The sequence below is a fragment of the Paenimyroides marinum genome, from assembly GCF_900108395.1.
Classification (GTDB): domain Bacteria; phylum Bacteroidota; class Bacteroidia; order Flavobacteriales; family Flavobacteriaceae; genus Flavobacterium; species Flavobacterium marinum.
The window spans coordinates 1-57,671 of the sequence record NZ_FNXE01000006.1 but is presented as its reverse complement, the minus strand read 5'-3'; the positions used below and the strand labels follow the sequence as shown (position 1 = coordinate 57,671).

The 57,671-nt window shown below is 34.4% G+C and carries 57 protein-coding genes and 1 tRNA gene (1 of these 58 running past the window's edge); 27 read left to right on the top strand and 31 right to left on the bottom strand.

Annotation, left to right across the window (positions count from 1 at the left end; all coding sequences use genetic code 11):
- The 3 genes from BLW20_RS03575 to BLW20_RS03565 form a co-directional block, all read left to right on the top strand.
- On the top strand, positions 1-410 hold the end of the coding sequence (locus BLW20_RS03575) for an acetyl-CoA C-acyltransferase (protein ID WP_091096422.1). Its footprint begins 772 nt before the window's first position; 410 of the gene's 1,182 nt are visible here — the last part of the coding sequence; its start codon lies off the left edge, out of view; its stop codon occupies positions 408-410.
- A 102-nt stretch (positions 411-512) separates the two neighbouring features.
- Positions 513-881 carry a four helix bundle protein gene (locus tag BLW20_RS03570; RefSeq protein ID WP_091096421.1) on the top strand — a complete coding sequence of 123 codons (369 nt, stop codon included), beginning with the start codon at positions 513-515 and terminating at the stop codon, positions 879-881.
- A 31-nt stretch (positions 882-912) separates the two neighbouring features.
- On the top strand, positions 913-2,712 hold the full coding sequence (locus tag BLW20_RS03565) for an acyl-CoA dehydrogenase family protein (protein WP_091096419.1): 1,800 nt from the start codon (positions 913-915) through the stop codon (positions 2,710-2,712).
- 25 nt (positions 2,713-2,737) lie between these two features.
- On the opposite strand, the gene BLW20_RS03560 is transcribed toward BLW20_RS03565, so the two are convergent.
- Genes BLW20_RS03560 through BLW20_RS03550 form a run of 3 tightly spaced genes read right to left on the bottom strand, consistent with a single transcriptional unit; the run spans position 2,738 to position 6,226 of the window.
- Positions 2,738-3,652, bottom strand: a complete 915-nt coding sequence (locus tag BLW20_RS03560) for a Ppx/GppA phosphatase family protein (RefSeq protein ID WP_091096417.1) — start codon at positions 3,650-3,652, stop codon at positions 2,738-2,740.
- Positions 3,652-5,742: a polyphosphate kinase 1 gene (gene ppk1 / locus BLW20_RS03555; protein WP_091096415.1), complete on the bottom strand. Its 2,091-nt coding sequence runs from the start codon at positions 5,740-5,742 to the stop codon at positions 3,652-3,654. The genes BLW20_RS03560 and ppk1 overlap by 1 nt, the downstream gene beginning before the upstream one ends.
- Entirely contained in the window at positions 5,732-6,226 is a 495-nt protein-coding gene (locus BLW20_RS03550) for a SixA phosphatase family protein (RefSeq protein ID WP_091096493.1), read from the bottom strand. The genes ppk1 and BLW20_RS03550 overlap by 11 nt, the downstream gene beginning before the upstream one ends.
- A 140-nt stretch (positions 6,227-6,366) precedes the next feature.
- Between BLW20_RS03550 and BLW20_RS03545 the strand changes: the two genes are divergently transcribed.
- From BLW20_RS03545 to BLW20_RS03535, 3 genes are read left to right on the top strand one after another with little or no spacing between them, the layout of a single operon-like run.
- Positions 6,367-6,891 (top strand): DUF4199 domain-containing protein, encoded by a 525-nt coding sequence (locus BLW20_RS03545; RefSeq protein WP_091096413.1) that lies wholly within the window; start codon positions 6,367-6,369, stop codon positions 6,889-6,891.
- Positions 6,891-7,709: a 3-deoxy-8-phosphooctulonate synthase gene (kdsA, locus tag BLW20_RS03540; protein WP_091096411.1), complete on the top strand. Its 819-nt coding sequence runs from the start codon at positions 6,891-6,893 to the stop codon at positions 7,707-7,709. The genes BLW20_RS03545 and kdsA overlap by 1 nt, the downstream gene beginning before the upstream one ends.
- Before the next feature lie 3 nt (positions 7,710-7,712).
- Complete coding sequence (locus BLW20_RS03535; protein ID WP_091096408.1) at positions 7,713-8,516, top strand: NAD(P)H-binding protein; 804 nt, start codon at positions 7,713-7,715, stop codon at positions 8,514-8,516.
- Between the two features lie 5 nt (positions 8,517-8,521).
- Here BLW20_RS03535 and BLW20_RS03530 read toward each other — a convergent pair whose 3' ends face one another.
- The 3 genes from BLW20_RS03530 to BLW20_RS03520 are packed head-to-tail and all read right to left on the bottom strand — an operon-like array spanning position 8,522 to position 10,195.
- Positions 8,522-8,881: an MmcQ/YjbR family DNA-binding protein gene (locus tag BLW20_RS03530; RefSeq protein WP_091096406.1), complete on the bottom strand. Its 360-nt coding sequence runs from the start codon at positions 8,879-8,881 to the stop codon at positions 8,522-8,524.
- A complete protein-coding gene (locus BLW20_RS03525) occupies positions 8,878-9,600 on the bottom strand; it encodes a DUF3307 domain-containing protein (protein WP_091096404.1) in 723 nt (240 codons plus the stop codon). The genes BLW20_RS03530 and BLW20_RS03525 overlap by 4 nt, the downstream gene beginning before the upstream one ends.
- Complete coding sequence (locus BLW20_RS03520) at positions 9,581-10,195, bottom strand: hypothetical protein (RefSeq protein WP_091096402.1); 615 nt, start codon at positions 10,193-10,195, stop codon at positions 9,581-9,583. Before BLW20_RS03520 ends, BLW20_RS03525 begins: the two co-directional genes overlap by 20 nt.
- Before the next feature lie 175 nt (positions 10,196-10,370).
- Here BLW20_RS03520 and BLW20_RS03515 point away from each other — a divergent pair, with 175 nt between their 5' ends.
- Positions 10,371-10,802 carry an NUDIX domain-containing protein gene (locus tag BLW20_RS03515; protein ID WP_245725268.1) on the top strand — a complete coding sequence of 144 codons (432 nt, stop codon included), beginning with the start codon at positions 10,371-10,373 and terminating at the stop codon, positions 10,800-10,802.
- A 13-nt stretch (positions 10,803-10,815) separates the two neighbouring features.
- Here BLW20_RS03515 and BLW20_RS03510 read toward each other — a convergent pair whose 3' ends face one another.
- From BLW20_RS03510 to aroB, 12 genes are all read right to left on the bottom strand, one after another.
- Entirely contained in the window at positions 10,816-11,499 is a 684-nt protein-coding gene (locus BLW20_RS03510) for a carboxylesterase family protein (protein ID WP_091096400.1), read from the bottom strand.
- 26 nt (positions 11,500-11,525) lie between these two features.
- Positions 11,526-12,356 carry a 4,5-DOPA-extradiol-dioxygenase gene (ygiD, locus tag BLW20_RS03505; RefSeq protein WP_218143507.1) on the bottom strand — a complete coding sequence of 277 codons (831 nt, stop codon included), beginning with the start codon at positions 12,354-12,356 and terminating at the stop codon, positions 11,526-11,528.
- A gap of 78 nt (positions 12,357-12,434) precedes the next feature.
- Positions 12,435-13,079, bottom strand: coding sequence for a pyridoxamine 5'-phosphate oxidase (gene pdxH / locus BLW20_RS03500; protein ID WP_091096396.1), 645 nt, complete (start codon positions 13,077-13,079; stop codon positions 12,435-12,437).
- Positions 13,080-13,082: 3 nt separating this feature from the next.
- Positions 13,083-13,988, bottom strand: coding sequence for a ribonuclease Z (locus tag BLW20_RS03495; protein ID WP_091096394.1), 906 nt, complete (start codon positions 13,986-13,988; stop codon positions 13,083-13,085).
- Between the two features lie 141 nt (positions 13,989-14,129).
- The gene (locus BLW20_RS03490) at positions 14,130-14,873 is read right to left on the bottom strand and encodes a hypothetical protein (RefSeq protein WP_091096392.1); all 744 of its coding nucleotides are present in this window, start codon (positions 14,871-14,873) and stop codon (positions 14,130-14,132) included.
- A gap of 48 nt (positions 14,874-14,921) precedes the next feature.
- Positions 14,922-15,248: a hypothetical protein gene (locus tag BLW20_RS03485; protein ID WP_091096390.1), complete on the bottom strand. Its 327-nt coding sequence runs from the start codon at positions 15,246-15,248 to the stop codon at positions 14,922-14,924.
- Between the two features lie 13 nt (positions 15,249-15,261).
- Positions 15,262-16,188 carry an aspartate carbamoyltransferase catalytic subunit gene (locus BLW20_RS03480; protein ID WP_091096388.1) on the bottom strand — a complete coding sequence of 309 codons (927 nt, stop codon included), beginning with the start codon at positions 16,186-16,188 and terminating at the stop codon, positions 15,262-15,264.
- 28 nt (positions 16,189-16,216) lie between these two features.
- A complete protein-coding gene (gene pyrR, locus BLW20_RS03475) occupies positions 16,217-16,765 on the bottom strand; it encodes a bifunctional pyr operon transcriptional regulator/uracil phosphoribosyltransferase PyrR (protein ID WP_091096386.1) in 549 nt (182 codons plus the stop codon).
- A gap of 123 nt (positions 16,766-16,888) precedes the next feature.
- Positions 16,889-17,308 (bottom strand): DNA primase, encoded by a 420-nt coding sequence (locus BLW20_RS14655; protein WP_177165023.1) that lies wholly within the window; start codon positions 17,306-17,308, stop codon positions 16,889-16,891.
- An 83-nt stretch (positions 17,309-17,391) separates the two neighbouring features.
- Positions 17,392-18,363 (bottom strand): deoxyhypusine synthase family protein, encoded by a 972-nt coding sequence (locus BLW20_RS03465; RefSeq protein WP_091096385.1) that lies wholly within the window; start codon positions 18,361-18,363, stop codon positions 17,392-17,394.
- A gap of 4 nt (positions 18,364-18,367) precedes the next feature.
- Complete coding sequence (locus tag BLW20_RS03460; RefSeq protein ID WP_091096383.1) at positions 18,368-19,789, bottom strand: arginine decarboxylase; 1,422 nt, start codon at positions 19,787-19,789, stop codon at positions 18,368-18,370.
- Between the two features lie 248 nt (positions 19,790-20,037).
- Positions 20,038-21,105, bottom strand: a complete 1,068-nt coding sequence (aroB, locus tag BLW20_RS03455) for a 3-dehydroquinate synthase (RefSeq protein WP_091096380.1) — start codon at positions 21,103-21,105, stop codon at positions 20,038-20,040.
- Between the two features lie 74 nt (positions 21,106-21,179).
- Here aroB and BLW20_RS03450 point away from each other — a divergent pair, with 74 nt between their 5' ends.
- Positions 21,180-22,352, top strand: a complete 1,173-nt coding sequence (locus tag BLW20_RS03450) for a proline dehydrogenase family protein (protein ID WP_091096378.1) — start codon at positions 21,180-21,182, stop codon at positions 22,350-22,352.
- A gap of 69 nt (positions 22,353-22,421) precedes the next feature.
- Here BLW20_RS03450 and BLW20_RS03445 read toward each other — a convergent pair whose 3' ends face one another.
- Positions 22,422-24,185: a mechanosensitive ion channel family protein gene (locus BLW20_RS03445; RefSeq protein ID WP_091096376.1), complete on the bottom strand. Its 1,764-nt coding sequence runs from the start codon at positions 24,183-24,185 to the stop codon at positions 22,422-22,424.
- Between the two features lie 113 nt (positions 24,186-24,298).
- On the bottom strand, positions 24,299-26,209 hold the full coding sequence (locus BLW20_RS03440; RefSeq protein ID WP_091096374.1) for an amino acid permease: 1,911 nt from the start codon (positions 26,207-26,209) through the stop codon (positions 24,299-24,301).
- A 212-nt stretch (positions 26,210-26,421) separates the two neighbouring features.
- Between BLW20_RS03440 and BLW20_RS03435 the strand changes: the two genes are divergently transcribed.
- The 3 genes from BLW20_RS03435 to BLW20_RS03425 are packed head-to-tail and all read left to right on the top strand — an operon-like array spanning position 26,422 to position 27,692.
- Positions 26,422-27,063 carry a peroxiredoxin gene (locus BLW20_RS03435; protein ID WP_091096372.1) on the top strand — a complete coding sequence of 214 codons (642 nt, stop codon included), beginning with the start codon at positions 26,422-26,424 and terminating at the stop codon, positions 27,061-27,063.
- Between the two features lie 59 nt (positions 27,064-27,122).
- The gene (locus BLW20_RS03430) at positions 27,123-27,428 is read left to right on the top strand and encodes a thioredoxin family protein (RefSeq protein ID WP_091096489.1); all 306 of its coding nucleotides are present in this window, start codon (positions 27,123-27,125) and stop codon (positions 27,426-27,428) included.
- Positions 27,429-27,434: 6 nt separating this feature from the next.
- Positions 27,435-27,692, top strand: coding sequence for a DUF6952 family protein (locus tag BLW20_RS03425; RefSeq protein WP_091096370.1), 258 nt, complete (start codon positions 27,435-27,437; stop codon positions 27,690-27,692).
- Positions 27,693-27,988: 296 nt separating this feature from the next.
- Here BLW20_RS03425 and hisIE read toward each other — a convergent pair whose 3' ends face one another.
- The 8 genes from hisIE to hisG are packed head-to-tail and all read right to left on the bottom strand — an operon-like array spanning position 27,989 to position 34,892.
- Positions 27,989-28,576: a bifunctional phosphoribosyl-AMP cyclohydrolase/phosphoribosyl-ATP diphosphatase HisIE gene (hisIE, locus tag BLW20_RS03420; RefSeq protein ID WP_091096367.1), complete on the bottom strand. Its 588-nt coding sequence runs from the start codon at positions 28,574-28,576 to the stop codon at positions 27,989-27,991.
- A complete protein-coding gene (gene hisF / locus BLW20_RS03415; protein WP_091096365.1) occupies positions 28,573-29,328 on the bottom strand; it encodes an imidazole glycerol phosphate synthase subunit HisF in 756 nt (251 codons plus the stop codon). Before hisF ends, hisIE begins: the two co-directional genes overlap by 4 nt.
- Positions 29,322-30,035, bottom strand: coding sequence for a 1-(5-phosphoribosyl)-5-[(5-phosphoribosylamino)methylideneamino]imidazole-4-carboxamide isomerase (gene hisA / locus BLW20_RS03410; RefSeq protein ID WP_091096363.1), 714 nt, complete (start codon positions 30,033-30,035; stop codon positions 29,322-29,324). The genes hisF and hisA overlap by 7 nt, the downstream gene beginning before the upstream one ends.
- The gene (hisH, locus tag BLW20_RS03405; RefSeq protein WP_091096360.1) at positions 30,032-30,610 is read right to left on the bottom strand and encodes an imidazole glycerol phosphate synthase subunit HisH; all 579 of its coding nucleotides are present in this window, start codon (positions 30,608-30,610) and stop codon (positions 30,032-30,034) included. Before hisH ends, hisA begins: the two co-directional genes overlap by 4 nt.
- A complete protein-coding gene (gene hisB, locus BLW20_RS03400) occupies positions 30,607-31,698 on the bottom strand; it encodes a bifunctional histidinol-phosphatase/imidazoleglycerol-phosphate dehydratase HisB (protein WP_091096358.1) in 1,092 nt (363 codons plus the stop codon). The genes hisH and hisB overlap by 4 nt, the downstream gene beginning before the upstream one ends.
- Positions 31,691-32,716, bottom strand: a complete 1,026-nt coding sequence (gene hisC / locus BLW20_RS03395; protein ID WP_091096357.1) for a histidinol-phosphate transaminase — start codon at positions 32,714-32,716, stop codon at positions 31,691-31,693. Before hisC ends, hisB begins: the two co-directional genes overlap by 8 nt.
- A 3-nt stretch (positions 32,717-32,719) precedes the next feature.
- Complete coding sequence (hisD, locus tag BLW20_RS03390) at positions 32,720-34,006, bottom strand: histidinol dehydrogenase (protein WP_091096355.1); 1,287 nt, start codon at positions 34,004-34,006, stop codon at positions 32,720-32,722.
- Positions 34,007-34,034: 28 nt separating this feature from the next.
- Positions 34,035-34,892 (bottom strand): ATP phosphoribosyltransferase, encoded by an 858-nt coding sequence (hisG, locus tag BLW20_RS03385; protein ID WP_091096353.1) that lies wholly within the window; start codon positions 34,890-34,892, stop codon positions 34,035-34,037.
- A gap of 1,036 nt (positions 34,893-35,928) precedes the next feature.
- Between hisG and BLW20_RS03380 the strand changes: the two genes are divergently transcribed.
- From BLW20_RS03380 to acnA, 7 genes are all read left to right on the top strand, one after another.
- A complete protein-coding gene (locus tag BLW20_RS03380; RefSeq protein WP_091096351.1) occupies positions 35,929-36,300 on the top strand; it encodes a diacylglycerol kinase family protein in 372 nt (123 codons plus the stop codon).
- A 1-nt stretch (position 36,301) separates the two neighbouring features.
- Positions 36,302-38,746 (top strand): DNA translocase FtsK, encoded by a 2,445-nt coding sequence (locus BLW20_RS03375; RefSeq protein ID WP_091096487.1) that lies wholly within the window; start codon positions 36,302-36,304, stop codon positions 38,744-38,746.
- A complete protein-coding gene (locus BLW20_RS03370; protein WP_091096349.1) occupies positions 38,747-39,370 on the top strand; it encodes an outer membrane lipoprotein periplasmic chaperone LolA1 in 624 nt (207 codons plus the stop codon).
- A gap of 8 nt (positions 39,371-39,378) precedes the next feature.
- On the top strand, positions 39,379-40,830 hold the full coding sequence (locus tag BLW20_RS03365) for an LptF/LptG family permease (RefSeq protein ID WP_091096347.1): 1,452 nt from the start codon (positions 39,379-39,381) through the stop codon (positions 40,828-40,830).
- Positions 40,823-41,956: a 3,4-dihydroxy-2-butanone-4-phosphate synthase gene (ribB, locus tag BLW20_RS03360; RefSeq protein WP_091096345.1), complete on the top strand. Its 1,134-nt coding sequence runs from the start codon at positions 40,823-40,825 to the stop codon at positions 41,954-41,956. Before BLW20_RS03365 ends, ribB begins: the two co-directional genes overlap by 8 nt.
- Positions 41,957-42,035: 79 nt before the next feature.
- A tRNA-Ser gene (locus tag BLW20_RS03355) sits at positions 42,036-42,120 on the top strand.
- A 184-nt stretch (positions 42,121-42,304) separates the two neighbouring features.
- Positions 42,305-45,079, top strand: a complete 2,775-nt coding sequence (gene acnA, locus BLW20_RS03350) for an aconitate hydratase AcnA (protein WP_091096343.1) — start codon at positions 42,305-42,307, stop codon at positions 45,077-45,079.
- A gap of 37 nt (positions 45,080-45,116) precedes the next feature.
- Here acnA and BLW20_RS03345 read toward each other — a convergent pair whose 3' ends face one another.
- From BLW20_RS03345 to BLW20_RS03335, 3 genes are all read right to left on the bottom strand, one after another.
- Positions 45,117-46,016 carry a sterol desaturase family protein gene (locus BLW20_RS03345; RefSeq protein WP_091096341.1) on the bottom strand — a complete coding sequence of 300 codons (900 nt, stop codon included), beginning with the start codon at positions 46,014-46,016 and terminating at the stop codon, positions 45,117-45,119.
- A 190-nt stretch (positions 46,017-46,206) separates the two neighbouring features.
- Complete coding sequence (locus BLW20_RS03340; protein ID WP_091096339.1) at positions 46,207-46,812, bottom strand: trimeric intracellular cation channel family protein; 606 nt, start codon at positions 46,810-46,812, stop codon at positions 46,207-46,209.
- Positions 46,809-47,549: an RDD family protein gene (locus BLW20_RS03335; RefSeq protein WP_091096337.1), complete on the bottom strand. Its 741-nt coding sequence runs from the start codon at positions 47,547-47,549 to the stop codon at positions 46,809-46,811. The genes BLW20_RS03340 and BLW20_RS03335 overlap by 4 nt, the downstream gene beginning before the upstream one ends.
- Positions 47,550-47,568: 19 nt before the next feature.
- Between BLW20_RS03335 and BLW20_RS03330 the strand changes: the two genes are divergently transcribed.
- The 9 genes from BLW20_RS03330 to BLW20_RS03295 all read left to right on the top strand — a co-directional run bounded on the left by BLW20_RS03330 (position 47,569) and on the right by BLW20_RS03295 (position 57,620).
- Positions 47,569-48,537: a stage II sporulation protein M gene (locus BLW20_RS03330; protein ID WP_091096484.1), complete on the top strand. Its 969-nt coding sequence runs from the start codon at positions 47,569-47,571 to the stop codon at positions 48,535-48,537.
- Positions 48,530-49,495 carry a hypothetical protein gene (locus BLW20_RS03325; RefSeq protein ID WP_091096335.1) on the top strand — a complete coding sequence of 322 codons (966 nt, stop codon included), beginning with the start codon at positions 48,530-48,532 and terminating at the stop codon, positions 49,493-49,495. The genes BLW20_RS03330 and BLW20_RS03325 overlap by 8 nt, the downstream gene beginning before the upstream one ends.
- Positions 49,488-50,282 (top strand): hypothetical protein, encoded by a 795-nt coding sequence (locus BLW20_RS03320; protein ID WP_091096334.1) that lies wholly within the window; start codon positions 49,488-49,490, stop codon positions 50,280-50,282. Before BLW20_RS03325 ends, BLW20_RS03320 begins: the two co-directional genes overlap by 8 nt.
- Positions 50,282-51,475, top strand: coding sequence for a DUF4350 domain-containing protein (locus BLW20_RS03315; RefSeq protein ID WP_091096332.1), 1,194 nt, complete (start codon positions 50,282-50,284; stop codon positions 51,473-51,475). Before BLW20_RS03320 ends, BLW20_RS03315 begins: the two co-directional genes overlap by 1 nt.
- Positions 51,456-52,448, top strand: a complete 993-nt coding sequence (locus BLW20_RS03310) for an AAA family ATPase (protein ID WP_091096329.1) — start codon at positions 51,456-51,458, stop codon at positions 52,446-52,448. Before BLW20_RS03315 ends, BLW20_RS03310 begins: the two co-directional genes overlap by 20 nt.
- Positions 52,449-52,498: 50 nt before the next feature.
- Entirely contained in the window at positions 52,499-53,821 is a 1,323-nt protein-coding gene (locus tag BLW20_RS14650; protein WP_177165022.1) for a DUF58 domain-containing protein, read from the top strand.
- Positions 53,822-54,628: a TrmH family RNA methyltransferase gene (locus BLW20_RS14645; protein WP_177165021.1), complete on the top strand. Its 807-nt coding sequence runs from the start codon at positions 53,822-53,824 to the stop codon at positions 54,626-54,628.
- Between the two features lie 43 nt (positions 54,629-54,671).
- The gene (locus BLW20_RS03300) at positions 54,672-55,304 is read left to right on the top strand and encodes an outer membrane beta-barrel protein (protein WP_091096328.1); all 633 of its coding nucleotides are present in this window, start codon (positions 54,672-54,674) and stop codon (positions 55,302-55,304) included.
- Between the two features lie 111 nt (positions 55,305-55,415).
- Positions 55,416-57,620, top strand: a complete 2,205-nt coding sequence (locus tag BLW20_RS03295; RefSeq protein ID WP_091096326.1) for a RelA/SpoT family protein — start codon at positions 55,416-55,418, stop codon at positions 57,618-57,620.
- The last annotated feature ends 51 nt before the right edge of the window (positions 57,621-57,671 follow it).

The window sequence follows — 57,671 nt, the reverse complement described above, 5'->3', positions numbered from 1 at the left end:
TGGTTATGAGCGAAGAAATGGTTAAAGAATTAAACCTTGAACCAATTGCACGAATGGTAAGCTATGCAGCTGCGGGTGTTGAACCAAAAATTATGGGAATCGGTCCGGTAAAAGCCATTCCGAAAGCTATTGAACAGGCAGGATTACAGCTAAATGATATTGAATTATTTGAATTGAACGAGGCTTTTGCATCACAATCATTAGCAGTTATCCGAGAATTGGGCTTAAATCCAGATATTGTAAACGTAAACGGAGGAGCTATTGCTTTGGGACACCCTTTGGGTTGTACAGGAGCAAAATTATCGGTGCAGCTTTTTGACGAAATGAAAAGACGTGGTAATAAATACGGAATTGTTACAATGTGTGTCGGAACAGGACAAGGTGCTGCGGGAGTATATGAGTTGATTTGAGAAGAAAGAGCAAAGAATCAAGAAGAAAGAAACAAGAGCAAATAAAATCTTTTTTCTTGACTCTTGTTTCTTGATTCTAATTAACTCTAAAAGAAAAAGACTATGAGACATAATTTCAAAAATCTGAAAATTTGGATATTAGCAATGGAAGTGGCTTCAGACATTCATAAACTTTGCTCTGATTTTCCAAAAACAGAACAATATGGTTTGACAAGTCAAATGAACAGAGCAGCTGTTTCCGTTTCTTCAAACATTGCAGAAGGCTCAAACAGAGGAAATATTCATTTTAAACACTTTTTGAATATTGCTCTTGGTTCTTCTTTTGAACTTCAAACCCAACTTCTAATAGCAAAACAGAATAATTATATATCAGAAATTAAAACAAACGAAATAGAAAATAAAATTGTAGAACTACAAAAGATGATTTTGGGATTTATCAACAGGTTAGACCAACAAGGTCTTTCTTCTTGACTCTTTCATCTTTTCTCTAAAAATCAAAATTATGGAAAACAACATAACAAGAGGCGGTCAATTTATCGTTAAAGAAATCCAAGCAGAAAACATCTTCACACCAGAGGATTTTACAGAAGAACAAAAAATGATGCGTGATTCGGTACAAGAATTCGTTGATCGGGAATTATGGCCAAACAAAGAACGCTTCGAGAAAAAAGACTATGCTTTTACCGAAGAATCAATGAAAAAGGCAGGAGAACTCGGCTTTTTAAGTGTTGCTGTGCCCGAATCTTACGGTGGTTTAGGTATGGGCTTTGCTTCTACTGTGCTTACCTGTGATTACATTTCAGGCGCATCGGGATCATTCTCAACAGCTTTCGGAGCACACACAGGAATTGGAACGATGCCTATCACTTTATATGGAACGGAAGAGCAGAAACAAAAATACGTTCCAAAATTGGCTTCGGGCGAATGGTTTGGGTCTTACTGTTTAACAGAACCGGGAGCTGGTTCGGATGCTAATTCCGGAAAAACCAAAGCTGAACTGACCGAAGATGGCAAACATTACAAAATTAACGGACAAAAAATGTGGATTTCCAATGCTGGTTTTTGTCACTTAATGATTGTTTTTGCCCGAATTGAAGACGATAAAAACATTACCGGATTTATTGTAGAATACGATCCAAATAACACAAACGGAATTACCTTAGGTGAAGAAGAACACAAATTGGGAATCCGTGCAAGTTCGACAAGACAGGTATTTTTTAACGATACGCTTGTTCCTGTCGAAAATATGTTGGCAGGACGTGGCGAAGGTTTCAAAATCGCAATGAATGCCTTAAACATCGGTCGTATTAAATTAGCCGCAGCTTGTTTAGATTCTCAACGACGAATTGTTTCTAAAGCAGTAGAATATGCCAACGAGCGCATTCAATTCAAAACTCCGATTGCTAATTTTGGAGCCATCCGCAAAAAAATTGCCGATATGGCAACCAGTACTTATGCAGGAGAATCGGCTACTTACAGAGCGGCAGGCGATATTGAAAACCGTATAAAAATGAGATTAGAAAACGGTAATTCGCATCAGGAAGCCGAATTAAAGGGTGTAGAAGAATTTGCCATTGAATGTTCTGTTTTAAAAGTTGCGGTGTCAGAAGATGCACAAATTTGTGCCGATGAGGGTATTCAGATTTTTGGTGGAATGGGCTTTTCAGAAGATACGCCTATGGAAAGTGCCTGGAGAGATGCCCGAATTACCCGTATTTATGAAGGAACGAACGAAATCAATCGATTACTTTCTGTGGGAATGCTTATAAAGAAAGCAATGAAAGGTCATGTTGATCTTTTAGGTCCGGCAATGGCTGTGGGTGAGGAATTAATGGGTATTCCCGATTTTACAACACCAGATTATGATGAATTATTCGCAGAAGAAAAAGCAATTTTGGCAAAACTTAAAAAAGCCTTTTTAATGGTAGCCGGTTCGGCAGTTCAAAAATACGGTACCGAATTAGAAGAAAACCAACAGTTATTATTGGCGGCGGCTGATATTTTAATTGAGATTTACATGGCAGAATCTACCATTTTAAGAACGGAAAAATTAGCTCATTCTAAAGGAAAAGAAACAGTGAAAGAACAAATAGCCATGGCACAATTGTATCTGTATAACGCCGTTGAAACCATTGCCCAGAAAGGAAAAGAAGGAATTATTTCTTTTGCTGAAGGCGATGAGCAACGCATGATGCTGATGGGCTTACGCAGATTTACCAAATATGAAAACTATCCTAATGTAATTGAATTAAGAGAAATCATTGCTTCTAAGGTGATTGCCGAGAACGGGTATTGTTTTTAACATAAATAAAAATCCTTTAACATTGTTAAAGGATTTTATTTACATTAATTTTTGTGTTTTTGTAATACATTGCTTTCACAATTCCGTCTGATAGTCCAATTTTTGGTACGTAGATATATTTTGCGTTACTCCATTTCATTGCGTTGACATATATTTTTATTGCAGGAATAATAACATCGGCTCGGTCTGTGTTTAGACCTAATGTTGATATACGCTCTTCATAAGATAATGAATTAAGGTATTTAAAACGCTGCATCAAATAGCTTTGTGTTAGTGGCTTATCATTGGGTTTACCTGACATTTTAAATATTTTATTAATATTTCCGCCTGAACCAATAATTTCCAAACCTTCTAAATCGTGCGTGTGGGTTTTAATCCATTTTTCAATTTCGATCCAAACACTTTCGGTTACCATATTGTTCAACAATCTTACGGTTCCGTTTTTAAAAGATTTTGATACGATTTGTTTTCCGTTAGAAAAAACAGTGAATTCCGTACTTCCGCCACCAACATCAACATATAGATAATGTCCGTCTTTTTTTATAAAAGATTCTAAATCTGAATTTGCTATAATGGCGGCTTCTGTTTTACCTTCAATAATATCAATTTTCACTCCGGTTTTAGAAACTATTTCATTTACCAATTCATTGCCGTTATATGCCTCGCGCATTGCCGATGTGGCACAAGCTGCATATTTTTCAACCTTATAAACATCCATTAACAACTTAAAAGCCTTCATTGCTTTTATCATTCGGTCTGAATTTTCTTCAGAAATTTCTCCAACGGTAAAAGCGTCTTGCCCTAAACGTATGGGCACGCGTATTAAATGACTTTTGTTAAATTGTGTGGGCTTATTTTCCTCTTCAATAACATTTGATATCAGCAAACGCATGGCGTTTGAACCAATATCAATGGCTGCGTATTTTTTTATCTTTATCATTAATCTAAAACAACATCAATTTTATTCCGGTAGTAATTGTAAAGTTCGTCTTGTGCCTTAAAACGCTCTTCTCCCAAGCGTCGGTAACGGTTTTCTAAGCGTTCAGAATGCAAACGAACCTTCACATTTCCTTTCCAATATATTTTAAAAGTATCTATTAATTCGGTTTTTATATCGTTGTCATATACCGGACAACTTACTTCTACCCTTTCGTCTATATTTCGGGTCATAAAATCGGCAGATGAAATATAAACTCTTGCGTCTTCATCTGTTCCAAAAATATAAATGCGCGAATGTTCCAATAAATTATCTACAATACTGATTGCTTCTATATTGTCACTTAATCCAGGTATTCCGGGTATTAAACAGCAAATACCACGAACAATCAATTGTATTTTAACTCCGGCACGGCTTGCGTCATACAGCTTATCAATCATTTTATAATCTGATAAACTGTTCATTTTCAAACGTATCATTGCCGGCTTATTGTCTAAAGCTTTTTCTATTTGCTCATCAATTAGCTTTGTAAATTTTAAGCGGGTATAATGTGGCGAGACAATTAAATCTTTGTATCGGTAAATTTTATAGTTTACTTCAAAAAATTCAAACACCTTATTTACTTCTTTCATGATACGTGCATCGGCAGTTAAAAGCGTAACATCGGTGTAAACAGCTGAAGTGCTTTCATTAAAATTGCCTGTTGAAATGAAACCATAACGCTTGATTTTTTTGCTTTCTAAACGTTCAACAACACAAATCTTACTATGTACTTTTAATCCTTTTACGCCAAAAATCAACTTGATACCTTCTGCCTGCATAATTTCGGCATAATTAATATTGCTTGTTTCATCAAAGCGTGCCTGCAATTCAATTTGCACCGTAACTTTCTTGCCATTTTTTGCCGCATTGATCAACGATGAAATAATCTGTGAATTTTTTGCTAAACGGTACAATGTAATTTTTATGCTTGTTACTTTAGGATCTAAAGCGGCTTCACGCAAAAATTTCACGATATAATTGAACGATTGAAAAGGCGTGTGGATTAAAAAATCTTTGTTTTTGATTTGCTGAAGCAAGCTGCCTTGCAAGGTCAATCCACTTACTGGTAATGGTTGAATTTTTTCGGTGATTAAGTCGTTTCTTCCTAAATTAGGGAAACTCATATAATCACGGCGGTTGTGGTATCGTCCTCCCGGGATAATACTGTCAACCGCTTCAATATCCATTTTATCAAGGAAAAAATCCAATGTATCTTTGTCTATCGTACTGTCGTAAACAAACCGAACCACCTCGCCCACTCTGCGGTCGCGTACTGAATTTGATATTTTCTCAAGGAACGATTTGTGTAAATCTGAATCAAAATCCAACTCTGCATCACGGGTGATTTTAATCATGTGTGCCGAAATACTTTCAAATTCAAAAATAGAAAAGATGTTATCCAAATTAATTCTGATCACATCATCAAGCATAATAATGTATTGTTTACCGTCTTTTTTTGGAAGTTCAACAAAACGGTTTATTTGTGCAGGAATTTCTATTAAAGCGTATCGGGTACGTTTTTTTATTGATTTGTGCGAATCTTCACCCGATTTTTTCACCAATTTAACTGCCAGATATCCATAAGAATCACGAATAATGGGAAATTCATCTAAATCATTCAGGATAATGGTTACCAAATCAGGACTTACTTTATGTGTAAAAAAATCACGGATAAATTCAATTTGATCGGTATCAACCTGATTTTCATCAACAATAAAAATACCTTCGTTTTCCAACTCGGTTTCTATTTCATTTAAAATTTCAAGACTTTTTGTCTGTAATTTAATCACAATTTCGGTAATATCCTGCAATAATGTTTTTGCATTAACGTTATTAATCAGTTTTTTTCCGTGATTTTTTGATATAGAAATTCTACGTACGGTGGCATATCTTACCCTAAAAAATTCATCAAGATTGTTTGAAAAAATTCCTAAAAACCGCAAACGGTCTAAAAGTGGAACTGTACGGTCGGCAGCTTCCTGTAAAACACGCTCGTTAAAAGCCAGCCAGCTTTTTTCGCGGTCAATATATTTTGGTTGGTTAATCTGCATTTACTAAATCTTTTGGAAACAGTGTTGTAACGGTTTTTCCATTGCTAATATTGTTCCAGTTTTCCTGGGGAAATTCAATGATCACCACGCCGGATGTTGGAACATTTTCAATGAATTTGTTTCCAAATTTATTAACAAAATCTGTAATTGCATTATTATGTCCAAAAATAATCAGGCTTGGAACAGAATCATTACAATTCTTTATTGTTTTGGTTAAAATAGCCTCGTCAAATGTATATAAATCGTCGTTTAAAATGGTTAATTCTTGTGGAATGTTTAGCACTTCATTAAAGATTTTCGCCGTATCGCGCGCACGTTTTGCCGTACTTGACCATACCAAAAACCGTTCTGGAAGTTTTGTTTGAATTTGTTCAAAAATAAGATTAGAATTTTTAATTCCTTTATTGTTTAATGGTCTTCCGTGATCTTTTACGGGCATACCCCAAGACGATTTTCCGTGTCGAATTAATATTAACTTTTTCATATTCATCTATTTTAGCAATTGTTTTAAAAAAAGCGCTTATTTTTTACTAAATATAAAAAAAATCATTAAGTAATTTTTATGATTAAGCATTTTTTTTGTGCTAAAAGTTTGATTATTTTTGTTAAAACTTTTAAAGTACAATGAACAAAATAGGTATCGAACTTAAATGGGCAGGCATTATTACTGCTTTTACATGCTTATGGGCTGCCTTAAAACAGGCTTTAGGTTATCATAAAGATTTCAGCAATATTTTAATACCTGCAATTTATTACGTTATTTTAACTTTTTTGTGGGCAATTGCTTTTGTTGATAAAAAAAAATCTTTAGGTAAAGGCGCCGTATGGGAATTTAAAAGTGCTTTTAAGTTTGGACTGATATTAACCGGTTTACTAACCATTTTAAGTCCTATTGCACAATATATTATTTACGAGAATATTTCTCCGGATTATTTTAATAATATGATCGAATATCAAATGGCAAAAGGCAGACAAACACGCGAAAGTTTAGAATTGATACACAATATAAACTTTGCTATTCGCCAAGGTGTGATGAACAGCCTGTCTTTAGGAGTAATATATGCGGCATTATATGCCTGGGTTTTTAAAACAAAATCAAATCCTAATACAACAAATATAGTTGTGAATAACACTAAAAAAAGAAAATAATGAACTTACAAAACATACCCAATATTAAAAACCTTGACAGCAACAATTTTTTTGTACTGGCAGGACCGTGTGCCGTTGAAGGAGAAGAAATGGCTTTTAAAATTGCCGAAAAATTAGTTACTATTACCGATCATTTAAAAATACCATTGGTTTTTAAAGGGTCTTTTAAAAAAGCTAATCGTTCACGAATTGATTCATTTACCGGAATTGGAGATGAAAAAGCACTGAAAATCCTTGAAAAAGTTTCTAAAGAATTTAATGTACCAACCGTTACCGATATACACGAAAGCAGCGATGCCGAAATGGCTGCCGCTTATGTTGATGTCTTACAGATTCCTGCATTTTTAGTCCGCCAGACCGATTTGGTTGTAGCAGCTGCGAAAACAGGCAAAACAGTGAACCTGAAAAAAGGACAATTTATGAGTCCTGAAAGTATGAAACACGCCGTACAAAAGGTTTTAGACTGTAACAATGAAAACATTATGTTAACCGATCGGGGTACAATGTTTGGTTATCAGGATATGATTGTTGATTACCGTGGTATTCCAACAATGCAGCAATATGCCACAACGGTTTTAGACATTACCCACTCTTTACAACAACCCAATCAAACAAGTGGCGTAACCGGTGGAAGACCCGATTTAATTGGAACAATTGCCAAAGCCGGAATAGCTGTAGGAGCAGATGGAATTTTTATTGAAACACATTTTGATCCTAAAAATGCCAAAAGCGATGGAGCCAATATGTTGCATTTAGATTATTTTGAACCATTAATGAAAAAACTGGTTGCCATTCGTCAAACAATCAATCAGTTTTAAATTATGAAAAAAATCAGCATACTCGGTGCCGGATGGTTGGGCAGCCCGTTAGCTTTACAGCTTAAAGCCAACGGACATCAGGTTAAAGTTTCGACCACAACAACAGAAAAACTTTTGTTTTTTAAAGAAAATAATATTGATGCTTTTCTAATAACCATTGGTGATACCGCCAATAATGGTTTAGACCAACTACTTGCCGAAACCGATTTGCTGATTATTACTGTTCCACCCGGAAGAACACAAAATATCGAAGAAAATTATGTCGATAAAATAAAATATGTTCTTCCATTTATTAAAAAACACCAAATTAAAGAAGTTATTTTTACCAGCTCTACTACGGTTTATCTTTCGCTGAGAGGTATAGTAGATGAAAATACACCGATTGTCCCGGTTTCTGAAATGGATCGACAAATTGTAACCATTGAACAATTGCTTTTAAACAACCTAAATTTTAATGCTTCCATTCTTCGTTTGGGCGGATTGATTGGTGAAGACCGTCACCCTGTGCGATTTATAGTAAAGAAAGACCTTGTTGAAGACGCAAATAATCCTGTAAACATGGTACATAGAAATGATATTATCCGTTTTATGGAGCGCATGCTAACAAGCAATATTCCCAATGAAATTTTTAATATAGTTGCCCCCATAGAACACAATCGCAGAGATTTTTATACTCGAGAAGCCAACAAATTAAATTTATCTCCACTACCCAATTTTATTGACAACCCTAATGCGGATATGCGAAAAGTAAGTGGTAAAAAAATTACAGATCGCTATGGTTTAGAGTATTTGTATTTATTGGATTGATTTTTCTATTGTATAGTTTCTAACAAAGCTCTGTCTTTTTTTGTTAACCCCTTAACAACTAAATCATAAGACTTTACGACCATTTCTTTGATTTGGTTTTCAGAAATGTCACTATTAAAATAAACACTGTTCCAATGTTTTTTACTCATGTGGTATCCTGGTTTTATGCCATTGTATTGAGCCCGCAATTCTTCCGCTTCCTCAGGATCACATTTTAAATTGCAATAATCAAACGCTTCAATATCAACCAGACAGAACATTTTGTTCATGACGTAAAATACCAATGTGCTTTCATCAAAGGGGAATTTTTCGGTTACACCTTTAAACGACAAGCAGTAATTGCGAAAGTCTTCTATATTATTCATAACAGATTTTTTATAACATGATTGAAAATTAGACCTACAACGATAGCACTACCAAAACTTAAGAAAGTTCCAATTAAAACATATTCTGTTAAATGACGTTCTTTAGCATTGTTTAAATCTCCAAATCTGAAAATTGATTTTGCGGCGAGTAGAAAACCAATGCCTTCCCAGAAATTTGCCACTACGAAGCCAAAAATAAATAATCGTTCTAAAATTCCAATATATTTTCCTGCGTTGAATAATACTTTTTGATCCGTATCATTTAATGGGGTAATCTTTTTATGGTTTTGATAGGGCGACAACAAAATCCTGATGAAAACTGCCGTTACCTGAGTTACCAAAACTATTGCTATTAAAATCAGCCAGAATTCGGGTTGATTTATAAAATCGAATGAAATTCTTAAAGTAGAAAAAACGATTAAAACAGTAGTAATGGTTAAAATATGCAGTAGTTGATCAACTAAAAATAAGACTGGAATTTTAATCTTTTTTGTCAGTTTTAATTTTAACCAATCAAATAAAGCGTGAAACAAAACCACAAATATAATTGCCCACCACATGTTGTCATTGAATAAGAACACACACAGCAAGAATGCATGAATAGCAATGTGAGCTAAAAAATATACTGGCTTTTTTTTGTTTTGAACCATTTTTCTGGTCTGAAAAACAAAATCTCCTAAAAAATGCGCCGTTAAAAATTTAAGAAGAAGTAGCCACATACTGTTTCATTATTTGGTTGTAAAAATTTATAAGTTGTTCAATTTCATCATAACCGCCCCTTTTTAGTGCCTCGCTAATAGTACCTTGTTTTTTATTGAGCATTTGAGCAATTTTGGTTTGATTCAACTTAGGATTTCTTAATTTGATGAACAGAACTTCAGCAGATTTTTCTGTCCATTTATCCATCACCAACAAAGCTAAATCAATAACTACCCTAAAAGTGTCGTTCAGCAATTTATCTTCGGTAAGTAAAATTAAATTTTTCTTTTCTAACGCATCAAATCCTTCGCCCGAAAGCTCAAAAGCAGTTCCATTACCTTCTGTAACTTTAGTTCCAACAAAAGTTTCTTTGCCAATGCCAATACTTAATCTAACATCAATTTCTTTGAAATGTTTAATCCACGCTTTTAGTAAAATAGCATGTAACAAAGCTTCCTGACACGATGTTTTTAACTGAAAACCGTCTCCCCGGTAAATTTCCCAATCAGCGGGTGGATTTCCGAACAACATCAATCCTTTTTTTAAGTGATTCAGCCATTTTTCAGGTGCTAATGAACGAGAATGGACAACATCGCCTGTTATTATTGCAATCATTTTTTTAGTAAATATATTTATTTTTAGGTTTAGAAACAATAATTTTATCTGCTTTTTATCAGATAATTAAAAATATCTGTTTAAAACCCTATAATTATAAATATCGTTTAATTCACCGATATTATTTTTTGAAATCAAGCAATGAACAATTCAACAAATGTTTTAATTTTGAACAATGGAAATTCAAAATTTAAAAGGATTTAATGTCCGTGTCTATGCGTTGTGCATTTTAAACAATAAACTTTTAACATTAAAAGAACCATTTGCCGGAAAAATGGTAACAAAACTACCCGGCGGTGGATTGGAATTTGGAGAAGGTACCGCTGAATGTTTGAAACGCGAATTTAAAGAAGAACTCAATTTACAAATTGAAGTGGGTGACGCTTTCTATATTCAGGAACATTTTGTAAAATCATTGGCAAAAGATAACAAACAACTTTTAATGTTGTATTTCTACGCAACTATTTTGGATAGTGACAATTTACAAATTTTAGATACGAATATTCAGGAGGTTAGCTGGATAGCAATTGACGGAGAAAATCCTTTTTCTTTACCTGTTGACCAATTGGTTTTTAAAAAGTTGCAGTATAAATTGTTCAAAAAATAAAAAAAGATTATTATTACAAATTATTTTCTTTTGTATGCTGTAATAACCAATCATACAATTCTTTATGGCGGTATAAATCTTCTACACTGCCATGATTTCCGCCTTTAACAATCTCAAATTCAACCGGTGCCTGATTGTTGCATTTCTTTATGGCATTGACAATTTTTTTTGATTCAGAAAGTGGAACAATGAAATCTTTATCACCATGAATTACTTTTATGGGAACTTGAGCTAAATTACAAGCATCGTTTACATCGCCACCACCACAAATCGATACGGCAGCTGCTATTCTGTCAGGATATTGCCCAACATATTTCATGGTTCCGTAAGATCCTAAACTCATACCAGTAACATAAATTCGAGATTCATCAATACTGTGATTTTTAATCATATAACTGACAATTTCATCAATTTTATCAGCATTCCAGGGTCCTGAAGGTAATTGCGGAGCTACCAGATAAGCAGGTATATTCAATCCTTTTTCAATTCCTTTTAAAGCGCCATAGCGTTTCACACGATTAATATCGGTACCGGACAAACTTTTGCCGTGAAGAAAGACAATCAAGGGCATTTTTTCAGTAAGTTCATTGGGCTCATTCAGCCAAAAATCATACGCTGTCTGGTTTAAAACCGTTTTAGGTTGTGCAAAAATATTCGAGCTTAAAACGATAAAAAGAATAGTTATAATAGATTTCATCTGCAATTTTTGACAAATATACCATTTTATCCAAAACGGAAGGAGGTCATGCTTAATGAACCGCCAACGTATTCATCATTAAAAATTTCCACATCATCTTTGTCGTCCATTAAAGCCAGTGAGTAAAGCATTGGGTAATAATGATCCGGTGTGGGAATTGCCAGTTTTGCCGCCTCGCCCATACTGTGATAAGCAATCAATGATTGATGCTCTTTAGAAATAATTTTCTTTTTAAGGGTTTCGTTTAAAGATTGTGCCCAATCATAACCAAAGCCCGGAGTTGACATATTGTTCCAATCGATCATGCGAAGGTTGTGAATCATATTTCCACTGCCAATAATTAAAACACCTCGTTTTCTTAGTGAATACAACTCTTTTGCCAGATTGTAATGATAAGAAGCCGGCTGGTAATAATCGATACTTAATTGTAAAACAGGCACGTTGGCATCGGGAAACATGTGCCGAACAACCGTCCAGGTACCGTGATCTAATCCCCAATCATGGTCTAAACCAACATTTGTAGAAGTAATTAATTTTGTCGTTTCCTCAGCTAAAAACGGACTTCCAGGCGCCGGGTATTGAACATCGAATAATTCTTGTGGAAAGCCGCCAAAATCATGAATGGTTTTAGGCTCGCTCATTGCCGTAATAAGTGTGCCACGCGACAACCAGTGAGCTGAAACAACTAAAACTGCACAGGGTAAATCTATAGATTTTCCAATTTCCTGCCACTTTTTTGAGAATATATTTTGCTCAATTCCGTTCATTGGAGAACCGTGACCGATAAAAAATACAGGTTGTAATTTTTCACGTGTCTTGAATTGATCTGTATATTTTTTTAATTCGTTCATAACCATTATATTGATATACAAATTTCGTAATTTTAACTATCAATATGCTTAATTTAGGTTAAGAACCTTTTTGAATTAGTATAGTTATGGTGCTAATCGTTCAATAATCCAGTTGCCTGAAGGAGTAAGCGTGTATCTGATGCGATCGTGCAAACGGTTAGGACGACCTTGCCAGAATTCGATAGAAACGGGTTTTACCAAGACACCACCCCAGTTTTCTGGTTTAGCAACATCTGCATTTTCAAATTGTTTTTCTAAATCTTTTAATTTGCTGTCTAAAAATTCGCGGTTGGGAATGACCTGACTTTGTGGTGATACTACAGTTCCCAACTGACTGCCTTTGGGGCGTGAATGAAAATACCCTTCAGAATAAGCTGGTGTTTGTTTTTCGGCGATGCCCTTTATAATAACCTGCCGTTCAAGGGATGGCCAGAAAAAAGACAAACATACTTGTGGATTTTGTAACAACGCTTTTCCTTTTTCAGAATCATAATTGGTTACAAAAGTAAATCCGTATTCATCGTATTTTTTTAACAACACCACACGCGATTTTGGAAACCCGTCTAAACCAATCGTTGAAATTGTCATAGCGTTCACCTCTTCTACTCCACCAAATTCTTCAGTTTCGTAAAACCATTTTTGAAACTGCATCATCGGATTTTCATCGATCATCGATTCTAACAATTCACTTTTTTCGTATGATTTTCTATAATTACTTAAATCGCTCATTTCTTAAAATTTAAATACTTTACCGTCATCTGCTAAAAGAACCGGCTGAAAAACCGTCTCGGCTTCTTTTTTAAACAATTCAATTTCCGGATACCTTGTGGAATAATGCCCTAAAATCAGATTTTTAACATGGGCTTTTTTTGCAATTTCGGCAGCTTGCATCGCGGTCGAATGACCTGTGGGAATGCATTTTTCAATATCTCGTTCTAAAAAAGTGCTTTCGTGGTACAATACGTCCACTTCTTTGATCAACGGAATAATCTCTTCGTTATAAACAGTATCCGAACAAAAAGCGTACGACTGTATAGGTTGTGGATCAAATGTTACCGTTTCGTTTTTAATGATTGTACCGTCTTCACGTTGTAAGTCACTGCCTTGCTTTAATTTATTAAAATAACAAACTTCTATATTTTGTTCTTGTGCAGCATCGATATTTATCCGTCGTAAACCTGGTTTTTCTTTAAATAAAAATCCATTGGCGTACACCCTGTGCTTTAACGGAATGGTGTGTACTTCTACTTTATCATCTTCAAAAATCAATTCTGATTCCGTAGATTCCAGTTCATGAAAAAACAGGTTGTATTTCGTGTACGACTTGCTTAATTTTATTTGTAGAAGTATGATTTCTTTGATGCCTTTGGGACCGTAAATATGAAGGTCATTCGGGCGGTTTAATAAAGAAAAAGTAGATATTAAACCAATTAATCCAAAGAAGTGGTCGCCATGTAAATGTGAAATAAATATCTGGTTGATTCTTGAAAACTTGATTTTGTGTTTGCGCAACTGCACCTGGGTTCCTTCACCACAATCAATGAGATACATTTGGTTATTTATCTCTAAAACCTGCGAGGTGGGGTTGGTAATGGTGCGGGGTGTTGCAGAATAGCAACCTAAAATATTAAGTTTCATTTACATTAAACTAATAGTCTTGGGTGAAAGACCAATTTATTTGCTAAATTACAAAAAAGCCAATAAAAATTGACTTTTGCGGTTTACAAGGCACAAACTTTGAACTAAATGTTATTTTGTAAAGCTTTGTTGTGTAGCGTATTATTTTGTTATTTTGATTTCCTTAAATATTCCTCTGTCAGAAAAATCACTACTTTTTATTTTGTTTTTTGACGTAAGAAAATAAGTTGATACTTCAATTATATCTTTATTTCGAGGATTTAAAGTTATTTGGTTAATCACAATTTTAGTGATTTCTCCAGCTTCATTTTCACTAAGATAAACCTCTCCTTTTTTTAGTTTCAGTTCATCTAAATGTTTATTATCAACATATTTTTCTTCTTTAAGATTGAAGAAATATATACTGTCTTTTGTTTCGACAAATTTTTCAAAAACAAAATCACCTCTTAAACCTCTATTCCTTTCAGATATTCCACGATATTGATATACAATGTTTTTTATATTAATTCCTTTAAATTGAAAATTATCAATTTTCATTGGAGAAAATATAGGTTCTGTTTTATAATATTCTTCAGAACAAGAATTATAACATTCATGTTTAATTCCTTCTATCTTTGATTTGTTAGGAATTTCTGAAAGATTATAAAAAGGTAAAGCATTATTTAAGTCAATTTTAAAAGTTTCAGTTGAGTCTAAAATAATAAAGCCATTAGCATTAGAATCTCGTCCTCCCCAAGCATCATACTTGTATAAAATTTTAGATGTTCCTTCAATTTTTTGAGCATATACTTCAGAAATATCCCATTCTCCAAATTTATCAAAACCACAGCTGTATAGGGTTAAGATTATAGTAGAAGAAGTTATTATTTTTTTACTAATATTCATTTGTTGGTATGTGTTTAGAAAATATTGAACATAACAATCAAATCTAACTTAAAAACCTAAATCTCGTTCAATTTCTTCCATTTCAATAATATCAAAACCTTCTTGAATGGTTGGTACCACAATGATTTCTTCAGAAATTTCATCAAAATCAACATCGGCAACAATGACAAACGATTTTTTTTGTTCTTTTTGCAGTGTAGCCAATGGTTCAAAAGGAATGATCTGTGATGGTCGTAAAGCTATTTCTTCCAAATCAATCAATACGTTTTTGCCTTTAAATACATGGGGCTGCTCTAAAATTTTCTCTGCAAATCCAGATAAATCTTCGCTACTTTTCTTAAAAACAATCACGTTATTTTTCTCTTTGACTTTCATATTTTAAAGATAACTATTTTATTTTAGATGCCAACAAATAAATAACCGCCATACGAATCGCTACACCGTTTTCGACTTGATCTAAAATAACAGATTGTTGCGAATCGGCTACATCAGAAGTGATTTCTATCCCTCTATTGATTGGTCCCGGGTGCATAATCACGATTTCTTTATTCAGCGAATCAAGCAATGCTTTGTCAACCCCGTATTGTTGTGCGTATTCACGCGTTGACGGAAAATAATTGACATCTAAGCGTTCGTTTTGTACGCGTAACATATTAGCAACATCGCACCATTCTAAGGCTTTACGTAAATTAGGTTCGTATTTTACACCTAAATTGGTAATGTATCTTGGGATCAATGTTTTTGGTCCGCAAACCATTATTTCGGCGCCTTGCATCTGCAACGCAAAAATGTTTGACAATGCCACACGTGAGTGTAAAACATCACCTACAATAACTACTTTTTTTCCGGTAACTTCACCTAAACGCTCACGAATAGAAAAACTGTCTAACAAAGCTTGTGTTGGGTGTTCATGTGCTCCATCACCGGCATTCACGATACTTGCCTTTACATTGCGCGATAAAAAATGAGCTGCTCCCGGATTGCTGTGACGCATCACTACCATATCTACTTTCATGGAAAGGATGTTGTTTACGGTATCAATCAGTGTTTCTCCTTTTTTAACAGATGACTGTGCGGCAGAGAAACTAATCACATCGGCTGAAAGTCTTTTTTGAGCCAGTTCAAACGACAATTTGGTTCGTGTACTGTTTTCAAAAAATATATTGGCAATGGTAATATCACGTAACGAAGGAACTTTCTTTATGGGACGATTAATAACTTCTTTAAACTGATCGGCAGTTTCAAAGATTAAATCAATATCGTTTTTATTGATGTATTTAATTCCTAATAAATGGTTAACGCTTAATTCTTTCATTTTGAATTTGCTGTTGTGTTGTTTAAAATTATGACGGATTGGATATTAAATAGACCTCATCGATAGCTGCATCGACATCTTTCCACTGAACTTTTACCTTTTCGTTATTAAAGGCATCAACCTGACGGCCTAAATAATCAGGCTGAATGGGTAAATGTCTGCTGAATCGGCGATCGATCAAAACCAACAATTCAATTTCTTGAGGACGACCAAAAGATTGAATGGCAGTTAAAGCTGCACGAATACTGCGACCTGTGTATAAAACATCATCAATAAAAATAACGTTTTTGTCTTCTACCAAAAAGTCTATCTGTGTTTTATTAGCTTCGAGAGGTTTATCGCTTCGACGAAAATCGTCTCTGAAAAAGGTAATGTCTAAAAAGCCTAATTCAACAGCTGCGATTCCGTAATTGTTTTTTAATATAGAGGCTATGCGTTCTGCCAAAAATTTTCCGCGTGGTTGGATACCAATTAAGACCGTGTTAGAAAAATCGTTATGTTTTTCTATCAACTGACATGCTAACCGATGTAAGATGATATCAACTTCTTTTGAAGTTAACAATATTTTTGAACTCATTATCGAAGTGTTGTTTGGTTGTAAAAGTACAATTTTATGCGAACTAATGCTATATTTATTTTGGATTTTTGAGGTAAAGTTCAGGGAATAAAAAAAATCGAACTTTAAAGTTCGATTTTTTTTCTATTCTTCTTCCTCGTCGTCGTATTCTTCTTCCTGCTCATCAAAATCCTCATCATCTTCTTCGTCTTCCTCATCATCGTCGTCATCTTTTTTCTTTACAGATTTCTTCTTAGATGGTTTTTTAGATTTTTCCTCTTCTTCGTCTTCGTCTTCCTCTATATCTAAATCTTTTACGTTGATTGAATCTACAGCAGATAAATCGTCTTCTTCAAAGCTTTCTATACGATCTTGCAATTTTGTACTGACTTTTACCAAGTAAATAGTATCTTCTGTTCTTACTTCTACGGCTTCAATCAGTTCGCCTTTAGCATTGGTAAATTGGATAACGTCTGTGTCGTCATATCCGTCGGGAAATTTTTCAACTAATAAGGTTAAAATTTCATTTGTTAATTTTGCGTAATCAACAATTATTCTCTTCATTATTGTACCTGTTATTATGGTTTCAAAAATACTATAGCATCACACTATTATGCAAATAATTTGAAACTTTTTTTTAGTTTTTTTTAGTGACCTAAAATATAAGCAAATACTAAAGGAGCAACAATTGTAGCATCAGATTCGATCATAAATTTTGGCGTATCGATATCTAATTTCCCCCAAGTGATTTTTTCGTTTGGAACAGCACCTGAATAAGATCCGTAAGAGGTAGTTGAATCGGAAATCTGACAGAAATAAGACCAGAAAGGAACATCTTCCCACTCTAAATCCTGATACATCATTGGTACTACACAAATTGGGAAATCTCCTGAAATTCCACCTGCTACCTGGAAAAAACCTACGCCTTTTCCTTCAGAATTGGCACGGTACCATTCTGTTAGGTAAATCATGTATTCGATACCCGACTTTACTGTTGATGCTTTTAAGTTTCCTTTTATGACGTTTGCTGCAAAGATGTTTCCTGTAGTTGAATCTTCCCAACCCGGACAAACAATAGGTAAGTTTTTCTTTGCTGCTGCAACAATCCAGGAGTCTTTTGGATCGATTTCATAATATTGTTCCAACACACCCGAATTTACTACCTGGTATAAAAATTCGTGCGGTAAATAACGTTCTCCTTTTGCTTCTGCTGCATGCCAGACGTCTTCTAAATGTTGTTGTAAACGACGGAATGCTTCTTCTTCAGGAATACACGTATCGGTAACACGGTTAAAATGCGTGTCTAATAATTCACGTTCTTGTTCCGGAGTTAAATCTCTATAGTTAGGAATTCTTTTATAATGTGAATGTGCCACTAAATTCATTACGTCTTCTTCAAGATTGGCACCTGTACATGAAATAATGTGTACTTTATCCTGACGGATCATCTCTGCCAAAGAAACACCTAACTCTGCAGTTGACATTGCACCACCCAAAGAAATTAACATTTTTCCACCTTCTAACAAGTGTTGTTCATATCCTTTTGCAGCATCAACCAATGCGGCCGCATTGAAATGACGGTAATTATGCTCGATAAATTGAGAAATAGGACCTTTCATAGTTTTATTCTTTATTATTTGTTTGTTTGTTATTTGTGTAACCTAGAATTTTTAATACGTCATCAGCTGTTTGTTGGTCAGAAAACACTTCGGTTGCTAAAATTCCGTTTTCATCACGGTCAATCAAAATGTGTTTTGGCTGTGGAATTAAACAGTGATGAATACCGCCCTGCCCACCAATAGTTTCCTGATACGCCCCGGTGTTAAAGAAACCAATGTACAACGGTTTTTCTTTATTAAATTTAGGCAGATAAATGGCATTCCAGTTTTGTTCAGAATTATAATAATCGTCTGAATCACAAGTTAATCCGCCTAAAAGAACACGCTCATACGAATCGTTCCAGCGATTTACCGCCAGCATAATAAAACGCTTGTTAATTGCCCAAGTATCAGGCAATGTGGTAATGAACGACGAATCGATCATGTTCCATTTTTCACGATCGTTTTGTTGTTTCTGATACAATACTTTGTAAATGGCTCCGCCCGATTCACCTACTGTAAACGAACCAAATTCCGTAAAAATATTCGGTACATCAACCTCTGCTTCATCGCATGCCATTTTTATCTGATTGATAATTTCATCAACCATATACGCATAATCGTAATCAAAACTCAAGGAATTTTTAATAGGGAATCCTCCGCCAATATTCAGGCTATTCAGTGTGGGGCATTCCTTTTTAAGATTGGTGTAAACTTTTAAACATTTACCCAGTTCGTTCCAGTAATATGCCGTATCGCGAATACCTGTATTGATGAAAAAATGCAACATTTTTAATTCAACTTTTGGGTTTTCAGCAATGGTTTTTCGGTAAAACGGCAAAATATTTTTATAACCAATTCCTAAACGCGAGGTATAAAATTCAAATTTAGGTTCTTCCTCTGATGCAATACGGATACCTATTTGGAATTTTCCTTTAATTTGCTCTTGCAACAAGTCCAATTCTTCGTAGTTATCAATAATGGGAATGGTATTTTTATGTCCGTTATTTAATAAACGTGCAATGTTTTCAACATATTGATCGCGTTTAAATCCGTTGCAGATAATATTGGTTTTTTTGTTGATTTTACCGGTTTCTAATAATTTTTCTACAATATTAATATCAAACGCAGACGAGGTTTCAATGTGAATGTTGTTTTTAAAAGCCTCGTTCATTACATATTCAAAATGCGAGCTTTTTGTACAATAGCAATAGTAATAATCGCCTTCGTACTTATGCTTTTCCATTGCATTTCTAAACCAGCCTTTTGCTTTGTTTATATTGTTTGATATTTGCGGAAGATATGTAAATTTTAAAGGTGTTCCGTATTGTTCTACCAATTTCATTAAATCGATATTATGGAACATTAAGTTGTCTTTATTTAAAGTAAATTCTTCCTGCGGAAAATAAAATGTTTGGTTGATTAAGTCGAAATATTTAGTATTCATAAAAAATCTGCTTTTAAATTATTAATTGTTTTAGTTTCTTTTTTATGAATAGATTTCAAACTCTGATATTGGCAAAAGCAATTGATAATTTTTGATTGTAGATTTGACTTAACGTCACGGTTTTAAATGATTTAATCAATAAACCAAATTGTATTCTTTTGTCATTTACTTTTGTAAGCAATGGCTTAAATACTTTTTTAATATAAATGTTACAACTTTTGTTCACTTACAAAATTCGAGATATAAAATTAATCAACCAAATAATCGTTAAAAGCTTCATTAATCATCTCGCTTTCAACAAGTTCGTTTATAACACCTTTACCAATAGCGCTTAACAAGGTAAACTGTACGTTGCCGTTTTCATTTTTTTTGTCGTGTATTAGTAAATTGGTACAAATTTCAATATCATTTTTGGTAAAAACAATACTTTCAAACATTAAATTTAAAGTTTCTTTTATTTCTAAATAAGAAGCTACTGTTAAGAAATTCTTTTTATACGAAATAAAAGCTTCCAGAATCATTCCAATAGCAATGGCTTCGCCGTGTAACAAAGGTTTTATGCCTTTACCGGAATGACTGTATGTTTCAATCACATGCCCCAAAGTATGTCCAAAATTTAACAGTTTGCGCACATTTTGTTCTAAAGGATCCTGCAAAACAATTTCGTTTTTTATGGATACCGAATGATAAATCAATAACAGTAAATCGTTGGTTGTTAATTCGTTTAAATTTTTCAGCTGGTTCCAATACGAAGTGTCGGCAATTAATCCGTGTTTAAACATTTCTGCCAAACCGGACCGCATCTGGTTGCCCGGTAAGGTTTCTAAAAAAGTACCATCAATTAAAACCATTTGCGGCTGGTAAAAACTACCGACCATATTTTTTAATCCGCCTAAATTCACTCCGGTTTTTGTTCCCACAGAGGCATCAACCATAGCCAATAACGTAGTGGGAATATTAACAAAATCAATGCCTCGTTTATACGTTGCAGCTACAAATCCGCCTAAATCGCACACCATTCCACCCCCAATGTTAATTAGCAGGGCTTTCCGGTCAATATTCAATTCAATTAAACTTTCCCAAACAGCAGTGCAGGTTTCAATGGTTTTATTTTCTTCGCCAGGCTCAATTTCAATAATTTCAAACGCTACATCAATTGCCAGCCATTGCAATACATAATTCAGACAATATTGTGCCGTATTTTCATCGACCAGTAAAACAATTTTAGAATATTTTTTTTTAGAAATAAGATGCGAAAGCTCTGAATAATAGTCAGAACCAAAAAAAACCGTATAGTCTGCTGCTTGTATTTGCATGCGTAAAAAAATTTGATGTAAAAATAAAGCAATTTTTAGAACTATTGTATCTTTGCATTACAACTTTAAACCTAATGGAAAAGATATTTGATAATACCGAAGTTGCTTTTGCTTTAAAAAACAACACCGAACTAAATAAGGCATACTATTTATTTAAGCTGATAAGCAGTAATACATTAGTAAAAATTGGAACTTCATTAACCAATTTTGCCATTTCTACAAATTTACCCGTTAAAGGATTAATCAAATCTACTGTTTTTGATCATTTTTGTGGCGGAGTTACCGAGCAGGATTGCTTAAAAGTAGTTGATAAAATGTACACCAAAGGTGTGTCGTCGGTTTTAGATTATTCTGTAGAAGGAAAAGAAACCGAAGAGCAGTTTGACAAAGGTTTGCAAATGACTTTGAAAACCATAGAGTTTGCCAAAGAACGTGAAGCTATTCCGTTTGCTGTTTTTAAACCCACAGGTGTTGGCAGGTTTTACCTTTATGAAAAGAAAGGCGATAATTTACCTTTTACCGATACCGAACAACAAGAGTGGAACCGCATTGTAGAACGTTTTGACATTATTTGCAGAACTGCTTATGAAAAAGATGTTTTACTGCTGGTTGATGCCGAAGAAAGCTGGATGCAAGATGCCGCCGATGATTTGGTTTTAAACATGATGCGCAGATACAACAAAGAGAAATGTATTGTTTTTAACACGGCACAGACGTATCGTTGGGATCGATTTGATTTTGTTAAGAATACACATGCTATAGGATTGCGAGAAGGTTTTCATGTTGGTTTTAAAGTGGTTCGTGGTGCATATATGGAAAAAGAACGTGCCCGTGCCGAAGAAAAAGGATACCCCTCGCCTATTTGTGCTACCAAAGCCCAAACCGATGCTACCTTTAATAAAACCGTAACGTATATGGTTGAAAATTTAGACAATAAAATAGCGCTGTTTGCCGGTACACATAACGAAGACAGCAGTTATATGCTTATGGATTTGCTACATCAGCATAACATTTCTCATAACGACAAACGTATTTGGTTTGGACAATTGTACGGAATGAGCGACAATATCAGTTATAATCTGTCAAATAATAATTACAACGTAGCTAAATATTTACCTTTTGGACCAGTTTTCGATGTGGTTCCTTATTTGATACGCCGTGCTAATGAAAACACATCAGTTGCCGGACAAACAAACCGCGAACTGGATTTGTTGGATAAAGAATTAAAACGCAGAAGAGCAAGGTAATTTTACCGACATAAAAAGAAACCTTTTCAGCATTTGAAAGGGTTTCTTTTTTACTTTTACGGAAATTGACTAACTCTTCGGTTTTGCATAAAATTTTGGAGAAAGCAAATCAATTCCTTCTTCTTTAAAAACTTTTAGAATGTTTTCGTTTAAATCTGAAGTAATAAAATACATTCGCTGAGGAGTTTTCGTAAATGCATTGAGCTGATAACTTATATAAGTATCTAATATTTTATTTTTGAAAACATACGGCTTTGGATAAGCAACAACGTGTTGGGTTTCTAATGCGGCTTTGATAAGCAGCTCGTTTACTTTTTCTATAGGAACATCGAAATTGATGTTAATATCAATAGGAATAATCAAGCATGTTTTTGCTGATGATGAACTGTAATTAATGGTTTTATTTGAAAGTATCATTGAATTGGGTATCGTAATATCTTCATTGTTAATGGTTCGTAAACGAGTTACCAATGATGTTTTTTCAATAACTTCTCCAACTTCATCATTCACTTTAATCCAATCGCCAATTTGGAACGGACGCATATAAGTAATGATAAAACCAGCTATGGTATTAGCAATGGCTGAAGAAGATCCTAAAGAAATCAATATCCCCAGAAATACAGAAACACCTTTAAACGCTGTGGTATCAGACCCGGGTAAATATGGAAAAATCATTATAATTACAAAGGCTATCAAGCAAATTCGTATTAAATGATAGGTTGGTTTTGCCCATTCCGGATGAAAACCTTTTATTTTTAGCATTCCGCGTTCTATTTCATTAGAAAAGAAATGTAAAAGTTTATCAGCATAGCGACCTACCATGAGAACAATAATAATATGCAGTAATTTTGGCCAGTAATTGTATATGGAAATTCCCAATTCTTTCAATGGTTTCCAAATGCCATGTAAAAACATATATGCCCAATGTTCTGTCACCGGAAAAATGCTGAAAATTAAACTAATAGAAATTCCGGTTAACAAGAAAAACAAAACAATATAAACCCATCTAAGTGTTTTAATCATCCATACTTTAATTCTATAAGGACTTATGAACTGGTAATTTTTAATTTTAACTCCTTCAAAATCGCGGTTCATCCATGAAATAATCTTTCTTATTCCAAAACGTGTTAACTTTCGTAGAAAATAAATAAGTGCTAAAAACACCAATACTATACCTATTGCCATTGCCCAACGAATGAGTATGTTCTCAAAGGTGTGGGAAATCCTGTTTTTATCAATACTTGCTTTTATTGTTTGCAAATAGTTTGCTGCCAGTGAATCAGGGGTAACGTTTTCCCAAAGTGCGTCTTCTTGCGAAATACTTGTGATGATAGTGCCTTGATAAACTATATTGATGTAGTTTTGGGTGGTCATTAACTGTAATGAATCCTTAAAATATAGTTTCTTTGCATATAATTCCTGAATTTCATTTTGTGCAGACAACGCCCGTTCTTTCGCTGAAAAAGGTCCTAAACCGGAATAAACATTAAATATCGTATCATTAAATAATTTTACAGGATAGGGCTTTGCATTTTCTCGCAATTTTTCAATTTCTGCTTTTTGATTGCTTAAGTGAACAGAATCTTCTTGTTTTATTTTTAACAATTCAGTTTTATACCATTCCAGTTCATTGCCCTGAGGATTTACAATACTGTTTAACTCATTTTTTAATAGCTGCGTTCGGATAGAATCTTTGATCCTTAATAAATCGTTGCGTTGTTTTATTTTGTTTAATTCAATTTCTATCGAATCAAGTTTGCTTATAGTCTGCTGTGCCGTAGTAATACGCGTAACTAAAAATAATACAAAAAAAATCAGTAAGTTTTTTTTCATTGGTTATTTTTTATAAAACAATACGTTATTTTAAACAAATTAAAAGTAAAGTGTGTGGTTTTGATATCCAAATTTATGAAAAATATGATAAAATCCTTCCTTGTTTAAGATGGTTAATCGTTCAACTTACTATGAAAACGCGAATAACTAAAATAAATAATCAAACCTATCAACAGCCAAGCAGAAAAATAAACCCAGTTCCAAATGGTTAATTCTGCCATCATATAAATACAGCAAATCAATCCCAACATGGGTATTAGTGAAAGATTCTTTTTAAAGCTCCAGATACACAAAAAAATCATTGCTATTAGAAACAGCCACATGGGTATTTTATGTTTGAATAAATTAAAGCCCGTTTCAAACTTCAAGTGCTCATCAACCGGAGCTTTCTCAATTAAAGAAACATATTCGATATGCGAATTTTGGTTGACTGTTGAAAGCATTGTTTCTAAATCATTGGCAAAATCAATCGCTTTTAATTGATAATTGGTTTCTATATACTGAAATACATTAACTGATTCTTCTTTAGAAAGTTGAGTAACAAAATCGGTAGGTTCATACACTTGTGGCGTATTGTAAACAAAAGTTTCTACTCCGTTTTTATTCCAGATAAAAACAGAAATCAATCCTAAAATAAATCCCACAGGCAAAATAAATTTTCCATTTAAATATGGGATTCTGAATTTTCCTCTTGGTATATCTTTATCCTGCAAAACCAACACACCGGCACAAACCAAAGCAAAGGCAAACAATGTACCTATACTGCACAAATCGGTCACCATGGTCAGGTTCATAAACAAGGCGGGAACGGCAACTACAAACCCGGTTACAATGGTAGCGAATGAAGGTGTTCTGTATTTTGGATGCACTTTGGAAAACTTTGGCGGTAACAATCCGTCACGACTCATACTCATCCAGATTCGTGGTTGCCCCATTTGAAAAACCAACAGCACACTCGCCATTGCTATCACGGCACTCACTGCCACCACACCGGCAAACCATTTTAAATTGACCTGATCAAAAACATAAGCCAGCGGATCACCCACGTTTAACTGCTTGTAATTAACCATTCCGGTTAAAACTAATGCAATAGCGATGTATAGTAAAGTACAAATTACGATAGACCAAATCATGCTTCGGGGCAGATCGCGTTGCGGATTTTTACATTCTTCGGCAGTGGTAGATAGGGCATCAAAACCAATATAGGCAAAAAATACTGCCGAAACGCCTTTTAAAACGCCCGATAATCCGTTAGGTGCAAACGGATCCCAATGATCAGTATCTACATAAAAAATTCCCACAATAAGAACCAAGGCAATTACAGCCAGTTTTACGTAAACCATGATATTGCTGGCGTTGCGTGATTCTTTCATTCCGCGGTAAACTAGCCAGGTAATTAAAATAATGATCCCTAAAGCAGGAATATCGGCTACAAAATGGAAGCTCCCGATTTGCGGTGCTGTTGTCCACGCCGTATGAGCCAGTTGCAAATTGGCGGGTAAATTTTCAAACGTTTTTCCGCTTGTCATTAAAGCAACAGCATCGTTAAAACCATTGTTTGCCGAAAGATAATCCATTTGAACCCATTGCGGTAAATGAATGCCCATATTGTCAAGTAAACCTGTAAAATAATCGCTCCACGAAATAGCCAGGGTAATGTTTCCAACAGCATATTCCATAATGAGTGCCCAACCAATAATCCATGCAATCATTTCGCCAAAAGCAACATAACTATAGGTGTATGCACTACCTGAAACCGGAACCATTGAAGCAAACTCGGCATACGCCATGGCTGCAAATCCACAAGCTAAAGCGGTAAACATAAACAGGAAAATTACTGCCGGACCACCGTCAAAACTTGCCTGTCCAATGGTACTGAACACACCAGCCCCCACAATAGCAGCAATTCCGAAAAAGATCAGATCCTTCTGACTTAAAAATTTTCCTAAGCTTTCCTGTTTGCCTTCATTAGCTTCTAATTCATTTAAGATATTGGTTATATTTTTTTTTCGGAAAACATTCATTTGCTATTAAAGTATGATAATTGTTATTTTTTAATTTGGTAAATCTAACTAATTTTACAAAAAGATTGTTATTGATTTAAAATTCATTCATTATAAGTAAAATCTATCAAATAATAAATATTAACAATAAATTATTTATGGAAATCTATTAAATTGAACATATCTTTGTGCTACAAAAAATAACAAGAATCATTAATTAAAAAATAAAAATTATGGCATTAGTAGGAAAACAATTCCCAAACATTACAGTTGACGCAATTTCAGAAATGGGTGACAATTTAAGAATCAACGTTTTAGAAGAAGCAACAAAAAACAATAAAAAAGTATTATTATTTTGGTATCCAAAAGATTTTACTTTCGTTTGTCCTACCGAGTTACACGCTTTCCAGGCAGCTTTATCAGAATTCGAAAAAAGAAACACTATCGTAATTGGCGCTTCTTGCGACACAAACGAAGTACACTTTGCCTGGTTAAACACAGCAAAAGATAACGGTGGTATTGAGGGGGTTACTTATCCTTTATTGGCAGATGCTACACGTAACCTGTCAAGCGTTTTGGGTATTTTAGATGTAACTTCAGAAGTGTACAATGAAGAATTAGATTCAGTACAAATCGAAGGTTCAAACGTAACATACCGTGCAACGTATTTAATTGACGAAACCGGAAAAATTTTCCACGAATCAGTAAACGATATGCCTTTAGGACGTAACGTAAACGAATATTTAAGATTAATTGATGCTTATACCCACGTTCAAACACACGGTGAAGTTTGTCCGGCAAACTGGGAAGAAGGTAAAGAAGCAATGACTGCAGACCGCACTTCTACAGCTGAGTATTTAGCAAGACTTAACTAATACTTTTAGATTCAGGTTTTTAAATTGTAAACCTGAATCTAAACTTAAAACAAAAAATGATGATATTAGAATTAGAACAAGATAACTTACAGGAAATTGTTTCACAAAATCCTAAAGTTGCGGTACAATTTTCTGCTTCATGGTGTGGAAACTGCCGTATCATGAAACCAAAATTCAAAAAAATGGCAACTGAAAAAGACGGAATTACTTTTGTAATTGTTGATGCAGAGAAATTTCCTGAATCAAGAAAATTAGCAAATGTTTCTAACTTGCCAACTTTCGCTATTTTTAACCAAGGTGCTTTGGTAGATGAAACGCAAACCAATAAAGCTGATGTTTTAGCTGAATTAGTTAACAAATTATAAGTTTCTATGAAATTACCTGTTATCAAACATTTAACTCAGTTTATCGAGGAAAACGACCAAGATTACATCAATGAAACCATTGAAGTTTTAGAAGCTTTATGCGAAGTTCCATCGTTAAAAGATGAGGAATTAGACGTTATTGCCGAATTAATTTCAAACATGTATGGAGCCGTTGAGGTTGATAAAATGATTAAAGGAGGCACACCTAAAAAAGAAGCTTTGAACAACTTTATGCAACGCGTTTTAGGTTCAATTGATAAATAATATTTTTTTAAACCAATTTTGCGAGAGGTTTGAATCCACAGGTTTATACTTGTGGATTTTTTTGTTTTTAGTTCTGTTAAGTTCTTTTTAAGTTGTACAATATCAACATCAAGTAATCTTGCAGATATATCATCATTTGATACGCTTCATCGATAGTATTGACTGTGTGTTGTAAAATTTATTCATTTTAGGATTAATTTTGTTCATCTTTACCGAAAAAATCTTATTGAATACCAAATTTTCAAAGTTCAAAAAATATTATCATATTTAGTTTTATTGATTTGATATTCAGAAAGTTATTTATTTCTTTTGCACAAGACTTGTTCTATATCCTCCAAAGTAAATCCTTTAGCTTTTAGTAGAATCAAAAAATGATACAATAAATCCGCAGCTTCATTTTTGAATAAATCTGTATTATTATCTTTCGCTTCGATGACCAATTCTACAGCTTCTTCGCCTACTTTTTGAGCCACTTTGTTGATGCCTCTTTTGTATAATTTGTTGGTATAAGAAGTTTCGGTATTTTCATCGATCCGTTGATGAATAGTTTGTTCCAATTGATACAAAAATCCTTTAGAAGAATTTGTATTAAAACAAGAAACCGAACCTGTATGACAAGTTGAACCATCTGCTTTTACCTGAATGAGTAAGGTGTCATTATCACAATCCAACTGAATATTTTTCACACGGAGAAAATTTCCTGAAGATTCTCCTTTTGTCCATAATCGGTTTTTGGTTCGGCTAAAAAAAGTAACTTTTTGTTCCAAAACGGTTTTGTTATATGCTTCTTCATTCATAAATCCGAGCATCAAAACCTGAAAATTTGTTTCGTCTTGGATGATAACCGGAACAAGTCCGTTTCCTTTTGTGAAATCTATATTCATAATCTGATAGGTATATTTTGTTTGTTTAAAAATTGTTTAAGTGTTGGAATTGGAATTTGTCCATAGTGAAAAACACTTGCTGCCAAAGCTCCCGTAGCTTTAGTTTGATTGAAAACATTGAAAAAATGCTGCATTGTACCTGCTCCTCCCGAAGCAATAACAGGGACAGAAACATTTTCTGAAATTTGTTTTGTTATGTCTAATGCAAAACCTGCTTTGGTTCCGTCATTGTTCATTGAAGTTAGCAGAATTTCTCCTGCTCCGAGCGTAACACCTTTTTGAGCCCATTGTATCGCATTCAATCCGGTTGCGGTTCTTCCTCCATTTCGGAAAACTTCCCATTTTTCATCAACACATTTTGTGTCGATAGCCAAAACCACGCATTGACTTCCGAATTCATTAACAATTTCCGTGATGAGTTCAGGATTCAGAATGGCTGAAGAATTAATACTTATTTTGTCGGCACCTGCATCAATAATTCTTTTTGCATCGTCTAAACTGTTGATTCCTCCACCTACGGTAAACGGAACATTGATTTCAGAAGCAATTCGTGTAACCAATTCAGAGAGTGTCTTTCGCTTTTCGAGTGTAGCTGTGATGTCCAAAAACATTAATTCGTCTGCTCCTTCCTGAACATAACGTTGAGCCAATTCTATCGGGTCTCCAGCATCTTGAATGGCTTCAAAGTTGATGCCTTTTACCGTTCGCCCGTCTTTGATGTCCAAACACGGAATGATTCTTTTCTTTAACATAATTCCGAAAGTTCTTTTAGTTTAATAGTTCCTTCATAAATAGCTTTTCCGATAATTGCTCCTTCGCAACCCATTTCTTTGAGTAGAATCAGGTCTTGAATTGTCGTAATACCACCACTTGCAATGAGCTGTATTTTATTGTCAGATAAAATTTCTTCGTATAATCCAAAAGCAGGACCGGAAAGCATCCCGTCTTTGTCAATGTCTGTTACAATGCTGTATTTTGTGCCTTTTTCTGTATATTCTGTAATGAATGATAAAACATCCAGTTCACTATTTTCCAGCCAACCGTTAGTTGCGATTTTTCGATTTTTACAATCTGCACCCAAGATGATTTTATCTGCTCCGAATTGGTTCAGCCATTCCAACATCAGTTCCGGTTTTTGGACAGCAATACTTCCAACAGTTATTTGCTTTGCTCCTGCATTGAAAGCCGTTTCAACATCATTCAGAGATTTTATTCCACCGCCGAAATCAATGTTCAGTTTGGTTTTTGCAGCCAGTAATTCCAAAGTTTTGTAATTGACAATCTGCCCTGCTTTTGCACCGTTCAAATCTACCAGATGTAAATAGTTTATTCCAAAATCTTCAAACATTCTGGCAACTTCCAACGGATTTTCGTTGTATGTTTTTTGCTGATTGTAATCGCCTTTGGTCAAGCGAACACATTTACCTTCAATAATGTCTATAGCTGGAATAATTCTCATAACTCAAGAAAGTTTTTTAAGATTTGTAAACCCGTTAAAGACGATTTTTCAGGATGAAATTGAGTAGCATAAAAATTGTCCTTTTGCAAAGCAGCACTAAATGGTAAAATATAGTTGGTTGTAGCAGCTATTTCCGAACATAATTCCGCATAATAACTGTGCACAAAATAGCAATCGTTTTCAATTGAAATATGCTGAAACAAATCTCCATTTACAGCAGTAAAATTATTCCAACCCATATGAGGAACTATATCTTTAAGTGGAAATTTACGAACCTTTGTTTTGAAAATCCCCAAACCTTCTGTATCACCTTCTTCAGAAGATTCACATAACAATTGCATACCCAAGCAAATTCCCAAAACAGGTTGTTCTAGATTTTTTATTACTTCATCTAAACCTCTTTTTCGTAAATATTTCATTGCAGAACTCGCTTCTCCAACCCCTGGAAAAATAATTTTTTCAGCTGATTTCAAAAGCGAAACATCATCTGTTACCAATGCTGCATAACCTAAACTTTTTATTGCATTTTCTACCGAAGTTGTATTTCCTGCATTGTATTTCAAAATAGCTATCATAATGTACCTTTTGTGCTTGGGATGTTATAGTTTTCTGTTTTATTGACAGCCATTTTTATGGCTTTAGCAAAAGCTTTGAAAATCGATTCGATTTTGTGGTGTTCATTTTTGCCTTCTGCTTTGATGTTCAAATTGCATCGTGCTTGATCGCTAAATGATTTAAAAAAATGATAAAACATTTCTGTTGGCATATCGCCAATTTTTTCACGTTTAAATCCTGCTTCCCAAACCAACCAGGGACGCCCTCCAAAATCAATTGCTACCTGAGCCAGACAATCATCCATTGGTAATAAAAAGCCATAACGTTCAATTGCTTTTTTGCTTCCCAAAGCTTGCAATAACGCATCTCCAAAAGCAATCGCTGTGTCTTCAATCGTGTGATGCTCGTCTATTTCCAAATCGCCTTTTACCTGTATGTTCAAATCCAAATTTCCGTGTTTGGAAATTTGTTCCAACATGTGATCAAAAAACGGCAAACCTGAATCAATGCTCGATTTTCCACTTCCATCCAAATTCACTTCAACAAAAATATCCGTTTCTAATGTTTTGCGTTGGGTTTTTCCGATTCTCGGTTGAGCTTTCAGGTATTGATAAATTTTGTTCCAATCAGTTGTGATGAGTGTTGCATTCAAAGAATTATCATCACTTATAAAAATCGATTTTGTTCCTAAATTCTCAGCTAATTGAACATCGGTTTTTCTATCGCCGATGACAAACGAATTTTTCAGGTCATAATTGCCGTACATATACTTGCCAAGCATACCCGTTTGTGGTTTTCGCGTGGGTTTGTTTTCGTGTTCAAACGACCCGTCAATGTATATATCCTTGAAAACAACACCCTCATTCTTCAATGTTTGAAGGATGAAATTCTGGACGGGATAAAACGTGTTTTCGGGAAAAGAAGCTGTTCCTAAGCCGTCTTGATTGCTTACCATTACCAGTTCAAAATCCAATTCCCGTGATATTTTTGATAAACAACTAATGGCAAACGGCAAAAATTTCAATTTCTCAAAGCGGTCAATTTGAAAATCTGCCGGCTCTTTGATGATGGTGCCGTCACGATCTATAAATAATACTTTTTTAGCCATTGCTGATTTGTTTTAAAGCGATTACTAATTTTTGATTCTCCTCTTGGGTTCCAACTGTTATCCGTAGACAGTTTGGAATTACGGTATTTCTGTTTCGGATGATGATTTGTTTTGCTATCAATTGGCTGTATAATTCGTTGGCATTATCAGCTTCAATCAACAAAAAATTTGCATCTGATGGATATATTTTTCGAACGATTTTTAAGCCTTTTAATTCATTGATGAGTTTTGTTTTTTCTGAAAGAATTTCATTTCGTTTTTGCTCATATTCTTCAATGTTGTGGAGGGTTTCCAAAGCTATTTTCTGATTGACGGCACTTATATTGTAAGGAGCTTTTACTTTATTATAATATGACAAAAAAGATTCGTTCATATAAGCAATCCCCAAGCGAATTCCTGCTAATCCCCACGCTTTACTCAATGTTTGACTCACAATCAAATTCGGATATTTTTCTATTTTTTCAAGAAAAGAAGGTTGATCACAAAAATCAATATATGCCTCATCTACAATCACAATTCCTTTGAAATTTTGTAAGATAAATTCGATGTCTTCTGATTTCAAAAGATTACCTGTCGGATTATTAGGAGAACAGATAAAAATCAATTTCAAATTTTTGTCCGAAAAAAACGGTTCAATTGTTTTTTTGTCGATTTGAAAATCGGAATTTAAAGGAATTTTGATAAGTTCAACTGCATTGATATTGGCTGAAACTTCATACATGCCATAAGTAGGTATGAATGTCAACGCTTTGTCTCTATAAGGTTCGCAAAAAATACGAAAAGCAATATCAATGATTTCATCGCTTCCGTTTCCGATAAAAATTCGATTGGACAGAATGTTTTTAATCTCCGACAATCGTTGTTTTAATGTTTCTTGGTAAGGGTCGGGATAACGGTTGTAAATTCCGAATGGATTTTCATTGGCATCCAAAAAAACGCCTTTCTTTTCGGAATATTCCTCTCTCGCACTTAAATACGGAGAAAGATTAAGAATATTTTTTCTGACTAAATTTTCCATATTCTAATTGTTTATTTTCTTAAGCCTGATACTCACTGCGTTTTTATGCGCTGTTAATTGTTCTGCTTGTGCCATAATTTCCACGGTAGCTCCGATGTTTTGAAGACCTCTTGGTGTGATTTTTTGAAACGTAATTTTTTTTACAAAGCTATCATACGAAACACCGCTATAACTCTTGGCATAACCATTTGTTGGCAATGTATGATTGGTTCCACTGGCGTAATCTCCGGCACTTTCACAGGCATAATTTCCAAGAAAAACGGAACCTGCATTTAGAATTTTATCACAATATTCTGTTGGGTTTTCAATTGCCAAAATCAAATGCTCGGGAGCATAAACATTACTAAAATCTATACATTCATCAACTGAATTGAACAATACAGAAAAGCTGTTTTCCAATGTTTTTTTTGCTAAACCAGCTCTTGGTAAAGTACTCAATTGTTTTTCCAAAGCAAGATTCACTTGCTCTATCAAAGGTTCATAATTAGTTGTAAAAACAACCTGGCTGTCAGTTCCGTGTTCTGCTTGTGAAAGTAAATCGGCCGCAATAAATTCTGCATCGGCATTTTTGTCGGCAATCACCAAAACTTCACTTGGCCCCGCAGGCAAATCAATAGCAATTCCGTTTTTTTGAACAAGTTCTTTTGCTTTGGTTACAAATTGGTTACCAGGTCCGAAAATTTTATCCACTTTCGGAATGCTCTCTGTACCATAAGCCAAAGCAGCAACGGCTTGGGCTCCGCCTATTTTATAAATCTGATTAATTCCCAAAAAGGAAGCGGTGTACAAAACTGCTGGATTAATCGTTCCATTTTGATCACAAGGCGTACACAAAACAATGTTTTTACAACCTGCAATTTGTGCAGGAATTGCCAACATCAGTATTGTGGAAAATAGCGGAGCGGAACCACCGGGGATATACAACCCTACATTTTCTATGGCAACGTTTTTTCTCCAGCAAGTAATACCTTCCATTGTTTCGACAGGTATTTCTGTAACTTTCTGAAAAGCGTGAAATTTGTAGATGTTGTTATAGGCAACAGAAATCGCTTGTTTCAGTTCCTCTGAGACCTGAGATTTTGCTTTTTCGATTTCGGCAGGGCTTACTTTTAGCTCGCCTAAATTGAATTCATCGAATTCTAACGTAAATTCTCTAAGTGCAACATCACCCATTATCCTTACTTTATCAATGATATTGTTTACGATGTCGTCTAAGTTTCTCTTCTCAATCACAGGTCTTTTGGCTAAAATTTGCCATTCAGACCTTGGCGTATTGTTTAAGTATTTCATTATTCTATTAAATTTTTTTTGAGTTCATTTACACAATCATTTTTTCGATAGGAATAACAAGAATTCCTTCTGCTCCTGCTTCTTTCAGTTCGTCTATGACTTCCCAGAATTTGTCTTCTCTGATAACTGAATGTAAGCTGCTCCAACTTTCTTTTGCTAATGGCAGAATGGTTGGACTGTTCATTCCTGGTAGAATTGTTTTGATTTTTTCCAGTTTAGAATTTGGGGTATTCAATAAAATATATTTGTTTTCTTTCGCTTTCCGAACGGACTGGATACGGAACAACAGTTTTTCTAAAATCTGTTTTTTTGAATCTTCTAAATCATGATTTGCTACCAAAACCGCCTGACTGTCCAGCACTTTCTCTACTTCTTTTAAACCATTCGAAAGCAGGGTGCTACCGCTGCTTACAATATCACAGATACCGTCTGCCAAACCGATTCCCGGTGCAATTTCTACACTTCCTGATATAACTTCTATAGTTACTTCGATTTGTAGTTTCTGAAAATATTCCGATAAAATATTGGGATAAGAGGTTGCGATGCGTTTGTTTCTGAAAAATTCCAGACTCTCGTATTGTGTTTCTTTAGGAACTGCCAGACTCAGCCGGCAGGAAGAAAAACCAAGCTTTTCAACGAGATTGATTTTCTTTTTACTTTCAACCAGAACATTTTCCCCTATGATGCCTAGATCAGCGACTTGTTGTTCAACGTATTGGGGAATGTCATCGTCTCTCAAAAACAAAATTTCAATTGGAAAATTAGTAGCTTCCGTGATTAGTTTTCCACCACCATTCGGAAATTTAATTCCGCATTCTTCCAGTAGCTTGATTGATTTTTCGCTAAGTCTGCCACTTTTTTGAATGGCAATTTTAAGTTTACTCATTTTTTAATATTTATTAAATGTTTGAGTAAATCTTAACTATGGAAAAACTGTAAAAAGAAAAATCCCGTTTGATTTACTCAAACGGGATTAGATTTAGATATTTTGAATTTACAGCATATCATTCTCAGCTCGCTTGAGTGCAAGTATGAAAATGATGATGATGTAATTGGTTAAACATTCTTTGAATTTTAAATTACGGGGTAAAGATAAATATTTTTTATTATTCAAATAATAATTTTTTTATATTTCGTAATTAAATACACGACAAAAAGATTAAAATACTGATATTTAGATTAATGAAACCTGATAATAAACACTCTGCTATGTAGTCTAAACCGTATTTAAAAACCGATACAGTTCTATTCCCGTGTTTTATGGTTTTTACTCCTGAGAGATAACAAGATTGTCCGTGCATTTTTACAATCTTATGATAGTGCCTTACTTCCCCTATTTTCATATTATTGAATAAATGCCAAGCGGTTATTTCTTTTTGTTTTTTAGGACAGTATATTTTGAAATTATTCCGTATTCTGATATAATATCGAATGCGGTTTTGATTCAAAAACGACAGCCAATCTTCTCCAACAAACTCCCTGTCAGCCAATAAACAGTCAATACAATCTTTACCAAACCAATCGATACAATCCTGTATTTAAGCCATCCGTTCAGCAGTATTAGGGTTCCTTCTTTTATCCAACATTATGAACATCAATGGAAAAGCTACATTTTTGTAACTTACACCCAACATTAGAATATTGATATTTTTTTCACCAAACTTCCAGTTGGTTCAGTCCATTACTTGCCCTAAGCACTTTATTTTATTTTTAATTAATTATAATTTTTGTCGTGTATTAAATTCTTTGGGATAAACTCAAAGAGGTCTTTCGTTGATGATTCGTCCGAAGTATTCGTTTTTAGACACAGGGCTGCTCTCCATCTCTAGGCACTAAGTAACTTCTGTCTTTCGTAATATTTTGTTTGGCTGCAAATTTACATTGCCAAATATTTTCAGTAATTTTGCCTAAATTGTTTGTTAATGAATCAAGAAAAAACATCGTTTATTTCAGGTAGAATTAAAAGTGTAACCTACGCTTTAAAAGGATTTTATCTGCTAACCACCACAGAACACAGTATTATTACGCAATTAATTATAAGTGCAGCAATGTGTGTTGTTGGTTTTTATTTTAAGATCAGTTCGGTGGAATGGATGTTTCAGATATTTGCAACAGGTCTGGTTTTAACCGCAGAAGGATTAAATACCGCTATTGAAAAAATTTGTGATTACCTTCAACCCAGTTTCGATAAAAAAATAGGATTTATAAAGGATATTGCAGCCGGTGCCGTTACATTTGCGGCATTTACCGCCATAATTATTGGTGCTATTATTTATTTACCAAAAATATTTTAAAATGACCGCTAAGAAAAAAAAATCTGCCAAACAAACCGTAAATAAACAGGTTCTGCCAAAAACAAAGCAAACCGCAACTAATGGTGCACGCCTAAGTTTTATTTTTGGAACTATTTTTTTAATGAGTACCATTATTCTGCTTTGTAGTTTTATTTCGTATTTTACCACAGGTTCTTACGATCAAAGTTTGGTAAATGAGCTGGGCAACCGCGAGGTAGAACCACAAAACTGGGTAGGAAAATTAGGAGCATGGCTTTCGCACAAGTTTATTTTTGAAGGTTTTGGTATTGCATCTTTTCTGTTCATTAAAATATTTGGCGAAATAGCCCTTTGGTTTGGTATCCGTTTTAAAGCAGAAAAATTACGAAAAATGATTTTTTGGGATGTGTTTGCCATTTTGGTTTTATCGTTTACTCTTGGTCATTTTGGTGCAAGTCATCCATTATTAGGTGGAGTTGTTGGTTTTGAAATGAATGATTATCTGCAAGATTACATCGGTCAGATCGGAACCATGCTTGTTGTTCTTTTCCTTGTAATTTTTTATTTGATTTTCAGAGTAAAAATGGCACCTAAAGTGTTCACAAGCGTAGTTTCTAATACGCATGCCCGGCTTAAGGACAATCTTGAAAAAGCAGAAGAAATTATTTCTACACAGCCTGTACCGTCCGTTAGCAATCAACCTGTAAAACAACAAGAAGAAAAACCAAACATTCCGTCTGTTCCTGTTACAAAAGAAATGGCAATACCTACAGTGACTAACGAAGTTGCTTTTGAGTTAAACAAAACAGAGAAAAAAACAGATGCTCCAAAAGAATTTTCCGTCTCTGATACAACCTCAAAGGTGGAACATCACGAAGAATTTATTATTGAAACCATTGAAGAAGAAGAACCTTTAACGGATGATTTATCGAACAAAATTGTTGAAAATTTTGGTTTGTTTGATCCCACGTTAGAGTTATCTAAATACCAGTTCCCACCCAGCGATTTGTTATATGAACACACTACCGGCGGCATTACCATTAACCAGGCAGAGTTAGAAGAAAACAAAAACCGAATTGTTGAAACGCTGAACAATTACAAAATTGGTATTGCTCAAATTAAAGCAACTGTGGGTCCCACGGTGACTTTATACGAAATTGTGCCCGATGCCGGTATCCGTATTTCAAAAATCAAAAGTTTAGAAGACGATATTGCTTTGTCGTTATCAGCTTTGGGAATCCGTATCATTGCACCTATTCCGGGTAAAGGAACGATTGGTATCGAAGTACCAAACACCAAACCAACAACGGTATCAATGAAATCATTGATTTTATCACCCAAATTTCAAAATGCCGAAATGGAACTTCCTGTAGCGATTGGGAAAACCATTTCAAACGAAACCTTTGTTTTTGATTTGGCAAAAATGCCCCATTTATTAATGGCGGGTGCTACCGGACAAGGAAAATCAGTGGGTTTAAATGCTGTTTTAACTTCATTGTTGTACAAGAAACATCCTGCCGAAGTAAAATTTGTTTTGGTCGATCCAAAAAAAGTAGAATTAACATTATTCAATAAAATTGAACGTCACTTTTTAGCAAAATTACCAGATACCGAAGATGCGATTATTACTGACAATACTAAGGTAATTAATACGTTAAATTCATTGTGTATTGAAATGGACAACCGTTATTCGTTGTTAAAAGATGCGATGGTTCGAAACATTAAAGAATACAACGAAAAATTCAAGCAACGTAAATTAAATCCGGAGCACGGACACCGTTTTTTACCTTATATTGTTTTGGTGGTTGACGAGTTCGCCGATTTAATTATGACGGCAGGCAAAGAAGTAGAAACACCTATAGCCCGTTTGGCACAATTAGCCCGTGCCATTGGTATCCATTTAATCATTGCAACTCAACGCCCGTCGGTAAACGTAATTACGGGTATTATCAAGGCAAACTTCCCGGCACGTATTGCTTTCCGTGTATCGTCGAAAATTGATTCACGTACCATCTTAGATGGTCCTGGAGCCGATCAATTGATAGGTCGTGGAGATTTATTATTCACACAAGGAAATGATACCGTTCGGGTACAATGTGGATTTGTAGATACGCCTGAGGTAGAGAAAATAACGGAATTTATCGGATCTCAAAAAGGTTATGGAGATGCTTACCTGTTGCCTGAATATGTTGGTGAAGAAAGTGGCACAAGTCTTGATATTGATATATCAGAGCGCGATGTAATGTTCCGCGAAGCTGCCGAAATTATTGTTACGGCACAGCAAGGATCGGCATCGTTGCTTCAGCGAAAACTAAAATTGGGATACAATCGCGCCGGTCGATTAATCGATCAATTAGAGGCGGCAGGAATCGTTGGTCCTTTTGAAGGAAGTAAAGCACGTTCGGTTAATATTCCGGATTTGGTTTCATTAGACGAATTTTTAGAAAACGAAAAAAGCAAAATGTAAATGAAAAGATTAGCAACACTAATTTCCATTTTTTTTATAAGCATATCAACTTATGCTCAAAATGCAGCTGCAGCCAAAACATTGTTAGACGAAGTTTCTGCAAAAACCAAAAGTTACAACAATATGGTAATTGATTTTAGCTTTAACAACGGTAAAGAGGAAACCAGCGGTAAAGCTACCATACAGGGCGAAAAATATGTGGCTGAATTTATGGGAATCACGCAGATTTTTGACGGATCAAAAACGTATATCATCAACCCAAATGATGAAGAAGTAACCATTGCAAGTGCCAATTCAGCAGAAACGCAAGCGGTTAGCATTGGTAATTTATTGTCGTTTTATAAAAAAGGATACAGTTATGTGTGGGATAAAAAACAAACGATAAACGGCAAAACAATCCAGTATATAAAATTGATTCCTACAGATAAAAAAAGCGTTAATGAGATTTATTTGGGCATCGATACCAAAACAAAAAATATTTACAACCGAACCGATGTTTATAAAGGCGGAAGCAAATCGGTAATTACCATAAAATCTTTTAAAACAAATCAAACTTTGTCAAAAAACCTTTTTACCTTTACAAAATCAAAATATCCAAATTATTACATCAACAATTTAGATTAAAGTAACACGTGAAAATACTTGATCGATATATATTAACAAGTTTCGTAAAAACTTTTTTTTCGGTATTTGCAATCTTGTTTTTCATTTTTGTATTGCAGGGAATTTGGGTCTTTATTGGTGATTTAGCCGGTAAAGACCTTGATTTTATCACCATATTTAAGTTTTTGTTTTTTTATTCGCCTAAAATGATTCCGATGGTTCTGCCTTTATCGGTTCTTTTGGCGTCGATCATGACTTTTGGTGATTTCTCTGAAAACTACGAATTTGCCGCCATGAAATCATCAGGAATTTCGTTGCAGCGAGCCATGCGTTCATTGATTATTTTCATTTTGCTTTTATCGGGATTGTCTTTTTGGTTTGTAAACAATATCGCACCAAAATCTGAATTTAAGTTTGTAAACATGCGGCGAGATATTTTGCATACCAAACCGGCAATGGCAATTACTGCGGGGCAATTTACCAGTTTAGGTGCACTGAATATTAAAGTGGATGAAAAATATGGCGAAAAAGATGAACAATTACGCAATGTAACCATGCACGTAATCAGCCAGCAAAACAATCAAAACAAAACGGTTATCAAGGCAAATACCGGACGGATTGAAACACATGAAAACAGTCCTATTTTAAAGCTGCATTTGTTTAACGGAAATTATTACGAAGACGTAACATCTAAAAAAAGCCATCTTACCAAACCGTTTGTAAAATCTGAATTCAAGCATTATATCATGAGTATTGATGTATCTGAATTTGACAATTCGGAACAAGAACTTCAAGAAATATCAAATACTGCCAATATGATGAATATTTCGCAGTTAAATTATACCATTGATTCATTAAACGTTAATCTGAAAAATGAACAAAAGGTACAAGTTGAGGCAGATAACGACAACAACCGCCTGTTTTTATCTAACAACAAAAGAGATAGTAAAATAGCATATAAAAACGTCAGCTTAGATTCGTTACTTACCTTTAAAACACGTAGCGAAAAAATCAGTTTATATTCTAACGCTTCAGCCGTTGCCGAAAGCATCCGGTTCAATATTACCAACAATAAAAATTCGTTAACCGAAAAATCGAAATACATTAACCGCCACTGGATTGCTTTGTACGAGAAATTCGTCATTGCTTTTTCCTGTTTGTTAATGTTCTTTATTGGAGCACCGCTTGGAGCTATTATTAGAAAAGGTGGTTTGGGATTGCCAATGGTTTTTGCCGTATTGATATTTATAACCTATCACTTTATCAATACATTCGGAAAAAAACTGGCGCAAGAAAACGGTATTACACCTTTTTTTGGCACTTGGCTTTCTACATTGGTACTACTGCCAATGGCAATTACTTTTACCTATAAAGCCACACGAGATCGAGGTATAAACAGCATTGATAATTTGTTATACCCAATAACAAGTTACTTTAAAACAAAATTTAAAAAGAAACAAAACACCACAGAAAATGTCTGATATAAAATTAAATACGATAGAAGAAGCTATTGAAGATATCCGTCAAGGAAAAATAGTTATTGTAGTCGATGACGAAGACCGTGAAAATGAAGGCGATTTTATAGCCGCCGCAGAAATGGTTTCGCCCGAAATGATCAACTTTATGGCAATGCATGGTCGTGGATTGATCTGTGCACCTTTAACCCAAAAACGCTGTAAAGAGCTGGATTTAAAACCCATGGTAACCAACAATACCGTTTTGCATCAAACAGCATTTACCGTTTCGGTTGATTTAATTGGTCACGGATGCACCACAGGAATTTCAGCACATGACCGATCAAAAACCATTGAATTTTTAGTAAAAGACGATACCAAACCCGAAGACTTAGGTCGTCCCGGACATATCTTTCCTTTAATCGCTAAAGAGGGTGGTGTTTTACGAAGAACCGGTCACACAGAAGCAGCTGTTGATTTAGCGCGATTAGCCGGATTGAAGCCTGCAGGAATTTTAGTCGAAATTTTAAACGAAGACGGATCTATGGCTCGTTTACCTCAATTGGTTGAAGTAGCCAAAAAATTCAACATGAAATTAATCTCAATTGAAGATTTGGTAGCTTACCGAATGAAGCATGATAGTCTAATTCAAAAGAAAGAAGATTTTGACATTCAAACAAAATTTGGAACCTACCGTTTACGTGCCTATTTACAGGTAACCAACAAGCAAGTGCACATTGCTTTGACCAAAGGCGTTTGGAATAATGGAGATGCTGTTTTAACAAGAATCAATTCATCACAGGTAAACAATGATATTTTAGGCAATTTAACCAACAATCAAGATGAAAAGTTAGACCAAATGTTTACAGCCATTGAGAAAGAAGGTAAAGGAGCTATATTGTTTATCAATCAAGAATACAACACCCTTGATTTATTAAAACGTTTAAGTGAACTTAAAGAATTACAGGCACAAACCAATGAAATGGTAAAAGCACCCAAAATACAGTTAGACACTAAGGATTTTGGTATCGGTGCTCAGATTCTTCATGACATCAATATTTCAAAAATTAAATTAATGAGTAATTCAGAACACGGTAAACGCGTGGGTATGGTTGGCTATGGTTTGGAAATTGTAGATTATATTAATTTTTAAAAAAATTGTTTGTAGAATAAAAAAATCATTTTATATTTGCACCACAATTAACAAAGGTAACAATGTTAGTTGAGACCGAGGAGAAATGGCAGAGTGGTCGAATGCGGCAGTCTTGAAAACTGTTGACTGTAACAGGTCCGGGGGTTCGAATCCCTCTTTCTCCGCAAAACAAAAAGACGTTGGGAAATCAACGTCTTTTTGTATTTAAACATATAAGAATTAGTAGTTCTTTCATTGAAGTAATTAATAATTCCTATATTCGTACTATACTAACTTCTTAGTCACTATATATTTATTTGCTTTCCATTCAATTATTACCTAACTTTATAAGGCTATAAAAACTTTATTATGACTAACACGAATCCAAAATCTACAAAAACAATAACCATAAACGGAAAAACATTTAGTTATTGTTCCTTAAAAGATATACCGGAAGGTACGGTAAAGCATCTGCCTTTCAGTATCCGAATTTTGCTTGAAAATGTATTGAGAAATTACGATGGTTTCAGTATCACCGATGAACATATTAACACCCTTGTGAACTGGACTCCGCAACCTGTAGATAAGGATATTCCTTTTAAACCGGCACGTATTCTAATGCAGGATTTTACTGGCGTACCGGCAGTGGTGGATATGGCTTCACTTCGGGCAGAGTTTGTTCGTCACGGAAAAGACGGACAGAAAATTAATCCGGCAATTCCTGTAGATTTGGTAATTGACCATTCGGTTCAGGTAGATAATTTTGGAACAGATTATTCGTATGCAAAAAATGTTGCGTTAGAATATCAACGTAATAACGAACGGTACGAATTATTAAAATGGGCACAAAACGGCTTAAAAAACTTTACAGTTGTGCCTCCCGGAATGGGTATTTGTCATCAGGTAAATTTAGAATATCTGGCAAAAGGAATTATTGAACGTGACGATTGGTTGTTTCCCGATACATTAGTTGGAACCGATTCGCATACGCCAATGGTTAATGGCTTAGGCGTTGTTGGCTGGGGTGCCGGCGGAATTGAAGCTGAAGCAGCCATGTTAGGTCAGCCTATTTTCTTTACTTGTCCGGAAGTAATCGGATTAAAACTAACAGGAAAAATACCCGAAGCTTGTACCGCAACCGATATGGTACTGTCTATTACAAAAGTGCTTAGAGATAAAGGTGTGGTGGGAAAATTTGTAGAACTTTTTGGCGACGGTTTAGATCATTTAACAGTTACCGATCGGGCAACTATCGCCAATATGTCTCCGGAATTTGGCTGTACCATTACCTATTTCCCTATTGATGATCGTACATTGGAATATATGAGATCTACCAACCGTTCTGAACAACAGATTAAAATTGTTGAAGAATATGCCAAAGAAAATCTTTTGTGGCGCACGGGCAATGAAGATATTACCTTTTCTTCTGTTGTTGAGTTCGATTTATCTTCTTTAGAACCTACCGTATCAGGTCCTAAGCGACCTCAGGATAAAATATTGGTTAAAGATTTAGGCAATCAGTTTGCTAATTTACTGGATCAGGAAAACAATCGCAGCTATATTTTACCTTCTGAAAGAAAAGAATCTGCCTGGCTTGCCGATGGTGGTTCAGGTACAGAATTTACCTTTGGAAAGGTTCCCATGAAAAAAGAATCTGATCTGGAAGTGGTAAAAGATGCCATGCAATCTGTACGGATTAAATATAAAAATCAGGAATTTATTTTAAGCGACGGAAGTATCGTCATTGCAGCCATCACAAGTTGTACCAATACTTCAAATCCGGCAGTAATGATTGGTGCAGGTTTGTTGGCCCGCAAAGCGATAGAAAAAGGGTTGCGTACCAAATCATGGGTAAAAACTTCTTTAGCACCGGGCTCAAAAGTAGTAACAAAATATTTAGACAGGTCTGGCCTAACTGCTGATTTAGAAGCTCTTCGATTTCATACGGTGGGATACGGATGTACTTCATGTATAGGGAATTCAGGTCCCTTACCTCCGCATATTGCCGAAGCTGTTGATAAAGGCGAACTGGTAGGAGCATCAGTACTTTCAGGAAACAGAAATTTTGAAGCCCGGGTGCATCCTCAGGTAAAAATGAATTTTTTAATGTCGCCCATGTTAGTAGTTGCGTATGCTTTGGTTGGCAGAGTTGATATTGATTTAATGAATGATCCGCTGTCTTACGATCCTAACGGACAACCTGTTTATTTGAAAGACATCTGGCCAAGCAGGGAAGAAATTATTCAAACAGTGAATGATTGTGTAAAACAAGGTGATTTTCAGGAAGTTTACGATGTAATTTTCGATGGATCTGATGACTGGCAAAATCTTGAAGTGAGCTTAGATGAGCGTTTTAAATGGAATGATGCTTCTACTTATATAAAAGAAGCTCCGTTTTTTGAAAATCTTCAGGTACATCCTGATAGTATTGTTGATATTACCAATGCCCGTGTATTATTGTATTTGGGCGATTCGGTAACAACAGACCATATTTCACCGGCAGGATCTTTTCGCGAAGATAGTGCCGCAGGCAAATATTTAATTTCTCATGGTGTAGAAAAAGTAGATTTTAATTCGTACGGTTCACGTAGAGGAAATCACGAAGTAATGATGCGCGGAACGTTTGCCAATGTACGTATCAAAAATAAAATTGCAGATAAAGAAGGCGGATACAGTAAACATTTTCCAAGCGGAGTGGTAAATACAGTTTTTGAAACGGCGATGGAATATCAAAAAACAAATACTCCTTTGATTGTTTTAGCCGGTAAAGAATACGGATCGGGATCATCGCGGGATTGGGCTGCAAAAGGCACTTATTTATTAGGAATTAAAGCAGTTATTGCTGAAAGTTTTGAGCGTATCCATCGCAGCAATTTAGTAGGAATGGGAGTTGCACCATTAGTGTTTGTTAAGGGTCAAAATGCTGAAAATTTGGGGTTAGACGGTACCGAAGTGTTTGATATAACAGGTTTGGAAAACAATCTGACTCCTCATAAACTTTTAGATGTTAAAGCAACACATCCTAATGGAAAAATAACAGAATTCCAAGTAATGGCACGTATGGATTCTCTTATCGAAATAGAATATTACAGAAACAATGGTATTCTTCAGTATGTTTTAAGAGATTATCTTAAAAAAGAATAATCATCAAAAAAGGATTTAACATAATTGTTAAATCCTTTTATTTTTTTACACTTTTTTTTAATCTATCAATAGCACCGGGACTTCCAAAAACAAAGAACCATTTTTGTTTAATTGTTTTTGCCTTTTTGATATCATTGATCATCGTTTCATATTCGTGAAAGTTTAAATATAAAGGATTCAGTTTCTGATTCATTTTTGTAGTAATTCCATAGGTTGGTGTTTCTTCTTCGGGATGATATGTTTTCATCAATTTATCCCAGAAAATAAAGATAGCACCAAAATTTTTATCGATATACTTTTCGTCGGATCCATGATGTACTCTGTGATTAGAGGGCGTTACAAAGATGTTTTCCACAATTTTAGGTAATTTTCCAATGTATTCAGTATGTTGCCAAAACTGAAACAATACCGAAATTTGATTGGTTATAAAAAATATTACCGGATGAAAACCTAAAAAAGCCAACGGTAAAAAGAACAATAATTTAAAGTGCTGAACCCAGCTTAATCTAAAAGAAACAGTTAAATTATAATTATCGGCACTGTGATGTACCACATGAGTGGCCCAAAAAAACCGATTAAAGTGAGAAACATAATGTGCCCAATAGCTACAAAAATCGTAAATTATTAAGCAAGGAAAAAGAGTCCACCAGTTTAATTCCATTCTCCACGGAACCATGTTATAAATATAAACAGCCCCATAAATAAACCCCAATTTAAAAAGTAAATTAATAGCTACGTTTCCTAAACCTACAAATAAAGAGCCCAAACTTTCTTTTGTGTCGTAATTACGTTTGTTAGAGTACCAGGAATACCAGATTTCAAGGACGGTAAAAAAAGCCATCAACGGAATGGCATAAATAATTAAATCACCAGATTGTTGTTCTAAATCTTTAATACTGTTATAAGAAATGGGAGGAGCTCCAAAGAAATCATTCATATTTTTAAATTGTTTTTTCTGTTTTAAGCACAGAATTAAACTTATTTTTTGAAGATAGCTATTATTATTTATGCAGCCTAATTTGTATTTCTTTTTAACAAAGAGTTAAAAGATTTTGTTAATAAGAAACTACTTTAAATTAAGAAGTTTTTAGATAATGAATGACTTAATCAAAATGATTTTTTTATATTTACTTAATCCCAATCTGTGGGAGAGTCCAGTGAAACTTAACAGCTAACAAACGGATTAAAATAATGGTTCCGGCAGTGGCAATGTATATAAAATCATCATTTATATTGAGAAATTTTAATATAAAAAATATAGTTCCTCCAAGTAAACAAGCGGTTGCATAGATTTCTTTTCTAAAGATTACCGGAATTTCATTACACAGAATATCACGTGTTACACCACCAAAACAAGCGGTAATTGTTCCGAGTAAAATACAAACAATCGGGCTTAAATCTACCAATAAGCCTTTTTCGATACCTGTTATGGTAAAGATTCCAATTCCGATGGTATCAAACAAAAAAAGTGATTTTCTAAAACTATTTAACCGGGTTCTAAAAATAATAGCAATGATTGTGGAAGCGGTTACAATATAAAATGTTTGCAAATTCAACAACCAAAAAACAGGTGTGTTTCCTATTAGCAAATCGCGTAAAGTTCCGCCCCCGATTGACGTTACCATGGCAATGATAAAAACGCCAAAAAAGTCTAATTTTTTTGTCATTCCTGCCAATGCACCTGAAATAGCAAAAGCAATAAGTCCTAAAGTATCTAATATGGTAAAAATCATCTGCTTGTTAAATGATTAAAATCGTTGATAACGGTTTGGATGAACTGATGAGAATTTAATTGATGATTCTTTATGGTGGTTACCTCTTCAATTTTTGATACCAGTTCATTAATCATCAGTACATCATTTTGAATAATTGCCGTGTTGTATGCTTTTTTAATGATATTCATATCGTGATCAGACAACCGCAAAACCGTGGGGAAAGTGACAACATATTCATCAGACAGATCATTTAAAAAACGATGGTTTAATTTTACGTTAGATTTTAAACTGATCACGGTGGTATCGGTTACCATATCCCCTAACCTTTGACTTTTGCTGCTAAAAATGATTCCTAATATAGCCGGTAATCCCGATAAAATATAAATATCAACCAAACGAAACAGCCAGCGACTAAAATAATCTGAAAAGCATGCCTGATAACCTTCGATTTTCACCACGCGTATTTTCATTATTCTTTTGCCTATGGTTTGTCCGTTTGTCCAGCTTTCAAAAAATAAAGTGTAAAAAATAAACGGTATAAAAAGTGCAAACATAACCACACCCTGCTCCCAACTGTCTAACGAATTTAAAAGTCGTTGCAAATGAAATACTTCATACATTAAATACAAAACAGCAAACACATACGCCATTTTTATAGCCATATCAATAATAAACGCCACAATGCGTTCACCTAACGATGCCGGTCTAAAATTTATTGCAACATTTTGTGCAGTGTTTATAGTTATTTCGGTCATTATTTATATTTTAGCAGATATGAGAGAAATTGCTTTTATAAAACAAAATAAAGAAAAATGGTTAGATATTGAGCAACAATTAACCATAAAAAATAAAATTTCTGCCGATGACTGGTCTCAAATGTATGTTCAGTTAAGCAATGATTTGGCTTTCTCACAGACCTATTATCCTAAAAGCGACGTTACTGCTTATTTAAACAACCTTGCAAGTACGGTGCATCAAAAGGTTTATACCAGTTATAAATATGAGGGCAACGTTTTAAGTACTTTCTTTTTTCATGAAGTGCCGTTGATTGCCTATAAATACCGAAAAGTTCTTTATTTTTCGCTGATTTTATTTTTGATTTTTGTGGGAATAGGTGTTATTTCTGCCGCTTATGACGAACGGTTTGTCCGTTTAATTTTAGGCGATGCCTATGTAAATAAAACGTTAGATAACATTGCAAAAGGCGATGCCATGGCGGTTTACCAAGGTTCATCTAACTGGGGAAGCGCGTTTGGTATCACCTTAAACAATTTGTACGTGGGAATGCGTTGTTATATCTATGGCATTTTTCTTGGTTTAGGAACATTTTATGTAATGATACAAAATGCCATTATGTTGGGCAGTTTTCAGTATTTCTTTTATGAAAAAGGCGTTTTTACTGAAAGTATCCGCGGAATATGGTTACATGGCTCTATGGAAATTATGGGTATTATTATCGAAGTAACTGCCGGATTTATTTTAGGAGCCAGCATTTTGTTTCCCGAAACATATACCCGAATGCAATCGTTGAAAACAGGGTTTAAAAACAGCTTTAAATTGTTTATAAGTACTATGCCTTTTACTATTTTTGCAGGAATGATCGAAGGGTATATTACCCGATATGCAAAAGAAATGCCCAACACTTTAAATTATTTAATCATTATAAGTACGTTGGCGTTGATTACGTTTTATTATTTTGTATATCCCATTTTAGTTCATAAAAAAACACTTAAACATGCATAATACATTTCAATTATTTAAAATCCGCGGATTTGGCGAATTCATATCAGATACCTTTCAGTTTTTAAAACTACACGGGAAAAATTATTTTAAAAATTACCTGAAATTTTCTTTTGTTCCCTTGTTGCTGCTTATGGTTGCAATGTCGGTAATTGGCACGTTTTACTACCGGGTATTGACAACAAGTTTTGGTTATACTCAGGCGGCAGAAACCTTTGACAATGCCTTTGTTACCGAAAACGCTGTAATGCTTGTTGTTGGTATTATTGCCCTTATTTTTGTATCGCTTTATTTGTCGTTATTAAATTATTCTTACCCTGTTTATTACCTGCATTTATTGGCAAAAAACAACGAAGAAAAACCACAATTGCGTTCGGTACGCGAACTCTTTAAAAATGATTTGGGCAGATTGTTGCTTTTTGGCTTATTAAGCCTGATTACTTTTTTAATTGTAGGAATAATAGGTTTTGCCATTGCAGCAATTTTAACGTTCATTATTATCGGAATTTTTGCTTTTATATTGTTTATTCCGTTCTTGATGACCTGGTATTCATTAACATTATATTTTTATATCGATAAAAAACAATCGTTTTTTGATGCGTTCAAACATGCCTTTTACACAATTACCAACAACTTTTGGAACATTGTAGGCGCCAGTTTATGTATGATGATTATTGCTCAGGTAATCAGTACCATTGTAACAATTATACCTTACATGATTACAATGTTTGGAATGTTTTTCGGAACACAACAAGGTACCGGAGGTTTAGAAAATATGGATGATTCCATTTCAATATTTATGGTGGCAATGGTTTTGGTTTATTGCTTTTCCATCCTGGTAAGTATGATTTTAGGTCATTTACTATTGATACAAACCGGATTGGTCTATTATTCTGAACGCGAAAAATTAGAATACAACACTATGCGTCAATCTATTGATGAAATAGGAAAATATGAATAAATCTCTTCTTTTTGGAATGTTGTTTATCAGTTCATCGGTTTTTTCACAGACCGATCAGCCTTTTGATACCCTTACAAATCCAACAGAAATAGTAACAGAGGTTACAGAATATTCCCATACTGATCTATCAAAAGACACGCTTAACAGCATATTAGTCCCATTAAATAACGAAACGGTAAAACAACGCAATCTTTCTCCTGATTTTCAAGAGAATTATTCGGGCTCAGAATTTCAGTATGATGTAAAAAAAGAAAATGGTTTTTTGGCTCGCTTGCGTGAATGGTGGCGTGATTTCTTAGATTGGTTTAAAACAGATACCGATGAAACGTCGTATGTATTAGATGAAATCATCAATATCATCTTGGCTTTTCTGTTAATCATTGCCTTAGCATTTTTGGTTTATTATCTGAATAAAAAAGGATTTATCCGTTTGTTTTCTAAAAAAGAAGAACAAGTAATCAGCGAAAAATTCATCGAAGAAAACATTGACCGCATAGATTTCAATGAACTCACTCAAAAGGCAAAACAAGAAAACAATTTGCGAAAAGCCATTCGTTATTATTATTTGTGGTTGTTAAAAAACTGGTCACAAAACGAGCTGATCCAGTACGAACCCAACAAAACCACCAAGCAATATTTAAAAGAAATTGCTGTTGATGCCAACAAAACGGCTTTTCAGTATGTTTCTTATATTTATGACAACGTTTGGTATGGTTACCATGATATTCCTGAAAGTGATTTTTTAAAAATCGAAGAGCATTTTATACAACTAATAAACAAAAAATAATGAAAAGCGGATACATTAAATATTTGGTGTACTTTTTATTGGCGGCATTGGTTGTGGTGTTTATTCAATTTTATTTTCCAAATCCAATCAACTGGGATAAAAATTTCAATACCAAAAGTAAAAATCCTTATGGATTGTACGTTTTTAATAAAGAATTACCCAAATTATTAACCACCCAAACGTTAACCAAAACAGCTTTATCGCCTTATGAATATTTTTTAGACAATGAGCAAACAGCCAGTAAAACCACTTATTTGTTTGTTGAAAACCGCTATGGTTTCGATGAAATTTCGGCGAAACAAATTTTAGAAAAAGTTTCAAACGGAGCTGATTTAGTCATTGCATCAGAATCTTTTTATTATGCAAGTAACATTATTTTAGATACCTTAAATATTAAAACAAGTAGTATCAAAACCAATAATCTGCATTTTGTTGCTCACTCATCAAAAAAAGATACCCTAAAAATAAAAAACGAATACAATACTATTTTTACAGTAAAAGAGCCCGAAAAATTTACGGCTATCGCAAAATTAAACAGTAATTTGTCTTTTGTGTCCCGAAAATTTGGCAAGGGAACCATTTACATCAGCAACACTCCTATTCTACTGACCAATTATTATCTGTTAAACAATAAAGCTAATACCTTTGTTTTTGCCGAAAACTTTGCAGCGTTTCTTAAAAAAGAACATATTGTTTGGTTTGATCAAAATTATGACAGCGGGGAAATCGAAAGCAGCAATTCCATTTTTAAAGTGCTGTTTCAATACAAAAGTTTACGTTTTGCCTGGTACACTTTAATTATTGGCTTAATTCTGTACATGATTTTTTACGGAAAACGCAGACAACGTATCGTACCTGTAATTGAACCTGTTAAAAATTCAACCGTTGAATACATAGAAACTGTCGGAAATTTGTATTACCAGGAAAACAACCACACCCAACTTTTAGACAAACAGATCAAATACGCATTGCATTTTATCAGAACCGAATGGGGTATTACAACACAAAACCTTGACAATGATTTCAAAAATAAATTACAGCAAAAATCATTAGCTGCTAAAGAAGATATCAATGATTTTGTATATTTCATCATTCATTTTGATAAAAATTTAAAATACACACAAAAAGACTTAATTCATTTCAACCATTTGTTACAAAAAATAACTATTGATTATGGAAAACATAGAAAATAACGAAATATCATTCAACAGCCGCATTCCTTTAGACGAATTAAAAAACCAGATTGCAGCGATTAAAACCGAAATGCACAAAGTAATTATTGGTCAGGAAGAATTGATTGATTTACTTTTAGTGGCATTGATTTCGAACGGACACGTTTTAATTGAAGGTGTTCCGGGATTGGCAAAAACCTTAACCGCAAAATTACTTGCAAAAACTGTTCAGACTGATTTTTCACGTATCCAGTTCACACCTGATTTAATGCCGTCTGATATTTTAGGAACATCAATTTTTAACAATCAAAGCAATAATTTTGAATTTAAACAAGGTCCGGTTTTCTCTAACTTTATACTGATTGACGAAATCAACCGTGCCCCCGCAAAAACACAGGCAGCTTTGTTTGAAGTAATGGAAGAACGTCAAATTACCATTGATGGAACTACCTACGAAATGGAACAGCCGTTTTTGGTTTTAGCCACGCAAAATCCTATTGAACAAGAAGGAACGTATGCTTTGCCCGAAGCACAATTAGATCGTTTTTTAATGAAAATCACTATTGATTATCCCACATTAGAACAAGAAATTCAGTTGTTGCAATTAAAGCAGACAAACGATCATTCTGACAAAACATCTTTGTTAAATCCGGTGGTAAACGCACAGCAGTTAATTGAATTGCAACAATTGGCACAAAAAGTGGTAATTGAACCGCATTTAATTCAGTTTATTGCACAAATTGTAAACAATACCCGCAATCATAATTTCTTGTATTTAGGTGCATCGCCCCGTGCTTCCATTGCTATTTTAAACGCAGGTAAATCGTTTGCTTTAATCAACGGACGCGATTTTGTAACACCCGACGACATTAAATACGTTGCTTATTATGTATTAAATCACCGTTTAATTCTGGCTCCTGAACGCGAAATGGAAGGCATTACCATTAAAGATGTGGTTAAACAAATTGTTGAAACAGTAGAAATTCCCCGCTAATGAATACACTACTTTTCAGCACAATTTATGTAAGAAAGAACAGCAACTAAATGAAATTTCTATATCTAAATACACGCTTTTATTTAGCCTTATTGCTAACATTTATTCTATTTGTTACCGGATTTTTCGTGTCTGTTTTCTTCTATGCTGCCATTGTTTTTTTATTGATGATTTTAGCATTTGTTACTATTGAAACCTTTATGCTTTTTCATACCAAGGAAGGAATTTCAATGGAGCGGATTGTGCCGGAACGATTGTCAAATGGCGATAAAAATGAAATTGTATTAAAAATTAAAAACAATTATCCTTTTCAAATTTCTGCTGAAATAATAGACGAATTGCCTTTTCAGTTCCAGGAACGGAATTTCTTATTAACGACCGATTTCTTAAAACATTCCCATCAATCTTTATCCTATTTTGTCATTCCAAAACAACGTGGCGTATATAATTTTGGAATAACAAATGTGTATGCATCCACATTAATCAAACTGGTAAGTAAACGCTATAAACTTTCTGAAAATGAAAATATTACGGTTTATCCAAGTTTCTTGAATTTACGAAAGTACGAACTACTGGCTTCAAAAACAGCCTTATTACCAAACGGTATTAAACGCACACGGAAAATAGGTCAGTCATCAGAATTTGAACAAATTAAAGAATATGTTTTGGGCGATGATTTAAGACATGTTAACTGGAAAGCGTCTGCTAAAAAGCAGCATTTAATGGTAAACCATTATCAGGAAGAAAAAGCTCAAAACGTTTATTTATTGATTGATAAAGGCAGAACAATGAAAATGCCTTTTGACGGAATGACCTTATTAGATTATTCAATTAACGCTGCGTTAATGTTAGCCAATATTTCTGTAAAACGACAAGATAAAGCCGGATTATGGACTTTTGAAAAAAAAACCGATGTGTTTTTAAAAGCAGACAACAAACCCTTACAAATACGTAGAATTGTAGATGCTTTATACCATATTACCACCAATTTTAAAGAATCAAATTACGAATATGTATTGACAGATAGTTTAAAGAAAATTCAAAAACGCAGTTTGTTAATCCTTTTTACCAATTTTGAAACATTAGACGCCATGAATCGTCAGTTGCCCTATTTGAGGGCATTGGCAAAAAAACACGTATTATTGGTAATTATTTTTGAAAACACTTTATTAAATGAAGTACATTCTAAAAAAATAAATTCAACAAAAGATATTTATATTCAAACCATAGCATCTAAATTTGTGTACGAAAAACAACTGATTATTCAACAGTTACAAATACACGGAATCAAGACTGTTTATACCAAACCTGCCGATTTATCGGTAAATCTGCTGAATAAATATTTAGAAATTAAGCGACAAGAAATTATTTAAATGAAACAAATTACCAGCCTACAAAACCAGTTGATTAAAGATATTTTTCTGTTGCAGGAAAAAAGCAAAGCCCGCAAAAAATCACAATTATTTGTAATTGAAGGCATTCGCGAAATAGAAATCGCACTAAAAAATGCTTACCAAATAGAGCAACTTTTAATTTGTTTTGATTTATTTGAATCAGATAAACTCAATGATTTCAAACGTTTGATTTCGATTGATACGGAATTGATTGACATTTCGAAAGAAGTGTATCAAAAAATCGCTTACAGAGAAAGTACTGAAGGAATCATTGCCGTTGCCAAAACCAAAGATCATTCATTAGAAAATCTACAATTACCCAAAAATCCATTAATTGTGGTTTTAGAATCTTTAGAAAAACCCGGGAATATTGGAGCGGTATTGCGTACGGCAGACGCTGCAAACATTGATGCCGTTCTCATAGCCGACCCCAAAACCGATTTGTACAACCCAAACATTGTTCGTTCAAGTGTGGGTGCCATTTTCACAAACAATATCGCAACGGCAAGTACGCAAGAAACCATCAACTTTCTTAAAAACAACAACATAGCTATTTATAGTGCCATTTTACAAGAAGCCGTTCCTTATTTTTCTGTCAATCTCACAGAAGGTTCAGCTATTGTCGTGGGTACCGAAGCAATCGGTTTAAGTACTGTCTGGCGTGAACAGTCAACCGCTAACATCATTATACCAATGGAAGGTCAGATCGATTCAATGAACGTGTCGGTTGCGACAGCGGTATTAATTTTCGAGGCAAAACGACAAAGAAATGATCAAAAAATATAATTATTTAAAATTTTCGCTATATTTATAAAAAATTTAAAGATTTATGAAAAAAACAATATTAGCAGCTTTTTTTGCATTGGGACTTTTTGGTTTTTCTGCACAGGCACAGGTAATTCATAAGTACGAACGTTATACGAAGGAATATAAATGGAGAGTGGGTGTAAGTTACAATATGATGGATTTTAACTTTAACCACAGTGATGTTCCAGAAGGTGCCAGCATGATTTCAGGCGGAATCCCCGGAAAAGTAATGATAGGTTATGAATTTTTACCGAATTTAACCGTTGAAGCCGATTTTTCTATGAATGAAATGGAAATTGGCAATTCAATGAACGGGCAATTGGTTGAAAACAAAAACATTACAGTTACTTCTTTTAATGGATCATTAGCTTACAGCTTGGGTGGTTTGTTTAACATTCCTGTCGCAGATCCTTATATAAAGGCAGGAGTTGGGCATTTACGTTTAAACGAAACCGATTTAACCATGGCAAGTGCCGGTGGAGGTCTTAATATCTGGATTGCCGATATACCAGCAACAAAGAGTTCACGTTACCACCATGATAAATTTTACAGAAGAATTGGTTTAAATGTTGAAGCAATGGGAAGAGCCAATATCTCAACAGAGGGACCGGGTTCTCATGCACAATATTCAGCCGGTGTGTTTTATGTGTTTTAGTAGATTGAATCGTAATAATGAATATATGGGAGCTTTTTAGCTCCTTTTTTTTATAAAAATAGATACAGCGTTCAGAAATTTAGTATATTTAAACAAGAAAATGGGCGTTTTATGACACAAGAAGAAATAGAAAAAGAAAACAAAGAAATTGCACGGGAATATAAAGAACTTTTAAGCATTAGTTATCAAACACTTAACGATGAAGACAAGAAGTTGATCCGCAAAGCGTTCGATGTTGCCGTTGATGCACACAAAGATCAAAGAAGAAAATCGGGTGAAGCGTATATCTTCCACCCTATTGCTGTTGCTAAAATTGTTGCATCTGAAATTGGTCTGGGATCAACAGCTATTGCTGCAGCTTTAATGCACGATGTTGTTGAGGATACCGATATTACGGTTGAAGACATTCAGCGTATGTTTAACCCCCGAATTGCTAAAATTGTTGAGGGGTTAACCAAAATTTCAAGAATGGAACCCGATCCGGATATTTCACTTCAGGCAGAAAATTATCGTAAAATGTTGCTTACATTAAATGATGATGTGCGTGTGATCTTAATAAAAATAGCCGATCGTTTGCATAATATGCAGACAATGGAATCTATGGTGGCATATAAACAGGCTAAAATTGCATCTGAAACACTTTATATTTATGCTCCGCTGGCACACCGTTTGGGTTTGTTTAACATTAAAACCAAGTTAGAAGATTTAGGTTTAAAATACACCGAACCAGATGTTTACAATGATATTTTAAGCAAAACTAAAGAGAGTAAAGAAGAGCAAAATGCTTACATAGAAAGCATCACGTCGGTTTTAAACGAGGCGTTAGAGAAAGAATTCATAGATTTTACCATTAAAGGACGACCAAAGTCTATTTATTCGATACGACGAAAAATGAAGGCGCAAGGTGTTACCTTTGATCAGGTATATGATAAGTTTGCAATCCGTATCATTTATAAATCAGAACTTGCCGATGAAAAATTCATTGCCTGGAAAATCTATTCTATCGTAACAGACCATTACCGCCCCTCGCCAAGCAGACTGCGCGACTGGATTTCTTCGCCTAAATCAACCGGGTACGAAGCCTTACACATTACCGTTATGGGACCAAAAGGTCGCTGGGTTGAAGTACAAATACGCAGTGAGCGAATGGATGAAATTGCCGAAAAAGGTTATGCAGCCCATTATAAATACAAGCAAGGTATCACCGAAGAAAACAGTCTGGATAGATGGTTGAATCTACTTAAAGAAACTTTAGAAAATTCTGAAGCAAACGCTGTTGATTTTGTCGAAGATTTTAAATTGAATCTTTATGCAAAAGAAATATATATCTTTACGCCAAAAGGTGAAATTAAATCATTGCCCAAAGGAGCCACCGCTTTAGATTTCGCTTTCAGCATACATACCGATATTGGTTTAAGAACCCGTGGTACCAAAGTAAACGGCAAGTTAGTTCCGCTGAATTACGAATTAAATTCGGGCGATCAGGTAGAAATTATCACCTCGGCAAACCAAAAACCAAGTTCGCACTGGTTAGAATTTGTAACAACAGCACGAGCCAAAAATAAAATAAAAAATGCTCTAAACGAACACGTTAAACAAATATCAGAAGACGGTAAAGAACTTTTAACCCGTAAATTAAAACATCTCAAAGTTGTTCTTGACGAAAAAACGGTCAACGAACTGGTTAATTTCTTTAAATTAAAAACCAGTCAGGAATTGTTTTACCGTGTGGGATTGGGAAAAATTGAAAATCAGCAGCTTAAAGAATTTGCAAGTCAAAAAAACAGTAATGCTATTTTTAATTTCTTTAAGAAAACCATTCGAAAAGATACTCCTGAAATAAAAACAGAAACCAAGTTAGATTTAATTGTTTTCGGGAAAAACGACGAAAAATTAGATTATAAATTAGCAAATTGCTGTAACCCCATTCCGGGTGATAAAGTTTTTGGTTTTGTAACCATTAACGAAGGAATTAAAGTACACAAAGTAGATTGTCCCAACGCAATCAGTCTGCAATCTAATTACGCTTACAGAATTTTACCTGCAAAATGGATTGATTCTTCGGTTCAGGAATTCAATGCAACCTTAACCATAAAAGGAATCGACGGTTTAGGATTGACTAATGAATTAACACGCGTAATTTCTAATCAAATGAATGTGAATATACAAAGCATATCATTAAGTTCAAATGCAGGCGTTTTCACAGGTCAAATCACTGTAATAGTACCAAATATCCACGTTTTAAACAAGCTTATTGAAAATATCAAAGCCATAGACGGAGTAGAAAAAATAACACGTGTTATAGGTGCTGCTTAATTTTAAATCACTACTAAACGGGCAATCTTTCAAATAGGGCAAAATTAGTTG

Excerpts from the sequence above, each read along its gene's own strand:
- BLW20_RS03450 (WP_091096378.1), top strand. The coding sequence starts at position 21,180 with ATGGAAAAGATATTTGATAATACCGAAGTTGCTTTTGCTTTAAAAAAC.
- hisB (WP_091096358.1), bottom strand. The coding sequence starts at position 31,698 with ATGGCTAAAAAAGTATTATTTATAGATCGTGACGGCACCATCATCAAA.
- BLW20_RS03375 (WP_091096487.1), top strand. The coding sequence starts at position 36,302 with ATGACCGCTAAGAAAAAAAAATCTGCCAAACAAACCGTAAATAAACAG.
- BLW20_RS14655 (WP_177165023.1), bottom strand. The coding sequence starts at position 17,308 with ATGAAGAGAATAATTGTTGATTACGCAAAATTAACAAATGAAATTTTA.
- BLW20_RS03535 (WP_091096408.1), top strand. The coding sequence starts at position 7,713 with ATGAAAAAAATCAGCATACTCGGTGCCGGATGGTTGGGCAGCCCGTTA.
- aroB (WP_091096380.1), bottom strand. The coding sequence starts at position 21,105 with ATGCAAATACAAGCAGCAGACTATACGGTTTTTTTTGGTTCTGACTAT.
- BLW20_RS03345 (WP_091096341.1), bottom strand. The coding sequence starts at position 46,016 with ATGAATGATTTCTTTGGAGCTCCTCCCATTTCTTATAACAGTATTAAA.
- BLW20_RS03560 (WP_091096417.1), bottom strand. The coding sequence starts at position 3,652 with ATGATAAAGATAAAAAAATACGCAGCCATTGATATTGGTTCAAACGCC.
- BLW20_RS03570 (WP_091096421.1), top strand. The coding sequence starts at position 513 with ATGAGACATAATTTCAAAAATCTGAAAATTTGGATATTAGCAATGGAA.
- BLW20_RS03315 (WP_091096332.1), top strand. The coding sequence starts at position 50,282 with ATGAAAAGCGGATACATTAAATATTTGGTGTACTTTTTATTGGCGGCA.
- BLW20_RS14645 (WP_177165021.1), top strand. The coding sequence starts at position 53,822 with ATGAAACAAATTACCAGCCTACAAAACCAGTTGATTAAAGATATTTTT.
- BLW20_RS03525 (WP_091096404.1), bottom strand. The coding sequence starts at position 9,600 with ATGTGGCTACTTCTTCTTAAATTTTTAACGGCGCATTTTTTAGGAGAT.
- hisD (WP_091096355.1), bottom strand. The coding sequence starts at position 34,006 with ATGAAATACTTAAACAATACGCCAAGGTCTGAATGGCAAATTTTAGCC.
- pyrR (WP_091096386.1), bottom strand. The coding sequence starts at position 16,765 with ATGAGTTCAAAAATATTGTTAACTTCAAAAGAAGTTGATATCATCTTA.
- BLW20_RS03515 (WP_245725268.1), top strand. The coding sequence starts at position 10,371 with ATGGAAATTCAAAATTTAAAAGGATTTAATGTCCGTGTCTATGCGTTG.
- BLW20_RS03550 (WP_091096493.1), bottom strand. The coding sequence starts at position 6,226 with ATGAAAAAGTTAATATTAATTCGACACGGAAAATCGTCTTGGGGTATG.
- ribB (WP_091096345.1), top strand. The coding sequence starts at position 40,823 with ATGTCTGATATAAAATTAAATACGATAGAAGAAGCTATTGAAGATATC.
- BLW20_RS03335 (WP_091096337.1), bottom strand. The coding sequence starts at position 47,549 with ATGACCGAAATAACTATAAACACTGCACAAAATGTTGCAATAAATTTT.
- BLW20_RS03325 (WP_091096335.1), top strand. The coding sequence starts at position 48,530 with ATGCATAATACATTTCAATTATTTAAAATCCGCGGATTTGGCGAATTC.
- BLW20_RS03320 (WP_091096334.1), top strand. The coding sequence starts at position 49,488 with ATGAATAAATCTCTTCTTTTTGGAATGTTGTTTATCAGTTCATCGGTT.
- BLW20_RS03565 (WP_091096419.1), top strand. The coding sequence starts at position 913 with ATGGAAAACAACATAACAAGAGGCGGTCAATTTATCGTTAAAGAAATC.
- BLW20_RS03445 (WP_091096376.1), bottom strand. The coding sequence starts at position 24,185 with ATGAAAAAAAACTTACTGATTTTTTTTGTATTATTTTTAGTTACGCGT.
- hisA (WP_091096363.1), bottom strand. The coding sequence starts at position 30,035 with ATGAGAATTATTCCAGCTATAGACATTATTGAAGGTAAATGTGTTCGC.
- ppk1 (WP_091096415.1), bottom strand. The coding sequence starts at position 5,742 with ATGCAGATTAACCAACCAAAATATATTGACCGCGAAAAAAGCTGGCTG.
- BLW20_RS03295 (WP_091096326.1), top strand. The coding sequence starts at position 55,416 with ATGACACAAGAAGAAATAGAAAAAGAAAACAAAGAAATTGCACGGGAA.
- BLW20_RS14650 (WP_177165022.1), top strand. The coding sequence starts at position 52,499 with ATGAAATTTCTATATCTAAATACACGCTTTTATTTAGCCTTATTGCTA.
- BLW20_RS03530 (WP_091096406.1), bottom strand. The coding sequence starts at position 8,881 with ATGAATAATATAGAAGACTTTCGCAATTACTGCTTGTCGTTTAAAGGT.
- BLW20_RS03465 (WP_091096385.1), bottom strand. The coding sequence starts at position 18,363 with ATGAAAGGTCCTATTTCTCAATTTATCGAGCATAATTACCGTCATTTC.
- BLW20_RS03520 (WP_091096402.1), bottom strand. The coding sequence starts at position 10,195 with ATGATTGCAATAATAACAGGCGATGTTGTCCATTCTCGTTCATTAGCA.
- BLW20_RS03340 (WP_091096339.1), bottom strand. The coding sequence starts at position 46,812 with ATGATTTTTACCATATTAGATACTTTAGGACTTATTGCTTTTGCTATT.
- BLW20_RS03440 (WP_091096374.1), bottom strand. The coding sequence starts at position 26,209 with ATGAATGTTTTCCGAAAAAAAAATATAACCAATATCTTAAATGAATTA.
- BLW20_RS03425 (WP_091096370.1), top strand. The coding sequence starts at position 27,435 with ATGAAATTACCTGTTATCAAACATTTAACTCAGTTTATCGAGGAAAAC.
- BLW20_RS03370 (WP_091096349.1), top strand. The coding sequence starts at position 38,747 with ATGAAAAGATTAGCAACACTAATTTCCATTTTTTTTATAAGCATATCA.
- BLW20_RS03460 (WP_091096383.1), bottom strand. The coding sequence starts at position 19,789 with ATGAATACTAAATATTTCGACTTAATCAACCAAACATTTTATTTTCCG.
- hisF (WP_091096365.1), bottom strand. The coding sequence starts at position 29,328 with ATGTTAAAGAAAAGAATCATTCCGTGTTTGGACATCAAAGACGGGCGA.
- hisC (WP_091096357.1), bottom strand. The coding sequence starts at position 32,716 with ATGGAAAATTTAGTCAGAAAAAATATTCTTAATCTTTCTCCGTATTTA.
- BLW20_RS03330 (WP_091096484.1), top strand. The coding sequence starts at position 47,569 with ATGAGAGAAATTGCTTTTATAAAACAAAATAAAGAAAAATGGTTAGAT.
- BLW20_RS03510 (WP_091096400.1), bottom strand. The coding sequence starts at position 11,499 with ATGAAATCTATTATAACTATTCTTTTTATCGTTTTAAGCTCGAATATT.
- acnA (WP_091096343.1), top strand. The coding sequence starts at position 42,305 with ATGACTAACACGAATCCAAAATCTACAAAAACAATAACCATAAACGGA.
- BLW20_RS03380 (WP_091096351.1), top strand. The coding sequence starts at position 35,929 with ATGAATCAAGAAAAAACATCGTTTATTTCAGGTAGAATTAAAAGTGTA.
- BLW20_RS03545 (WP_091096413.1), top strand. The coding sequence starts at position 6,367 with ATGAACAAAATAGGTATCGAACTTAAATGGGCAGGCATTATTACTGCT.
- BLW20_RS03435 (WP_091096372.1), top strand. The coding sequence starts at position 26,422 with ATGGCATTAGTAGGAAAACAATTCCCAAACATTACAGTTGACGCAATT.
- BLW20_RS03485 (WP_091096390.1), bottom strand. The coding sequence starts at position 15,248 with ATGAAAGTCAAAGAGAAAAATAACGTGATTGTTTTTAAGAAAAGTAGC.
- BLW20_RS03310 (WP_091096329.1), top strand. The coding sequence starts at position 51,456 with ATGGAAAACATAGAAAATAACGAAATATCATTCAACAGCCGCATTCCT.
- hisH (WP_091096360.1), bottom strand. The coding sequence starts at position 30,610 with ATGATAGCTATTTTGAAATACAATGCAGGAAATACAACTTCGGTAGAA.
- BLW20_RS03480 (WP_091096388.1), bottom strand. The coding sequence starts at position 16,188 with ATGAAAGAATTAAGCGTTAACCATTTATTAGGAATTAAATACATCAAT.
- hisG (WP_091096353.1), bottom strand. The coding sequence starts at position 34,892 with ATGAGTAAACTTAAAATTGCCATTCAAAAAAGTGGCAGACTTAGCGAA.
- kdsA (WP_091096411.1), top strand. The coding sequence starts at position 6,891 with ATGAACTTACAAAACATACCCAATATTAAAAACCTTGACAGCAACAAT.
- BLW20_RS03495 (WP_091096394.1), bottom strand. The coding sequence starts at position 13,988 with ATGAAACTTAATATTTTAGGTTGCTATTCTGCAACACCCCGCACCATT.
- hisIE (WP_091096367.1), bottom strand. The coding sequence starts at position 28,576 with ATGAATATAGATTTCACAAAAGGAAACGGACTTGTTCCGGTTATCATC.
- BLW20_RS03300 (WP_091096328.1), top strand. The coding sequence starts at position 54,672 with ATGAAAAAAACAATATTAGCAGCTTTTTTTGCATTGGGACTTTTTGGT.
- BLW20_RS03490 (WP_091096392.1), bottom strand. The coding sequence starts at position 14,873 with ATGAATATTAGTAAAAAAATAATAACTTCTTCTACTATAATCTTAACC.
- ygiD (WP_218143507.1), bottom strand. The coding sequence starts at position 12,356 with ATGGTTATGAACGAATTAAAAAAATATACAGATCAATTCAAGACACGT.
- BLW20_RS03430 (WP_091096489.1), top strand. The coding sequence starts at position 27,123 with ATGATATTAGAATTAGAACAAGATAACTTACAGGAAATTGTTTCACAA.
- pdxH (WP_091096396.1), bottom strand. The coding sequence starts at position 13,079 with ATGAGCGATTTAAGTAATTATAGAAAATCATACGAAAAAAGTGAATTG.